This is a genomic window from Vreelandella hamiltonii, assembly GCF_014651795.1.
GTDB lineage: Bacteria > Pseudomonadota > Gammaproteobacteria > Pseudomonadales > Halomonadaceae > Vreelandella > Vreelandella hamiltonii.
Genome location: NZ_BMXO01000001.1, coordinates 566,157 through 623,827, shown reverse-complemented (window position 1 = coordinate 623,827; position 57,671 = coordinate 566,157). Strand labels below are relative to the sequence as shown.

Below are 57,671 nucleotides of genomic sequence, written 5' to 3'. Positions count from 1 at the left end.
ATAAATGCTCCCGTTTGTGTAATTTTTGAAAAGGCTAAAGCTACTGTCTTGTCTTCTTTGTTTGGAGACGAAGTCTTCAGTAGAGGAGTAGTTCCCTCCAAGTCGTTGCCTGTAATTAAGTTTAATGTTCCTTTGAAAGGTGAAAAAGAACAACTATCATGGTGTGTTAATTACACATACTTTTGTAATCAAATACATTTGAACGACGCGATAGAGTATCTGGAGGGTGACCCCGTAAAGAAGAGCAGCTTTATTCAATATATTGAATTCCTTAATGCGCTGCCGGAAGAAAGGCTGATGCCTAACGAGGTCAAGAATGACGGGGCGTTCGTAAAGGTTATGAAAAGCAGAAGCGGAATGCGGGTAGCGATCACGAATGGGGTTGGCGACATACTTCAAACGCCTATCCAATGGGGCTTCCCACAGGTATTCATTAAGCCGCCAGAAGAAATAGAAATGAGAATAGATCCAAAAACAGGGCAAGTTAGTTTCTATGCAAAGGGGCGATGGTATTAGATAGGCTTCCAGAGTTAGCTTAATAGCTTTTAACAAGGCGCTGTTGTCGGACCAATTTTCCGCTGCGCTAAAAAATGGCCGAAAATCGTGGCGTTACGCGGAAACCAAATTTGGAGATTTAAGATGGATAAAATTACAAAATCGCTCATAGACACATTTTCTCACCAGTATGAAATAGAAAGCGTAAGCGAAGCTACCAAATTTGAGCATTTCTCGAACTTTTCCATTGTCTCAAAGTTATTCCGAGGAAGCTTCGAGCTTGAAGACATTCATGCGGGATCAGGCGGGGATTGCGGGATAGATGGGGTCGCGTTAGTTGTGAATGGAAGAATTATAATAGATGAAGATGAGCTTCGTGATGTTGTTGATACGTCATCACACCTAGATGCGGATGTCACATTTATACAAACGAAGACATCATCATCCTTTGACGGTTCGTCGATAGGTAGTTTTATTCATGGAGTGAAAGATTTCCTGAGTGATGACCCTCAGCTGGTTCAGAATGACAAAATTCGGAAGATGAAAGACATTTGGGAATCGGCCATATCAATGTCGTCGTATATGATAAACCGAAGACCGATATGTAGATTGTATTACGTATGCACAGGAAAATGGCAGAACGACCAGAACCTAAAAGCAATAATTAGCTCAGGAAAGGCAGAAATCGAGAATATCGGCCTATTCGAAGAGGTGTCAATAGAGCCGTTGGGCGCGAGTGAAATACAAAGATTGTTTCATGAAACAAAAAACAAACTTTCGTCTACGATTAACTTTCAAAGTCGCATAACTTTGCCGGATATCGAAGGTGTGCAAGAAGCATATCTTGGTATTTTACCTTTTCAAGAGTACGTCAAGCTAATACAAGATGAGAACAGCACCATCTATAGTATTTTTGATGACAATGTCAGAGATTTTCAAGGAAGTAATGCCGTAAACAAAAAGATAAAAGGCACATTAGAGGACAAAAAATTCGATCTGTTTTGCGTTTTGAATAATGGTATCACTATTGTCGCCTCAGCGCTGACGCCAGCAGCGAATAGGTTCACAATAAGAGATTATCAAGTGGTAAACGGGTGTCAAACCAGCCATGTGTTACATGAGTGTCAGAACATTGAGGGAATCGACGGTGTTTATGTTCCGATTAAGATTGTAGTTACAGATAATGATGAAATTAAGACTGCAATTACACTGGCAACCAACAGCCAGACGGAGGTGAAAACAGAGCAGCTCGAAGCTTTGAATATGTTCCAAAAGAAACTAGAGCTTTACTATAATGCGGAAAGAAAAATTTTTCCATTGTACTACGAACGAAGATCTCAGCAGTACAACTCGGACGCAGGTATCAAGAAGACACAGGTAGTTTCCATTCCAATGCAAATTAAGTCTTTCGCGTCGATGTTCTTGAATTCTCCTCACTTAGTGTCAGGGTACTATGGGACCATCGTTAAGCGTTTTTCTGGTCTAATATTTAATGAAGAGCATAAGTACTCGCCCTATTATGTTAGCGCGCTTTCTTACTACAGAATCGAACAGTTCTTTAGGAGTGGGAACCTGAAGTCTGAATATAAGAAAGCTCGATTTCATCTTCTGTATATTGTCCGATTGCTTGCCACTGGTGAGAGCTTGCCACCTTTCAACAGCAATAAGATCGAATCTGTTTGTGAAGAGTTCAAGAAGGCTCTAGTAGATGAAAGTAGGGCTCTATTACTATTCCAAAAGGCGCAGGAGATATTCGAGTTATCAGGTCTTGAACTCGTCAAGAAGCAATACAAGTCAGAAAGTGAGACCGAGCTTTTGCTGACAGCGTACAGGGTGCATAACAATTCAATGCAGCCGACCACTACCGCGTCGAATGATTGAGGTGTTATGCTTTACGCGCTATACAACCAGAGGCTCATTGATGAAGAGTGAGAAGCACGAATTTCTTTACACCTATGCTCGCGCTGCTTTTGATGATGAGCTTCAGCGCTTTAGAAATATCGAGGATAAATCAGCAAGATATTTAAGCTTGCTATCTGTTGGTGTGCTCGCGTATACAGTACTTCTGCGTTTCTACTCTGACTTATTGTTTCCTACAGAAAGCTTGCTTCAATGGCTTGCGTGTACTGTCGTAGCATTTACATATTTGGCTTTTGCATCTTCTTGGAGTTTTCTTTATCGTGCGTTACGCTTTCAAGAGATGCCAAGGCTTCCTTTAGACGAAAAATTTATTGAACGATATGAGCCAGAGAGCCTTCCTACTATTCAATTTGCGCTGACAAAAACCTGCTCGGAAGCTTTAAAGTATGCACGAAAAGGAAATGCAGAAAAGTTGGAGCTTTTGATAAAAGGCTATAGAGATATTGCTTGTGCAATGTGGTCACTTACCTTATCAGCAATGCTAATTGTTTCTTTATCAGCAACAATAGAGAGGAAAAACCCAATGAGTGAAGAAAACAACCAAGAGTCACAAAGCCAGCCGGAACCATCCGTTGAGCCAAGTAAAGATGTACCACCACCGGAAGTAACATTTGTACTAGATCATGGCATACCTGAAGTTCAAAGAGGCCAGCAACAAATCGACGAGTCTGGCAGCGAGGATACAGGGGAGTAGCATAACAAATAAATCACCGGAAGCCCTACGCTGCGCTTAAGGTTTCCGGTGTTTTGGGTGTTATGCATCTCCTAGGATGAGTCATGTGTGTATTTAAGTATTACGCAGAACTAAGAGCTGATATTTTAGAGATTATCACTGGTGTGGAAAACTCAGGTTGGAGTTTATTCTGGGATGAAACTACGCCCAATTATATAACTAGGGGGAGTCTAAAGAAACTCTATAATAAATACCTGAAGGGGGCAAAAGAATTTGGCCTCTATGTCGTGACGCGACACTCTGACTGCCCCAATCCGAAGCACCATGATTATCATGATGGGTATCCTGTGCAAAATGACTATGGGTTGACAATAACCTACAGGGATGAAAGATACGTTTGTAGTGGAGCTCAAATGTATCAAGGCGCTAGAAAGTGCGTCTGTCCGTGCTCACCCAAGAATAAAATCTCGCAGCATCATGTAATTGATGATGTTATATATGAAAAGACTGCTGATCTAAAGCTATGCAAAACATTAGAAGGCATACTTTATGACGTAGTTGAAGCAATCGAGTGTGCCGGAGATAAGAAACCTCGGTCGGCCATTAGGGAAAAATTACTTCGTGCACTCCTTAGGATAAATGACTGCTTACTTTTCGAACCAATGGATTTGTGTGTTGAGAAGAACATTTGTAGTAATGTATAATCAAGCATTGCAGCGGACAAGCCGCTAAATGCGGGGTTAACTGTACCATGGAGGTATCCGTGAAAGGGAGTTGTTTGTGTAGATCCATTGAGTATGAAATTGCCTCACTGGACATGCCGATTATTTTTTGTCACTGCAAAACTTGCCGCTAGGCACATGCTGCACCTTTCGTACCCACAGCGGGTGCTCTGAGAGAAAATTCTCGTTGGATTCGTGGTGAAGAAAAACTTTCTAGCTTTGAATCTAGTCAAGGAAAGTTGAGACGTTTCTGCTCAGTATGCGGAACGCATTTGGTAGCTGAAAGACCTAGTCAACCTCATGTAATATTGCGTGTGGCTACTTTGGATGAAGATCCGGGAGTTAAGCCTGAAGCGCATATTTGGTTATCACATGACGTTAGTTGGTTGAAATATGAGTGCGCCCCTGCCTATCAAGAGTGGCAGCTAAATAGATGACAAGAACAGTTAATAAGTCGCAGCAGTTCGTGCCTGCGGCACCGGACACTCACTTCGTTCGTGCTGTTGTGCTCGGGCGTTGGGCCTAAGCAGGAAATTGTATGAATCACTTGCGCTTCGAAGAACTATGTAATTGCTATCTCCGCCTAGATGCTAGCCTGAAGCGTAAGTCTTCTAGAAACACACTCCTCAGATACTGGAGTAAATTTGTCAGATTGCGCGACGGAGGCGTATGCGTCTTATGTTCAGCAGCCGAACGCGTTGCAGCTCACCATATCTGTCGTAAAACATTCCTCAAAAGCGCCGAATTTGAAACAGGCAACGGTATCTCGCTATGCGGGCCGTGTCACAGTGAAGTCCATAGTGGATTTAACGGCCGCCCTGATATGTTTCAGCCGATGGACGCTCAAGGTGGTGAAAAAATTGAGATTATGGCGGGGCTGTACGGAGATCTTTTGGAGCACGCGCTCAGGCATGGGCAGCTTTATGAAGAATTTTATTACTTGAGCGAAAAAACATTGGCAGTGTTTAAGAGGCTGCAAGGTTTCGAAGCTGCTTCAACAATCCCAGGGCCTCGACTTCAGCAAGCGTGCATTATCTGGCAGCAGAGTCCACTCCAAATCAGGAATGCGATACTGGAAGCTAACGGGTTTATGCGAAGATCAGAACCGTTATTGCCGGGGGTAACAGTACGTAATCATGTCGAGCTGTAGTATGCAGCCCAACAAGTCGCTGCAGCTGACCGCCCAAAGCGCTGGCGCGCTTCGGGCGGCAACTGAGTTTCAGGCATTGAGGCTGTAAAAAAAACCCTTTGACAGCCAGGTTTTGGTAGGATCGGGAAAACTGACGAGGAGTAGTCAGCATGCCGTGCATCAAGGTTTACAACTAAGACCAGAACGCCATGGCGGTGTTGAATTACCAGCATCCGCTCCAGCCCGAGATGTAGATCTGTTGCAAGACCAGCCTCATCGGCAAAGCTTTTCTTTGCTACTGTATCGCATGACACCTCGCTGCTAGGCCTTATTGATCGATGTGCTCAATGTTTAGACAAGCGTTGCTGATGTCAATTTTGGCGATGAACGCTAGACGGTTGTTGCGCGGTGCGCATCATGCTATGGTTTCTTCATGATTAAATCATTCCGGCACAAAGGGCTGAAACGGTTCTACTCGACTGGCAGCACCGCTGGCATACAGCCGGATCATGCCAAGAAGCTACGTATGCAGCTTCTTGCTCTGGATACCGCCACTTCAGTCGAAGATATGAACATCCCTGGCTTTAGGCTTCACCCATTGAAAGGGAAAGACAAAGTGCGATGGTCGATTTGGGTGAACGGAAATTGGCGTATGACGTTCGAATTTCAGGACGGTAACGCCTACATTCTTGATTATGAGGATTATCACTAATGACGATGCATAATCCGCCGCATCCTGGTGAATTTATTCGGGAAGTGTATCTGGAGCCCTTTGGCATTAGCTCGCGTCAGCTTGCTTCGAGTCTGGGCGTTTCACCGTCCACGTTGTCCCGGCTGCTCAAAGGAGAAAGTGGCATTAGCCCGGAAATGTCGCTGCGCCTTTCCAAAGTGCTGGGGCGTAGCCCTGAGAGCTGGTTGGCGATGCAGGATATGCATGATCTCTGGGTGGCGCGGAGTACGGTCAATCTGGATGGCCTCCATCCACTGGAATTTAACGCCGCTTGATGAGCGCTTAACATGGAGGCTTCTCTTCCATTACTGTTTCGCCTCCATGGTCAAGGCGAGCTTGGTGTAGTCGTTGTAGCGTTTTTCCGAGAATAGCCATTCACTTCCATGGCCCCACAAAACACCATGAACCTACTCTTCCTCGGCACTTCCGCCGGTGTGCCCACCAAACAACGCAACGTCTCTGCCATCGCCTTGCAAGAGAGCAAGGGCAAGGGCTGGTATCTGGTCGATTGCGGGGAGGGCACTCAGCATCAGGTGTTGCACACCAGGCTGTCGTTTCATTCGTTGAAGGCCATTTTGATTACCCATGTGCACGGCGACCACTGCTACGGGCTGCCGGGCATTCTGGCCAGTGCGGCCATGGGCGGGCGCAAGGCGCCGCTGACCCTTGTGGCACCCAAGGGTATCCAAACCTGGCTGGAGGCTACCTGTGCGGTCACCCAGCTCTGCCTGCCCTTCGCGCTGGAGTTCATCTGCGCCGATAACCTGCCCAGCATCGAATTCGAGAACATGGCGGTGGAAACGTGTGCGCTTTCCCATCGCGTGCCGTGCTACGCCTATACGTTCACCGAGCGCAACGTGGAGGCCGCCCTGGATGTGGATAAATTGGATCGGCACGGCATTCCCAGAGGGCCGTTGTGGGGGCAGTTGAAGCAGGGGAGGGAGGTGGCATTCGAGGGCAAGCCGTTGCGCAGCCAGGATTACCTGCTGTTCAAACACGCCCCCAGAAAAGTGGTGATTGCCGGAGACAACGACCAGCCCGAGCTGTTGGCGCAAGCCTGTGCCGGGGCGCAGGTGCTGGTGCACGAAGCCACTTACACCGAAGCGATGGCCGAGAAAGCCGGTGAGGTAGGGCATAGCTACGGCAGGCAGGTGGCGGCGTTTGCCGAGCAGGTCGGCTTGCCCCACCTGGTGCTGACCCACTTCAGCCCCCGCTACCCGCTCAGGTCCCATGCCGTGCCTTCCATCGAGGATATCCAACGCGAGGCACAAAGCGTTTACTCAGGCGCGCTCTTCCTGGCGCAGGACTTTAGCGAGTACCACCTGGATAAAGCGGGCCATGTCACCGAGCAGACCCGCGAGCCGCCTTGTTAGTCGTTGCTTGCAAGTGAGTTTGGCGTTGGACTTGGCGGTGCGGTCTCGGCATAGTGCCCCTCGAAGAGTACGACTTAAGTCGCTGGGTAAAGGGCTGACGTACCGTTGCATTCCACCATGAAGGGCCATGACCAGCATGTCTGAGCAAGACAGTATCTATGAAAGCATTGCGTCGCGCATGAACGGGTTTCTGTACCGCTGCCGCAACGATGAGCACTACACCATGCTGAACCTGAGCGGCAGGGTTCAGGAGCTGACGGGCTATACCAGTCATGATTTGATCGGCAACCGCCAGCAATCTTACGTGGCGTTAATTTACGCTGAGGATGCGCCGGGGCTGGATCAGGCCATCGAGCGGGCCATCGCTGCCGATAAGAACTGGCACGCCGATTATCGGGTGCGCTGTAAAGATGGCCGCCTGCGCTGGGTGAGCGAGTACGGCGGTGCCGTCAAAGATGACGAGGGGAACGTCATCTGCCTGGAAGGGGTGGTCACCGACATTCAGCAGCGGCGGCAAAGTGAAGAGCAGCTGGGCACCATCAGCCGCGACATTGCCACCGAAACCGAGAAAATTGCCCATTCACTGAAGATGCTGCAACTGCTCAGCATCAACGCGGGGATCGAAGCGGGGCGGGCAGGCGAGGCCGGCAAAGGCTTCGCGGTGGTTGCCGAACACGTGCGCCGCCTGGCGGATGACACCAGCAGCTCGGCAAAAGTGATTACGGGATTGATGAAGCAATTGAGAGAATTGCAGGTTTGAAAGAGTAGCAGGATTGAGCGGATTTTCGCACTGAAAGGGATACCGTCATGCGTAGTTTCGACCTGAGCGATGAGAGCGGCGTACTGAGAACGTCCATCGCCGTCACGCTGGTGATTGCGGGGCTGGGCATCGGCTTTGGCCTGATGTCGGGGTCGTTTTCGATCATGTTCGACGGCATCTATGCCCTGGTGGATGCCAGCATGAGCCTGCTCTCGTTGCTGGTGGTGAACCTGATTACCTCGTTCGTGTCGTCGAAAGGGCTGTCGCGCAAGCTGAGGGAGCGCTTTTCCGTGGGTTTCTGGCACCTGGAGCCCATGGTGCTGGGCGTTAATGGCACGCTGCTGATTGGCGTGGCGGTGTATGCCCTGGTCAACGCCATCAGCAGCCTGCTGGAAGGCGGGCGCGAGCTGGAGTTTGGCTGGGCAATCGTTTATGCGGTGATCACCCTGGTGGCGTGTGTTTCCACCGCTATCGTGGAGGCTCGCGCCAATCGCCGTATCGGGTCGGACTTCGTGCGCCTGGACGTGCGTGGCTGGATCATGTCGGCAGGCATCACGGCGGCGCTGCTGGTGGCGTTCTCGCTGGGCTATCTGGTGCAGGGCACGTCGTGGGAGTGGATCTCGCCCTACATCGACCCGGCGGTACTGGCGGTGGTGTGCGTCATCATCATTCCGCTGCCGATTTCCACCGTGCGCCGCGCGCTGGCGGATATCTTCCTGGTCACCCCGAGCGCATTGAAGCAGCATGTGGATCAGGTGGCACAGGCTTTCGTGCAACAGCACGGGTTTACCACCTACCGCGCCTATATTGCGCGGGTGGGTCGCTCCAGGGAAATCGAGCTCTACTTTATCGTCCCCGCCGATGCGCCCCCGCGCACCATTGGCGAATGGGATGCGCTGCGTAACGAAGTCAGTGGTTTGCTGGGCGACGAAGGGCCGCACCGCTGGCTGACGGTCGTGTTTACTGGAGATCTGGAGTGGGCGGATTGAGGCAGTGGCATGGCCATATCTGCCGGATGTTACCCATGATGAATGAACCCAAAGGAGACACCCCATGCAAAAGGTAAGAATCGATCTGGTATCCGATGTGGCCTGCCCGTGGTGTGCGGTTGGCTATCGGCGCCTGGAGCAGGCGTTGGAGGTGCTCGCTGGCGAGATCGAGGTCGAGCTGGTCTGGCAGCCTTTCGAACTGAACCGGGACATGCCGCCCGAGGGCGAGCCGATTCTGGAGCACCTGTGCCGCAAGTACGGCAAGGATGCGGCCACCATGGAGCAGTCCCAGCGCGAGATCATGGCCGCCGCCGAAGCGCTTGGCCTGAATTTCCGTGGCGCGCTGGAGCGCCGAGCGAACAACACCTTCGCCGCGCACCGTGTGCTGGCCTGGGCCGGCACGCAGCACCAGGAAACGGCGCTTCAACTGGCGCTGTTCGAGGCCTACTTCGGCGAGGCGAAAAATCCCGCCGACCCCTTGGTGCTTCGCGAAAAAGCCATGGAGGTGGGGCTGGATGGCGACACCGCCGAGGCCATCGCCCGTTCTGACCAGTACACCGAAGAAGTGCGTGAGGCAGAGCAGCGCTTCATGGACATGGGCGTCAGTGCCGTGCCGGGCTTCATTCTCGATGGCCGCTACCTGATTTCCGGCGCCCAACCCGCCGATGTGCTGGTCGATGCGCTGCGTCAGGTGGCCGAGGAAAACGCCAGCGGCTAATGTGTGGGAAGCGCTGCCTGAAGTATGGGCAGCCTTCGCTGCACAACGTTTCCAGGCCTCGAAAAGGTGAATGAATCCATGAAAACCATCGGCTTGATCGGCGGCATGAGCTGGGAGTCCACCCAAACCTACTACCGCCTCGTCAACCAGCATGTGCGCTCGGCGCTGGGCGGGCTGCATTCTGCCAAAGTGGTGCTGTACAGCGTGGATTTTGCCGACATCGAGGCGCTGCAGCATCAGGGCAACTGGGAGGCGACTGCCGAGATATTGGCAGCGGCGGGCAGCGCGGTGGAGGCAGCAGGGGCCGATTGTCTGGTGCTGTGTACCAACACCATGCACAAGGTTGCCGAGCCGCTGGAAGCGGCGGTTTCCATTCCGCTATTGCATATCGCCGATGCCACGGCCCAGGTGCTGCAGCGCCGGGGCATTGCCTGCGTAGGTTTGCTGGGCACGCGGTTCACCATGGAGCAGGCGTTTTATATCGAGCGTTTGCAGCGCCACGGTATCGAGGTGGTGGTGCCCACAGAACCACAGCGCGAGCGCGTGCACTCGGTGATCTACCAGGAGCTGTGCCTGGGCGTGGTGAAAGCAGAGGCCAAAACCGACTACTTGGCGATCATCGAGGCGCTTGCCGAGCGCGGCGCGCAGGGGGTGATTCTAGGCTGCACCGAAATCGGCCTGCTGGTTCAACAGGCCGACACTCCCGTGCCGCTCTTCGATACGACCGAGATCCATGCAGAGCAGGCGGTGCAGTGGGCGCTGGAAAGCCGCTAGCGAGATTGGCCTTCCAGGCGCTGTGTCACTCCAAAAACGCCCGCAGCGTATCGCTGGCTTGCTCGATGGCCACCACGCCATCCAGGTGGCCTCGGTTGCCTTCCAGCGTTTCTAGCGTCACCTCAGTGCCGTCGGCTTCGATCAGCTCGGCGGTGCGGCGTACGCCCTCGGGGGTGAAGACCAAATCGTTCTCGCTATACAGCATCAATGTGGGGGCTTCGATGGCGGCCAGCCCCGCTTCCAGCGAGTCACCGTAGCCAGCCATGAAGGTCTGGTTGGCGCGCACCAGGTAGAGCAGGTGGTTGGCATCGGAAAGCGCCGCACGGGCGGCGGCGATGTCATCCAGGGTTTGTTCGATGGCATAGCGGGCGGTGATGTCCTGGGCGGGGTCGCGCGCGTCGTCGGCCCAATCACGGTTGAACGCTTCGTTGGCCCACTGCCAGTGGTTGGCATTGAGCGTCACCAGCTTCAGCGCCTCTTTGAGCCCGTCGGTGGGCGGTTCGCCGTCGTAATAGTCGCCTTCGTTCCAGCGGGCATCCAGGCGAATAGGCGCGGCCCAGGCGCTGAGCGTGGCCAGCAGCCACGGGTCGGCCACACCGCCACCAATCACGGGAATCAACCGCTCGACCCGTTCAGGGTAAGCGCTGGCCCACTCGATGGCCTGCAAGGCACCCATGGAAGCGCCCATGACCGCATGCAGTGATTCAATGCCCTGGCTTTCCAGCAGGGCGCGCTGCACCTCGACAAAATCACGGATGGTCACGACGGGAAAATCCATGCCCCAAGGCTCGCCAGTATCGGGGTTAAGGGTGGCAGGCCCCGTGGTGATCACGTTCGGGTCGTTCGCCCCCAAATTGACCAGCGTATCGGATGAGATGATGTAGTACTGATCGGTATCCAGTGGCTTGCCAGGGCCAATGATGGCATCCCAGTAGCCGGTGGCCTCACCCTCGGCCTCGTAACGGCCTGCGGCGTGGCTGGTGCCCGAGAAGAAGTGAGTAATCAGAATGGCATTATCGCGTGCCTCGTTCAGCTCGCCGTAGGCTTCCCAGCCCACCGCCACGTTGGGAATCGTCTCGCCGCCTTGGGTGGTAAAGCTCTCGATCTCGAACCGCTGCTTCTCGACCACGCCATTCCAGGCCCATAAGGGCGTGATCAGCAACAGGCCAATGCTGGTGAACGAGGCGGCCGTTACTAGCGCGAATGGTTGCTTGCGTCGCATGCGCTTTCCTTTTTGAAGGTTATTGTGGTTGTTGTCGGGCTACGCGGGGCAGCCACCTTCTCAGCATAGTCCGCATGAGCGGGGTGTGGAGCAGAGGGGGTTGGTGATGGCTGCGTACAGGCAAGCCCCAGTGACAGGGAGAGTCATCGTAGAGCGCCCTGAGGGAGTAACGCGCTTTTACGGTGCTTGAATGGAGTATATGGAGCCTTCAAATGTGACAAGTGAGAGGCCGGACGACGAATTAGTAGCGTTTTTATTGTTTGTCTTTTTTTCTCGCGCGATCATCAAGCCCAGAGCGGGGGCGCTGAGGTCGTGCAGGTGGCAACTGTCGTAGGTGTGCCAGTGTAACGCGGGAAGATCGCCAAACTGGCTGACATTAGGCGCGCCGTTGGCGGTCAGCTGGTGTTGCATTGCCATGCCCGCCCCGCGCCATCTACACGGTGCCGCTAATCAACCATACGTGGCTGTGGTCGTCGCGAACGCTTATCTATAGAAGTCGCGACCCCGAGTCAGCAAGCCCTGGGGCCATTGCAAAAGGAATTGGCTTCCCTCATGTAGCTCCGGTCTTCAGTGTCTACACCACGCCAGTCAAAGATGCTGTGACTAACGTAAAGCTCAGGCATTATTTAATTATGCTCTACAGGTGTAATTCTAAAACCGCCACCCCACCCCACATATCCTTCAATACCGCTATCAAGCTTAACTTTATAATATGCAGCGTCTTTTGCATAACGTGTGTGCATTACTGAAGCAACCTCACCTTCCTCCAACATACCAATAACACTTGCACGAGGTGGGCCATCAGATGGATAGTCCTCATATACAGCCACCGGCGCTTCGGCTATTAAAACAAGTTCTTGATTATCTTTACAGCTCATGATTCCTGCTGCAGCAAAAACTGCAACACCTCCAAAAATAAAATTCCGTATCATTTGGCCCATGGCGCACTGGTCCCTGTAGCAGGAATTGTTTGCGGATAAAACTCAACTTCTTTCGCCAGCTCGGAGTCAAGCAGCGAGTTACCAAGTGATACCGGTAATAAGTTCCCGCCGAGGTCATGGCCAAGCTCTCTTAAACAGTTCTGTATTGGAGCGCCACAGTTATTTTTCAATGCATTGTATGAATCATTAAAATTGCTCATACAGCTCTGCAATTGCGACTCTTGCTCTGAAGAAAGATTAAGCGTAGTTCCAACGCCACTTCGGAAAGAATTGTTACCAAGGTAAACTTCAGTAGGCAAGATGGACATCCCACTCGGACCAAATGAGTATGTCGTATCATTAATGCTCGTAGACACATGTCCAAATGATGACGCCCCCCATCCAACTGGCTGCCATATGGTTACAACTGTTTCTAAGCCCTTGGGATCTACGTAACCAATAGGGTTGTTGTTAACATAAACATATAAATTCATCCCACCCTTAAGCCCAATCGGATCCTGACTAATATACNGCGTGTTCCGTGGCGGGCAGGTGCCGGGCGGTGAGGCGGCCCAGGGCATCGTAGTCGTAACGGGTCACCAGCGGCTGGCCATCCGGACCTGGGCGGTGGGCTTCCACGCGCTCGATGAGCTGGCCCGCGTCATCGTAGCGATAGTGCTGTTCACGGCCATCGGGGCCGGTCTCGCTGGCCAGACGGTCCATCGCGTCGTAGCTGAAGCGGTAGACGGCACCATTGCCCAAGGTGAGCTCGCTGAGGTGGCCGATCTCGTCATAGGCGTTGAACTGCTGATGGTAGCCCTGCGGGCGGTGAGTATGTTGTCTGCCATTAGAGCTCACACACCACGTTACTGTGGTTGATAGACTCGCTCGCCATCTATCCACGAATCACCATAAACCTCAATAGTGTCCCTTCCAGGTTTAAAGGTCCCAGGATCTACTTCTAAGGGGGGAACATCATCAAAATTTTCTGCAAAGTACGCGATAATGTTCTCAGAAAACTCGTACCTCCTGTCACACAACCCGGAGAATTGAAGGTAATAATATTCTCTCTCTTCTCCTTTAATCGAGCTGCTTGGGCCTGATACAGGGCTGTCAAAGCCAAGCGTCTCATGGTAGGCAAGAGCCGCCTCGGGTAAAACACGATTTTGTATAGCTAGCCTCCTTTCCGTATCGTATCCAGACCAGTCAATGTTTATTCTGACAATACAGTCAGCCCTGTAATATTTATCCTCTTCTTGGTTGCATCCAAGTAATGCTAATGCAGAGAGGAATAGCAGCGCTTTATTGAATACATTGTTGGACACGAATCTGAGGCTCCCCGCAGTTGTCACATGACTTTTGTTGGTTAGGTATTGTCACTATCCAGTCTGATGGTGAGGGATTATTGAAAACCTTGCTTGTCCCTCCTCCCGCTGGAAGGCCACTTAATGTTCCAGAATGTACTGGATAAATACCTGCAATAGGATTTCCATTACTGTCAATATTGCTAAATGTGGCCTCGTAGTGGAACGAGGTTACATGGAGTGCGGCTCGAGCATCCGCTGCTCGCAGTCTGACCAATGAGCCATCTACACCTGTGGCAGTAACTGATGTTCCATATCCAGTTACCGAGCCGACATGCTCCCAGTTACCTTGACATTCACCTACTAACCCTAGTGGATCCACCATCCCCGTCGGATTGGTCACATAGCCATACAAGTTCATCCCACCCTTGAGCCCAATCGGGTCCTGGCTAATATAGCGCCCCTGCTGCGGGTCGTAGTAGCGGTGGCGGTTGTAGTAGAGGCCGCTCTCTTCGTCGTGCCACTGGCCCTGGAACCGGATGGGTTGGGCGGTGTGGCCGCGCTCGTTTCGGGTGGCGGCCCAGTCGTGGGGCTGGGCTTGCCAGGCGGTCTCGCCGTGGGCGTTGACCAGTTGCGTCGGCGTACCGAGAGCATCGGTGACATAGGCGCTGAGCACTNGCCGCGCTCGTTTCGGGTGGCGGCCCAGTCGTGGGGCTGGGCTTGCCAGGCCGTCTCGCCGTGGGCGTTGACCAGTTGCAGGGGGGTGCCCAGGGCATTGGTGACGCTGGCCAGGTGGCACGACTGAGCCACGCTACCGCCAAGGTAGACTAAAAACGCCTTCCCAAACAATAGCAATGAGCTAAAGTCTCGTGATATCTCAACTTAAGTTGAGCCCACTTATCACTCAATTTAACCATTTGCAGTTTATATCTAGAGAAACAATGTGGTCATCACTCCAAAACATAAACATGACCATCGATGCTGCCAAAATAAACACGTCCATCGACTACGGCTGGAGCGGATGCTATACCTGCATCCGTTTCATAACGCCACTTCAACTCACCGGAATGGCGATCAATAGCATACAAATGGTGGTCGTGGCTGCCAAAGTAAATCACATCTCCAGCAATCGCAACTGCGGAATTTATACTACCTGCTGTCTCAAACCTCCACTGCAGCTCACCTGTAATAGTGCTAAGGGCGTTCATGTAACCTGACCTGCCATCACCCAAAGCATAATCACCATAATATATAACATCATCATCCAAGCTTAATGATGCCATAGTTGGAGATTCAATAACAAAAGAATCCTCCTGTCTTCCATTTTCTTTGTTTATTTTCAAAATTGATGACTCATCACGCCCAACAACAGTGGCGTAAATACAACAGTCATCAATAACAGGAGTGCTAAAAGAATTTTCTTTATCACTCAAAGAAGACAAGCTCCACAATATCTCACCTGTCTCTGCCTGAAAAGCATAAATAGACTGAGCATTGTCTTGAATAAAAAGCATACCATCTGATATCAGAGGCTGACGACTTCCCCCCTGTATAGAACGCCTCCAAAGCTCATTCCCGGTTTCTAGATCCAAAGCAAAAAGGTGTTCCGACATAGAGGTCAAAAACACCTTCCCCTCATAAATTGTAGGTGCGTCCATTCCAGAAAGGTCGTCAGGCTCAAACCGCCAACGCTCCTCTCCCGATATACGATCAAGTGCTACCAGATAGCTTGCCTCATCATCTCTTGAGAATCGCCTGCCAACAAGAATCAAATCTTCGCTCAGGGCCATTTGAAAGCTGGGTTGCCCTCCTAAGTTTTTCTCCCATACAAGTGACCCATCAGTTGCATAAGCAGCATACACTCCACCGTCAAAGTCGCTGAAGTATGCCACACCCTCATCAACTAAAACTGTACCCACAACAGGTGCTCCGGCATCAAATTTCCAAGCCAGTATAGGCTCTTTCTCAGGCCCAGCGTCATCATAAACACCTGTTCTTTCCAAATTCGACTGATACATAATAGAATTAGCCGACACAAAAATAGGAGACGTTAAAAAAAACAAAAGAACAAAAATTAGCACTGAGAGTTTCTTTTTTTTCAACAATTTTTGATCAGTCGTCATAACAAATAACCTTTTAAAATTCAACCGCATAGTTTACCTGCGTTTACTCGGTGCTTCTAGATCGCCAATCGAAGGCTCAAAGCAGCTTTGGTATATATCCTTTAGCTGATCATCAATAGAAGTATGCCGTGATGAATTTTGCCGAGCAATTTCTACAACCCTATCTTGGTACTGCCTATCAGCTCGATCTAAGCACGCATTGTAATCTCCTTCTGCTGGCAAACCGGTTAAAACCTGACTATTGAATTTGTCGCTCTCACAACCACGAATTTGGCCAGCTCTTGCTTCGTCAGCCATTTCAAGTTGCTGCTCCACGATAGCGGGGAGCTGAGATACGCTACTGGCTGTTGTTAGATATTGAGCAGCACACCAAGCGTCACCTCTTAATTTTTCTGCTCCCACCAGCAATCGGATACTTGACAACCCCAGCGGATCCACCATCCCCGTCGGATTGATCACATAGCCATACAAGTTCATCCCACCCTGGAGCCCAATCGGGTCCTGACTAATATACCGCCCCTGCTGCGGGTCGTAGTAGCGGTGGCGGTTGTAGTAGAGGCCGCTCTCTTCGTCGTGCCACTGGCCCTGGAACCGGATGGGTTGGGCGGTGTGGCTGCGCTCGTTTCGGGTGGCGGCCCAGTCGTGGGGCTGGGCTTGCCAGGCGGTCTCGCCGTGGGCGTTGACCAGTTGCGTCGGCGTACCGAGAGCATCGGTGACATAGGCGCTGAGCACCTGGCCTTGCGGGGTGTCGTCGATTCTGAGCATGGGCACGAAGGAGCCCGGTTCGTAGACCACGGTGGTGCGCTTCTGGTCGGTCTCTTCCCGGACGATGCGGTCGCCGTCCCAGCCGTAGTGGGTGGTGGCGGTGGTGCCGTCGGGGTGGCGAACGGTTTTGCTGATGCGTCGGCCCAGGCCGTCGTAGCGGTAGGTGGCGTCGCGGGTCTCGCCGGAGGCGCTGGCGTGGGTGAGGTGCACCAGTCGGTTGGCGCCGTCGTAGCCCATCGTCAGGCGCTCGCCGTCGGGCTGCTGGCGTTCGATCAGGTTACCGGCGCCGTCGTAGCGGTAGCGGGCATCGTCGAGCTGGGTAAGGCGGTTGTCTGGCAGCGCCTGCTGCGCTGGAGAGGCCAACCGATTACCGGCGGCGTCCACCGAGTAGCGGTGGGCCTGTTCGCCGTGCTGGCTGCCGATCAGGCGGCCCGCCGCGTCGTAGGTGTAGGCGACGATGTCGGTGGCCTGACCTTGCTGTTGGGTACGGAAGTTCATGCGGCCCAGGGCATCGTACTGGTACTGCTGCGACACGCTCGCACTGCCTGCCCCGCTCAGGGTGAGGTGGTCCAGTTGCCCCAGAGGCGAGTAGCCCCGTTCCAGCACCAGCGGTGCGCGGGCGGCATCGCTGCCCAGGTGCAGGCGACGCTGGGTCTCCCGGTGCAGGGCATCGGGCTCCAGGGCGATCTCCAGGCCCAGCTCGGGGGCGCTGAGGCCGTGCAGGTGGCCACTGCCGTAGGTGTGCCAGTGTAGCGCGGGCAGGTCGCCGAACTGGCTGACCTGAGGCGCGCCGTTGGCGGTCAACTGGTGCTGCTGTTGCCAAGTCCACCCCGCGCCGTCGGCCTGGGCACGGTGCCGCTGCTGTTCGCCCACCAGGCGCTGGGCGTGGTCGTAGCGGAAGCTCACCTCGCCCTGCTCGCTGGTGACGCTGAGGAGCTGACCGTGCTGGCCCCACTGGTACTGCTCGGTGCTGGCCGGGGCGTGTTCCGTGGCGGGCAGGTGCCGGGCGGTGAGGCGGCCCAGGGCATCGTAGTCGTAACGGGTCACCAGCGGCTGGCCATCCGGACCTGGGCGGTGGGCTTCCATGCGCTCGATGAGCTGGCCCGCGTCATCGTAGCGATAGTGCTGTTCACGGCCATCGGGGCCGGTCTCGCTGGCCAGACGGTCCATCGCGTCGTAGCTGAAGCGGTAGACGGCGCCATTGCCCAGGGTCAGCTCGCTCAAGCGGCCCGCGTCATCGTAAGTGGTGAACTGCTGGCTGCCATCGGCCTCGATGCGCTGCACTGGGCGGCCGTGGTCATCGAAGAAGAACTGCTGGCGGTAGCCCAGCGGGCCCTCGACCTCCACCACCCGCCCCAGCAGGTCGTGATGGTGGTACCAGTGGGTGCCGTCCGGCAGTTGCGTGGCGAGGCGGCGGCCCATTCCGTCGTGCTGGGTGCGGGTGGTCTCGCCCGGGGCATTGGTGACGCTGGTTAGGTGGCACGACTGAGCCACGCTACCGCCAAGGTAGACTAAAAATGCCTTCCCAAACAACAGCAATCAGCTAAAGTCTCATGATATCTCAACTTAAACTGAGTCCACTTATCTTTCAGCTTAACCATTTACAGTTTATATCTAGAGAAACGATGCGTTCATCACTCCAAAACATAAACATGACCATCGATGCTGCCAAAATAAACACGTCCATCGACTACAGCTGGCGAAGAAGCTATTCCATCACTCACCTCGTAGGTCCACTTTACTTCGCCAGTATGAAGATCAACAGCATAGAGGTGACGATCATAACTGCCAAAATAAACCATATCCCCTGCTATAGCTGCTGAAGAGCTTACATTGCCTTGAGTCTCCACTTTCCATATAAGGTCCCCGGAGTTCGTATCTATCGCATTCATACTTCCCTTATCACCACCATAGCTACCACCATCATCACCAAAAAACAGCACTCCTTCGAAAAGACTTATTGAGGAGCTTTCTGTTATTTCACCCACAGAAAACTCAGCCTTTTTCTCCCCATTATGCCTATCTATCACAAGAATTGATCCGGTCTCCTGCTCATTTGCCATAGCGTAAATACAGCACTCGTCCATCGCCGGAGTAATAAAATAGCTATCGCCCGAAATAGGCGGATAATAGCTCCAAATCAGATTGCCATCAGCTTCATCAAAAGCATAAATTTCCTGTTCAGAGCCTTGAAAATAAACAACCCCATCGGAAATCAAAAGTTGGCGGTCTCCACCTTCAACAGGAAACCTCCAAATTTCCTCGCCGGTCTCTAAGTTTAGAGAAAAGATGTTCTCTGACATCGAAGTCAAAAACACCTTGCCGTTATAGATAGCCGGAGCGTCCATACCAGTACGATCATCGGGCTCAAACCGCCAAATTTCTTCTCCTGTAAGCCGATCAACCGCCATCAAATAGCTTTCATTATCTTCCCTAGAGAAACGACGCCCCACTAAAAGAAAATTTTCGTCAACAGCAATTTGAAAACTAGGCTGGCCTGCCAAATTTTTCTCCCAAATCAGCAAGCCACTTTCTTGCTCAACACCATAAACCCCGCCTTCAAAATCAACAAAATAAACCATACCGTCATACACAAGAGGAGTGCTTAATACAGGCGCCCCTGCTGAAAATTTCCACGCCAACTCTGGGTTCTCTTGAGGCCCTGTGCCTTCATAGACTCCTGTTCTCTCCAAGTTAGCTTGGAACATCAAAGATACAGCCCATGATTGAATGGATAAGGTGCAAAAAAATAGCAAAACTGTGCTCTTAACAACCAGACTCATAAAAAAGTTTCCTTTTCAAAGCCAATGCTATCGGCGCCTTCTAGGAACTTCTAGGTCACCTACCCCAGCATTACGGCATTCTTGATAAATTTCGTTCAATTGCTCGTTAATTCCTAGGCGACGAACAGAGTCGCCTTGCATAATGTCTACAACTCGTTCGTTATACTCACTCTGAGTGTCTTGCAAACAGTTCTCATAATGCTCTGCATATGGCTGTCGCAACGCGAGACGATTTCGTTTATCGCTTTCACAACCACGGATTTGTGCCGCTCTAGCCTCTTCAGCCATTTCAAGCTGCTGTGCAACAATAGGTGGCAACTGAGAAGCACTGCTACTTGTTGCAATATACTGGGCAGCGCACCAAGCGTCATTAGAATATTTAGCCACTTTTTGGGCAGCGACAACACTATTTGCCAGCACTTGAGGAGACAACCCCAGCGGATCCACCATCCCCGTCGGATTGGTCACGTAACCATACAGATTCGTGCCGCCGTTGAGCCCAATCGGGTCCTGGCTAATATAGCGCCCCTGCTGCGGGTCGTAGTAGCGGTGGCGGTTGTAGTAGAGGCCGCTCTCTTCGTCGTGCCACTGGCCCTGGAACCGGATGGGTTGGGCGGTGTGGCCGCGCTCGTTTCGGGTGGCGGCCCAGTCGTGGGGCTGGGCTTGCCAGGCCGTCTCGCCGTGGGCGTTGACCAGTTGCAGGGGGGTGCCCAGGGCATTGGTGACGTAGGCGCTGAGGCGTTGGCCTTGCGGGGTATCTTCAATACGCAGCATCGGCACAAAACTGCCCGGCTCATACACCACGGTGGTGCGCTGTTGGTCGGTCTCTTCCCGGACGATGCGGTCGCCGTCCCAGCCGTAGTGGGTGGTGGCGGTGGTGCCGTCGGGGTGGCGCACGGTTTTGCTGATGCGTCGGCCCAGGCCGTCGTAGCGGTAGGTGGCGTCGCGGGTCTCGCCGGAGGCGCTGGCGTGGGTGAGGTGCACCAGTCGGTTGGCGCCGTCGTAGCCCATCGTCAGACGCTCGCCGTCGGGCTGCTGGCGTTCGATCAGGTTACCGGCGCCGTCGTAGCGGTAGCGGGCATCGTCGAGCTGGGTGAGGCGGTTGTCCGGCAGCGCCTGCTGCGCTTGGGAGGCCAACCGGTTACCAGCGGCATCCACCGAGTAGCGGTGGGCCTGTTCGCCGTGCTGGCTGCCGATCAGGCGGCCCGCCGCGTCGTAGGTGTAGGCGACGATGTCGGTGGCCCGACCTTGCTGCCGGGTACGGAAGTTCATGCGGCCCAGGGCATCGTACTGGTACTGCTGCGACACGCTCGCACTGCCTGCCCCGCTCAGGGTGAGGTGGTCCAGTTGCCCCAGAGGCGAGTAGCCCCGTTCCAGCACCAGCGGTGCGCGGGCGGCATCGCTGCCCAGGTGCAGGCGACGCTGGGTCTCCCGGTGCAGGGCATCGGGCTCCAGGGCGATCTCCAGGCCCAGCTCGGGGGCGCTGAGGCCGTGCAGGTGGCCACTGCCGTAGGTGTGCCAGTGTAGCGCGGGCAGGTCGCCGAACTGGCTGACCTGAGGCGCGCCGTTGGCGGTCAACTGGTGCTGCTGTTGCCAAGTCCACCCCGCGCCGTCGGCCTGGGCACGGTGCCGCTGCTGTTCGCCCACCAGGCGCTGGGCGTGGTCGTAGTGGAAGCTCACCTCGCCCTGCTCGTTGGTGACGCTGAGGAGCTGACCGTGCTGGCCCCACTGGTACTGCTCGGTGCTGGCCGGGGCGTGTTCCGTGGCGGGCAGGTGCCGGGCGGTGAGGCGGCCCAGGGCATCGTAGTCGTAACGGGTCACCAGCGGCTGGCCATCCGGGCCTGGGCGGTGGGCTTCCATGCGCTCGATGAGCTGGCCCGCGTCATCGTAGCGGTAGTGCTGTTCACGGCCATCGGGGCCGGTCTCGCTGGCCAGACGGTCCATCGCGTCGTAGGTAAAGCGGTAGACGGCGCCATTGCCCAGGGTCAGCTCGCTCAAGCGGCCCGCGTCATCGTAGGCGGTGAACTGCTGGCTGCCATCGGCCTCGATGCGCTGCACCGGGCGGCCGTGGTCATCGAAGAAGAACTGCTGGCGGTAGCCCAGCGGGCCCTCGACCTCCACCAGCCGCCCCAGCAGGTCGTGATGGTGGTGCCAGTGAGTGCCGTCCGGCAGCTGCGTGGCGAGGCGGCGACCCATACCGTCGTGCTGGGTGCGGGTGGTCTCGCCCAGGGCATTGGTGACGCTGGCCAGGTGGCCGTAGTGGTCGTAAGCGTACTCGGTGCGCTGCTGAGAACAGTCCACCTGGGCGGTGACCTGCCCGAGCGCGTTCCACTCCTGATGGTGGGTGGCGCCCACGGCATCGGTGACGGTGGTGGGGCGGCCGGGCAGGTCGGCATGCTCATAGGCGAAGGCCGTGGTGCCGTCAGGCCCGGTGATGCTCAGCGGGTTACCGCGGGCATCGCGTTCGATCTGCCAGTGCTGGTCGTCCGGGCCGTCGAGTCGCACCGGAAGGCCCAGGGCATCCCGTTCGATGGCCCAGTGAGTGCCGTCTGGCAGGGTCTGGCCGATCACCTGGCCATGGTCGTCACGGGCGATCAGCGTCTCGCGGCCCAAGGGGTCGATGGTGGCGATCTTGCGCCCGGCGCGGTCATAGCGGAACTCGATGCGCGAGCCATCGGCCCGCACGTGGCCCACCCACCGCAAGCCCGGCCCGGTGCCTGTGAAGTAGTAGCGCTCCTCCCTGCCCAGACTGTCGGTGACCCGGGTATGGTCGTCTTCATAGTGGTAGGTGCGCGTCAGGCCGCCTGCTTCCTGCTGCTCGATGACACGCCCGGTGGGCGCATGATGATCCCAGGTATAGCGCGTCTCCTGGCTGCCAGGCACGCGGTGGGCAACCAGGATGTGCTCCTGCCACTCGAATTCACGGGCCACCTGCCCATCCTGATGGTGAACGGCTTGCAGGTCGCCTTCCGAGGTATAGGCATACTGTACCAACGGCTGGTCGCTGTGATCGCCTTCGGCGTCGCGAACCAGTCGAATGCCCACCAGGCGCAAGCCGCTGTCTTCCACCGTTGCCGCCGTGACCAGCTCGTACTCCCACTGGTAGTGGCGGCCCGCGCTGTCTTCGACGCGAACCAGCAGGTCACCTTCCCAGTGGTAGGTGGTGGCATAGCCGTTGCGATCCCGCTCCTGCGTAAACCGCCAAGTGCCGCTGTCGTCTACGGTAAACAGCAGATAGTGGGTACCGTCGTAGAGCGTGATGGTGTTGTCATCGAACCGCGTGGCCTCGTCCAGTGCCTGCCACACTTGGGAGGCGCCTGCATCCGTCATGCCACCACGCCGAAGCCATAGCTGCTCGGTGGGTGAAAAGCGCTCCTGGCCTGGGGCCAGGGCGCCAAACCGAATGGTACGCCCTTGGGCATCCTTCAAGGCACAGTACTGGTCGCTGACGCTGAGCGTCAGTGAAGCGCCCGGTACCGACCACCCCTGGCCCAAAACGCCAACCTGCGCGTTGCGGGAAAGGTAGCCGCGTGTGAACACGAAGGGTTTGGGGGCAGGCAGGGCGAAGTCCGTTTCTGCTGGTAATAGCTTGGCCCCCAGCACCGGGTTGACCGGGTTGCCGACGCTGGGCTGACAAGCGCTGCAAAAATCGGCCAGCCCATCGAGCAGGGAGGAGTCCGCCATATCCAGCAGCTGCTCGCCGAGCGATGCAAAGAGCGACGAGGTGGCCATGTCCAGCAGCTTATCGCCGAGTCCACTCTTTTCGCCCGGTAGCAGGGCTGTGGTAGCGGCCTGCCCGCTGCCTATGCCTGGGCTGCCACCGGAATTGATGTTGACCTTGGCACCCACGATCGTGATGCCGCTGGGGTCCAGCTTGACGAAGCTGCCACCGGCTTTGAGCGTGATTTCAGCCCCCGCATCGATGACCGTTTTACCCCCGGAAACCTGATGGACTTCCCGGCCGGCTTCCATCAACTGTGCCTGGCCGATTTTTTCATGGCGGGTGCCGTCGATGATCAGGTGGTCGTCGCCGTCTACCTGGGTGTGGCGGTTGTGATGCACCGTGTGGTGGTCGTCGTTGTCGATCTCGCTGATGCGGTTGTTATGCACCTTGAGGTGGCTGTCGCGCTGGATCTCTTCGGTGCGGTCGTTAAGGGTGAGCAGCTCCAGGTCTTTCTGGGCGTGGAGCCAGATCTGCTCTTCGCCCGCTTCGTCTTCGAAGCGCAGTTCGTTGAAGCCGTCGGCCTTGTGGCTCTGGGTGCGCAGTACCGTGCGGGTCTTGTGCTCCGGAAGCGGGTACGGGGCGGTGTTCACCGCGTGGTAGGTGCGCCCGGTGACCAGCGGCTGGTCCGGGTCGCCTTCCAGAAACGAGACGATCACTTCGTGGCCAATGCGGGGAATGGCGATGCTGCCGTAGCCGCCGCCTGCCCAGCCCTGGGCGACGCGGACCCAGCAGCTGGCGGTGTCGTCTGGCTCCGCGTAGCGGTCCCAGGGGAACTGCACTTTGACCCGGCCGTGTTCGTCGCAGTGGATCTCTTCGCCTTCCGGGCCGACCACGAAGGCCACCTGGGGGCCGTCTACCCGCGGTTTAGGGTTGGCGGTGGCGCGCCAGGGGACATCGCCGGGGATGAGGGTGACCTGGTTGTAGTAGCGGGTCATGCCGTTGGCATCGCCCTGAGTCACTCCATCCTCTTCCAGGGCCTGAGGTTGCTCACCGTAGTGCACCACGTCGATGGCTTGCCAGTCGCGGTTCAAGGTGTCGGTGTCGTGGTCGGTGAGGGTGAAGCGGACGCCGGGGGCGAGTTCGGGCAGGTCGCTGTCGGCGTGGGCGGTGAGCGCTTCGCGGCGCAGCTGTTCCAGGCGAATGCGGCTGAAGGGCTTGCCGGAGGCGTCCTGCTTGTAGCGGCCGGGGTAGTCGTAGTGTTCGTAGTCGTCCCGCTGGCCGTGGGCTTCCACGTCGCGGCCCTGGTGCTCGTGGAGCTGGGCATAGGCGGGGGTCTTGAAGCTGTAGTCCTTGAGGGTAGCCGAGGCGGTGGCTACCCGAGCGGTATGGCGCAGCTTGCGCACGTGGCGCTGGGGGGCGGTGCCGCCCGCCCGGCTGTTGTAGGGGCGTTCGCCCACGCTGGTCAGCACGCTGGGGTCGTCGGCGAAGACCAGGTGATGGCTGTTCTCGTCAAATTCATGGAAGTAGAACAACCCCTCTTCGGCGGCCAGGCGCTCGATGAAGGCCAGATCGGTCTCGCGGTACTGCACGCAGTATTCGCGGTTTTCCGGCTCGCGGGTCACGGCAAAGCGCACATCGGTAATACCCCGCTCGTCGCACAGGGTATTAATGATGGTGAGCGGGTCGACCTGCTGGAAGATACGCGAGTTCTGGCGCAGGGAGAGGCGCCACAGGGCGGGGCGCAGCACCAGGGTATAGAAGGTGCGGCGGTGGCCCCGGTCACCCCGGCCAAACTCACTGACGATGCCATGAATAGTGCGCAGCGGCTGGCCGTCTTGCCAGAGGGTGAGGCTTGCTTCGCGGTCCAGCAGGTCGGCGGCATCGAGACTGCCGTCGCGGCTGGCCAGGTTGAGGGCCAGCTCGAAGGGCTGGGAGAGGGCTTCACGGTGGGTGAAGTCGATCACGGCCACGTCGTCAACGCCGGGGAGCGTCAGGGTGAAATGCAGTCCGGTGCTGAGCGCCATGCCCTTCCTCCTTGAATCATCAGCCGCTAATGAGAAACACAGAGGATAACGGGGCAGGGCGGAAGGGCAACCCCCCTACATCACGTAGGGTATATCTCTTACAAGAATGTAAGAGATGTCTTACAAGATTTTAAGAGATTGCTTATAGCAAGGGCCAAGAGGTCATGAAGGTGGCTGGGCAGCAGCACTGCCATGCCATGCTCAGCCCCTCTATGTTCAGCCCCGCTATGCTCAGCCCACCTTGAACGGATTCAACCCATTGGCCTGCTGCATCATCATGCGTTTGGCAAACGGCACTCGCTCGGCGAGGTGCAGGCTGAGGTCACCCAGTTGGCGGAGCGGCTTGGCCCCGGTGAAGAGGTGGTGGAAGCTGTCGGTGGCGGCAATCATCGCCTGGTTGGCCAGACGCCGGTGGCACTCGAAACGGTGCAGGCTGATGTGGTCGCCAGGGTCACGGCCTTTGATGATCAGCTCGGCCAGGGTGTCGGCGTCGTGCAGGCCGATGTTCAAGCCTTGACCTGCCAGCGGGTGTACCACGTGGGCGGCGTCGCCGATCAGCGCGAGCCGTTTGCCGATGTAGCGTTTGGCGTGCTGGCGCTTGATAGGGAAACTGGCCCGTGCCACCACCCGGGTCAATTTGCCCAGCCGTTTGGGGAAGGTGGTTTCTATGGCGTGTTGCAGGGCGTCGTTGGAAAGCTGTTCGCGGGCCTTGGTGGCCTCATCGCTGTCGTACCACACCAACGAGGCGCGGTGGCCGGGCAGCGGCAGCATGGCCAGCGGGCCTTTGGGGGTAAAGTACTGCCAGCTGACATCCTGCTGGGGCAGCTCGGTCTCGACGTTGATGATCATCGCCCGCTGGTGGTAGTCGTAGCTGCTGGTGGAGATGCCTGCCAGCTCACGCAGGGTTGAACGTGCGCCATCTGCGGCCACCATCAACCGGGCGCTGAGGGTCTTGCCGTTGTCCAGCTCCAGCAGCCGATGGGTGCTGGCGGCCAGCGTACTCACCGGGGCGCACTGGGTGTAGCAGGTGACGCTGGGAAGCTGCTCCAGGCGCTGCCAAAGGGCGTACTGCAAGGCGCGGTTTTCGATGAAAATCCCGAAATCGTTCATGCCGCTGTCGTGGGCCGAGAACAGCGAGTGACCGCTGCCATCCAGGTTGGAGACATCGATGTGCCGGAACGGGCAGCAGCGCTCTCCCGGCAGGACCGCACCGCTGGCTTTCACGAACGCCAGCGAGCGGGCGTTGAGTGATGAAATACGCAGGTCGTAATCGCCGCTGGGGGGCGTGGGAGCGCTGGCGCGCTCTACCAGGCCAACCGACATGCCCGCCTGGCCCAGCCTGGCCGCCAGGGCCGCGCCCACCATGCCGCCGCCAACAATGACAATCTCGTGATCCCACTGCATGAGAGGCTCCTTAATCCGCTATCGAGGGCACATTGCATGTGCTTATATTGTCCTACAGTATCGTTGACTTGTCGCAGTATTGCCTAGGGTGATCCATTGACGCAGGCCGTGGAAAGTGTCGAAAAACGAGAGAGCAGCGAGGTAGCCGGGGAAGCACTGGCCGCCTTTATCAGGCGCTACCCCAAACTCTGGGTGATTACCGGGGCGGGCGTCAGCACCGACAGCGGAATCCCCGATTACCGCGATGCCGATGGCCAGTGGAAGCGCCCGCCGCCGGTGCAGCACGGCGATTTCATGAGTTCCTTCGCCGTTCGCCAGCGCTACTGGGCGCGAGCGCTGGTAGGCTTCAAGGCCATGCGTGAAGCCCAGGTGAGCGGCGCGCATCGTGCGTTGGCGAAGCTCGAGGCCATGGGCCATGTGGAGCTTCTCGTCACGCAAAACGTCGACCGCCTGCACCAGCGGGCGGGCTCGAAAAAAGTGATCGATCTGCACGGCAGGGCAGACGTGGTCGCCTGCATGGCCTGTGGCTACCAGATGATGCGCCACGCCATGCACAGTGAAATGGCCCGCATGAACCCCGCCTTCGCTGCGCTGGAGGCCCGCCACGCGCCGGACGGCGATGCGGATCTGGAAACCGATTTCTCCACCTTCGAGGTACTGGACTGCCCGCGCTGCCGGGGCATCCTCAAACCGCAGGTGGTCTACTACGGCGATGTGGTTCCTCCGGCGCGGCGCCTGGCGGCTCAGGAGGCGCTGCAACGTGCCGACGCGGTGCTGGCAGTGGGTACGTCGTTGATGGTCTATTCCGGCTACCGGTTCTGTCGCGATGCCCACGCCATGGGCTTGCCCGTGGCCTCGCTGTCGTTGGGCGTGACCCGCGCCGATGCATTGCTGACCCACCAGTGGCGCGCACCGCTGACGCCGGTATTGGAGCAGGCAGTAGCCTGCTTGCAGAACGCTTAACGCGTTTTAGATACCCAAGGGTTGCCCTCGCTCCACAACCGCCAGGGGGCGTCGCGGTCGGCGGGCTGGGCGTAATCGATGCCCACGCGTGGGCCGCTGGCAACGGCGCCGGGTGGTTCGCCCGGTGAAATCCATAGCCCGTCCGTGGGGGCGTCGCGTTGCGTCATGTCGTGGCCGTAGAGGGCGCTGTCGATACGCAGTGCACGGGTGAGTTTGCCGGGGCCGTTGCTGAGATTGCGCCCCGCCACGCTGCGCCATGCCCGCATGGCAGGCTCGCCGATCACCGGCTCTACCGCTCGAATCAGTACTGCGCAGGGGTTGCCTTCCGGCTGTGTCACCACGTTCAGCAGCCAGTGCATGCCGTACACCAGATACACGTAGGCGTGGCCGGGTGGGCCAAACATTGCTTCGGTGCGCGGGGGTCGGCGCCGATGGGCATGGCAGGCGGAATCTTCCGAGCCCCGGTAAGCCTCGGTTTCCACGATGCGTGCTGCCATGAGTTCGCCATCGAGCTGGCGCACCAGCAAACAGCCCAGCAAATCGCGGGCGACCTCCAGCGTATCGCGATTGTAGAAGGCCTGGGGCAGGGGCGTGAAAGCCTCTTGTTCCATCGGTAATTTAATACGGGTTAAAGCGTCTCTATGCGGCATGCTATCGCCCATTACTTGAGTAAGCTGCTAGGGTATTCTGTAGGCCATTCATTGAACAGCGGAGTTGCCCGTGCTGACTTTCGAACACCAGTTCGCCACCTTGCCAGAACCGCTCTGGGCGGCCTGCCAGCCCACGCCCGTGGCGCAACCCACCCTGATCGCATTCAACGAACCCTTGGCCGTGGCGCTAGGCATGCAAACGCGGCCCGACGATGCCACGCTGGCCCAATGGTTCAGCGGTAATCGGCTACCGCCAGGGGCCGAGCCTAGAGCGCTGGGCTATGCCGGGCATCAGTTCGGTAATTTCGTGCCTCAGTTGGGCGATGGCCGGGCGCTGCTGCTGGGGGAAGTGGTGGATCAGCAGGGCCAGCGGCAGGACGTGCAGCTCAAGGGCAGTGGCCGCACGCCGTTTTCACGAGGCGGGGATGGACGCTCGCCGCTTGGCCCGGTGCTGCGGGAATATCTGGTGAGCGAGTTCATGGCCGCCGTGGGCGTGCCCACCACTCGGGCGCTGGCGGCCGTGACCACGGGGGAGCGCGTGATACGCCAGATGGCCGAGCCGGGGGCCATCCTGACCCGCGTGGCTCGCAGCCATATCCGCGTGGGCACGTTCCAGTTTGCTGCCGTGCGTCGCGATGAAGCGGTGCTGAAAGCGCTGGCCGACCATGTGATTGCTCGCCACTACCCAGCGGTGGCCAACGCTGACGATCCGTACCTTGCCCTGCTGGAAGCCGTTACCGCCCGCCAGGCGGCGCTGGTGGCGCGCTGGATGAGCCTGGGCTTTATTCATGGCGTGATGAACACCGACAACTGCAGCATTGCTGGCGACACCATCGATTACGGCCCCTGCGCGTTTATGGAACAGTTCGACCCGCAGAAGGTGTACAGTTCCATTGACCAGGGCAGGCGCTACGCCTTCAATAATCAGCCGGGCATTGCTCAATGGAACCTGGCCCGCTTTGCCGAAACCCTGCTGCCGCTGATGCGGGAAGAGGGCGAGGCCGTTGTAGAGCAGGCCACCGAGGTGCTTCGCGGCTTTACCGTTCGTTTTGGCGCTGAGCAGCGCCGCCTGCATGCCGACAAGCTGGGCCTTGCCCCGGAAAGTGATCGCGCCGTGGCGCTGATGGAGGCGCTGGAAACCCAGATGCATCAGGGCCGCATGGACATGACCGCGACGTTCGACGCGCTGACGCACTATGCCAAAACGCTGGGTGCCCAAGCCTTGAGCACGGGCATCCCAGCCCACTCCCAAAAAGAGGCGTTGCTGGCGCTGACCACTCAGCCAGATGGCTTTGCGGCTTGGCTGGCTGACTGGGAGAACGCCCAGCAAGCCAGCCGAAAGAATGAGCGCCTGGAGGCCATGCGCCGCGCCAACCCGGTGGTGATTCCCCGTAACCATCGCATTCAAGCGGTGATCGACGCGGCAACAGAAGGTGATTTCGAGCCTTTCCACACGCTGCTCGCGGCGGTCACTCAGCCCTTCGATGAATCGGAAGCCGCGCGCCAACTGGCCGCCCCTGCCACGGCCAGTGAGCAGGTGCTGCGCACTTTTTGTGGTACGTGACGGCGGCACACCCTGTGATAAACTGTGCTTTTTTACAGGTAAGGGCGGAGGCAAGGTCGGCCTGTGCGCAAAATCATTCACTGCGACTGTGACTGCTTCTATGCGGCGGTCGAGATGCGCGACAACCCCGCGCTGGCGGAGATTCCCATTGCCATTGGCGGCAGTGTGGAGCAGCGCGGGGTGGTGGCCACCTGTAACTATCCTGCCCGCGCGTTTGGCATCCACTCCGCCATGCCCATGGCTCAGGCGCTCAAACGCTGCCCCCACCTCACGGTGATTCGTGGCGATATGGCAAAGTACAAGGCCGTGGCACGCCAGGTGTTTGCCATCTATCGCGATGTCACCGAACTGATCGAGCCGCTCTCTCTGGACGAAGCCTTTCTGGACGTCTCGGACGTCACGCAGTATCACGGCAGCGCCACCCGCATGGCAGAAGCCATTCGCCAGCGGGTGAAAGAGCAAGTCGGCATTACCGTGTCGGCGGGGGTGGCACCCAACAAGTTTCTCGCCAAGATCGCCAGCGACTGGCGCAAGCCCGATGGGCTGTTTGTCATCACGCCAGACGACATCGACGCCTTCGTGCAGCAGCTGCCGGTGAAAAAGATTCATGGGGTGGGGCCGCGCACCGCTGAAAAGCTGGCCGAACTGGGGATTCAAACGGGGGCGGATCTGCGCGCCCGGCCGCTGACCGAGCTGGTGGAGCGCTTTGGTCGCTTCGGCCATCGGCTGCACGAGCTTAGCCACGGGCGAGATGAGCGACCGGTCAAGACCCACCGCGAGCGCAAGTCGATCAGCACCGAACAAACCTACTCTCGGGACTTGCCGACCCTCGACGCCTGCCGCCATGAGCTGCCAGAGCTGATCAGCGACCTGGAGCGCCGCTACGCACGCCTCGACCCGGCCCCCGCCGTGCGTGGGCTGATGGTGAAGGTGAAGTTCAACGACTTCACTCAAACCACCGTCGAACACGCCGACCCGGCGCCCGATCTGGAGCAGTTCGAAACCTTGCTGAACGTGGGCTGGGCCAGAGGTGAACGCCCCGTGCGCCTGTTGGGGGTGGGGTATCGGTTGGCGGAAGAGACGGCAGTCCAGCAGCTCTCGCTGTTTTAATTAGCCGGTTAACCCTTGGGTGGATTGACGGGTACTCAGGCTCGCGTTAAAACAGTTGTATGATAGGGCCTGCGTGACAGCCCTTATGTGATAGTCCTTATGTGATCGCCCCCGAACCGCCAGATGACCCACGAGCCCGCCATGCCTGCCGATGCCACCCAACGCCCCCGTTTAGTGTTTGCCCATGCCAACGGCTTTCCCGGCTTGAGTTACCGCAGCCTGTTAGAGCCGCTGGCGGAATCGTTCGATGTTCACCCGCTGGACCGCTTGGGCCACCACCCGGATTACCCGGTGAACCACAACTGGGGCAACCTGGTAGAGGAGCTGTTGAGCTACCTGCCCGACACCGATGCACCGCTCTTGGGGGTGGGGCATTCACTGGGCGGCACGCTGATGGCCATGGCTGCCGACAAGCAGCCGGAGCGTTTTCGCGGTGTGATCATGCTCGACCCGCCGCTGATGCTGGGGCCGGATGCCTGGGCCATGAAAGCGGCCAAACGGTTTGGGTTCATGGACCGTATCACCCCAGCGGGTAAAACCAAGGGGCGGCGCACGGTGTGGCCCAGCCGTGAGGCCATGGCGACCTCGCTGCGGCGGCGAGGGCTGTTTCGTCGCTTTACCCCCGAGGCACTCAACGACTACATTGAAGCAGGCACGCGACTATTGGACGATGGCAGCGCCGAGCTGACTTTCGACCCGCGCATCGAGCTGGAAATTTTCCGTCACCTGCCGGATCACCTCTCCGGCTTGCCCCAACGAGTAGGCGTACCCGTTCAGCTAGTGGCCGGGCTGGAGTCGCACTTGATGACGCCATCGCGGGTCAAGCGCATCGCCCGCCGGGGGTTGCCGGTCAGTACGGTGCCGGGCACCCACATGTTCCCCATGGAGCACCCGGAGGAGACCCGCTCGGCGATCCTGGCCGCGTGGCAGCAGTTTCAAACAGCGTCGTCATAGGGCGCTCAAGGAGTCGATATGTACCTTTCCGTACAGCTGAGCTACTACCCGCTGGCCGATGATTTCAAGCCCGTGGTGAAAGAAGTGGTCAAACGCCTGGAGGCCACCGGGTTGGAAGTACACCCCAACCGAATGAGCACTCAGGTATTTGGCGAGTTCGATGAGGTGATGGCGGCACTCGGCGAGGTGATGAAGTGGTCGTTCGAGACCCACGGCAAAGCCGTGTTTACCGCCAACTTTTTGGAAGGTGATCGGCGGCCACGGTAAATGAAACCATCGCGCGCGTGATGTTGTTCATAGGGCTAAAAAAAGCTCAATAGCTTGCCCAGCGTTTCCATCCCCCGTTCGCTGCGCTGGGTCCATGGGTGGCCATAGCTTAAGCGGATGCAGTGGCGAAACTGCTGGGTCGCGGAGAAAATCGGCCCAGGCGCGAGGCTAACGCCATGGTCGAGCGCTATACGAAACAGCTGAAGCGAATCGACGTGCTCGGGAAACTCCACCCAAAGGAAATAACCGCCCTTCGGGCGGGTAATGCGAGTTCCTGACGGAAAGTAGCGATCTGCTGCTGCCAGCATGCTGGCTTGCTGGGCTTCCAAGGCATGGCGTAGCTTGCGCAAATGGCGGTCGTAGGCACCGTGTTGCACGTAGTCAGCAATGGCGGCCTGAGCGGGGATTGAGGGGGAAATGGTGGTCATCAGCTTTAGCCGCGAGATCTCCTGAGCATAGCGACCGCCCGCTACCCAACCCACCCGATAGCCGGGTGCCAAGCATTTCGAGAAAGAGCTGCAGTGAATCACCAGGCCCTCATCATCAAAGGCTTTCACGGGGGAGGGGGGCGTGCTGCCAAAATAGAGCTCGGCATATACGTCATCCTCTAGCATGGGCACTTGGTACTGCTTGAGTAACTGGTAAAGCGTCTGCTTGCGCTCGTTGCTTAGGCTGGCACCGATGGGGTTCTGCAGGTGGCTCATAAACCAGCAGGCTTTGATGGGCAGCGCCGCTAATCGCTCTGCCAGCACCTCCAGGTCAATCCCTTCCCGAGGGTGAACCGGAATTTCCACCGCGCGAAGCTGGAGCCGCTCCAGTACCTGCAAGCTGGCATAAAAAGCAGGCGACTCAACCGCGACCAGGTCCCCCGGCTTGGTCACGCACTGCAGGGCAAGATTGAGCCCCTCCATCGCCCCATTGGTAATTACCAGCTCGTCCATCGGCAATTGAATGCCGCCCAGCACGTAACGTAAGGCAATTTGCCGGCACAGGTCGGTATGCCCGGTGGTCATCTCGGCCACCACCTGTTGGGGCGAAAGTGCCCGCAACCCGCGCGTCATACTGATACTCAAGCGAGAGAGCGGAAACAGTTCCGGGCTCGGGAAGGCCGAGCCAAACGGCACCGTTTGGTCATCCTGCAGTGAATCCAGCACCGAAAACACCAGCTCGCTGACCTTCACTTCTGCTGGGTCGGTGGGGCGTAGCGTGACGCGGGGTTCGTTGATCAGGCGCCGCGCATGTTCACGAACAAAGTAACCCGAGCGTGCCCGTGCGATGATCAGCCCTTGGTTTTCCAATAAATAGTAGGCCTGAAACACCGTCGAAGGGCTAATGCCGTGATGGCGGCTCGCCTGGCGCACGGACGGTATGCGCTCGCCAGGGCCCAGTACGCCCTGGCGAATCAGTGTGGCTATTTCGTCGGCAAACTGTTCATAGCGTTTCATGGCTTAAATCCGCGGGTGCTAGGCGCTGGTGCTTTGGGTGATCGACAGGATCGATATTCTCAATCAACAGCATATCAAAACTGATACGGCTTTTTTCTCTAAAACTGCATCTGTTTTACTGGTTGTCCAGAAGGGCATAGTGGCGGCTCATTCGGTGAAGCCTCTCGACCGTACAGCTTGCCACTCTCTCTTTCCTGGATATCGGTATGACGCAACGCATTCCACTGCAAGACCTGACCACCGATGCAGCCGTTGAACACCATTCGCCTCAGGTGAAACCTGCTGGTCACTTGCCATCCAGATCTGGGCATATCTATGTGCGAGAGATACGGGGTTTTTTCCAGCGCATAAGGCGTTATTCCAACTGGCTGCTGATCGCGCTCTATGTGGGCCTGCCGTGGCTCCAGTGGGGTGACCGCCCCTTGGTGTGGTTTGACCTCTCTGCCCAGGAGTTTCACCTCTTTGCAGCGACGTTTTACCCTCAGGACTTTATCCTGCTGACCTGGATTCTGGTGCTGTGCGCCTTTGGTCTGTTTTTGATCACGGTGGCAGCGGGGCGAGTGTGGTGTGGTTATAGTTGCCCACAAAGCGTATGGACGTTTCTGTTTATTTGGTTTGAGCACCGCCTGGAAGGACCAAGACACCGTCGGATACGCCGCGATAATGCACCTGGCACGCTGGAGTCGTTATGGCGAAAAGGCGCCAAACATACCGCTTGGCTACTGATCGCGCTGGTAACGGGCATCACCTTCGTGGGTTACTTTACGCCGATGGTTGGGCTCGTGAAGGATCTCCTCAGCCTGGAGGTACACCCTTGGGCGCTTTTCTGGATTGGTTTTTTCACCCTGTTTACCTACCTGAACGCTGGCTGGTTGCGCCATCAGGTATGCCTGCACATGTGCCCCTATTCACGCTTTCAGTCGGTGATGTTCGATAGCGATACGCTGATCGTTTCTTATGATGCCGCCCGTGGTGAACCGCGTCGTGACCATCGAAAAGAGGTTGCGAAAGCGGTTGTTGGAGACTGTATCGATTGTGAACTGTGCGTTCAGGTATGCCCCACCGGGATCGATATTCGTGATGGCCTGCAGTATGAGTGTATCGGCTGTGCGGCATGTATCGATGCCTGCGATGGCGTGATGGCGCGTATCGATAAGCCGCTGGGCCTGATTCGCTACACCACCGAGCGCGCGTTGAAGGGCCAGCCTACGCGGTTTTGGCGCCCTCAGCTGTTTGCTTGTACGGCCGTTCTGCTGTCTATGGTGATTTTGCTGATGGGGTTCTTGATCGCTCGAGTGCCTATTGATGTAGATATTGCTCGAGATCGTCAGACGCTATTTGAAAGTACGGCCGAGGGGCGCATTATCAACTACTACACCGTGACGCTGCGCAACCAGGATACGCAGGAGCAGCGATACGCGTTATCTGCCACTGGTTTGCCAGGTCTGCGCTTGCAAGGTGCCAGCACGCTCATCCTGGCCGCTAATGAGACGAGGCAGCTACGCGTATCGCTCGATGCTGAGGCGTCAGTGATGACCCAGCCGAGTCACCCGGTGGTGCTGCATATCACTGTGTTGGATGAGCCCGCGATTTACTACAGCAAGGAAACGCGGTTTTTAGGACCGACTCGTCAGTAAGCGTGAGGCCAGGCAGTAATGAGGAAAGATACATGATGACCATGCTGATTTTTTTGATGATATTCGTGGGCATAACAGCCGCTTGGTATCAGATTTACCAAATGCACTTCAAGATCAATACTCCTGACGAAACGGCGCTCTCGGGCAATAAAAGCAGGCAGATGGATACGCTCACGGCAGCTCTCGAGCGGTCATCGGATGAGGTGGATACCCCACGATTTGATGAAGCGGCGACGCGTATCTTTGGACCTGGGGTCAACCTGGAAGCCCTGCGTATTGCGTTTTCTCAGGAAGGGCGCAACCGCTATGGTGTACCACTTCTGCGACGTAAGAGAGTGCTCATGAGCGGTCCGATGTGTCCGGCAGAAGAGGGAGGTATTCGCGCTCGCCATCTGCGGCTGTTCAAGACGAGGTTGCCCTCTATCGATGTCAGGAAGGGATGCATACTGGCGGTCATCGCGAACTGCGGAATCGTACAGCTATTGGCGGCAATGAGTGTGTATACCATTCACTACTCTGTGGACGTATCGGCATTTGCGTGGGTCAATCAACCGGTGATGATCCTATCGGCGATATGGGGTGTGGTGGTCTTGAATATCCTGATCTTCAAGCTCGATACCTATCTTCATGATCTTTATCAGGCGAGACAGTTGAATCAGCTAACGCCCCTGTTCAACTAAAAATAAGCCGTGTCAAAACGACAACGCCGCCTCATGGGCGGCGTTGTGGGTAGTGCTACATACTCAGATCAGCGATTCCAGGCAGGACTCGATGATGTCCAGGCCTTCGTTCAGCACGTCGTCTTCGATGGTGACGGGCATCAGGAAGCGGATGGTGTTGCCGTACATACCGCAGGAGAGCAGGATCAGACCCTCTTCACGGGCTTTTTTGCACAGCGCCGCCGCCAGCTCCGGGTTCGGGGTGCGGTCGGTCTTGTTGTTGACCAGTTCGAAGGCGGCCATGGCGCCCATGTTGCGCACGTGGTCGATGCAATCGAACTTGTCTTGCCATTCGTTGAAGCGTGCCGCCAGCTTCTCGCCCAGTGCCTGGCTTTTCTCGAGGATGTTCTCCTCTTCGAAAATTTCCATGACGGCCAGCGCAGCCGCACAGGCAGTGGGGCTGCCGGTGTAGGTGCCGCCCAGGGAGTTGGGGCCAGAGGCGTCCATCACCTTGTCGGTACCGACGATGGCCGAGATCGGCATGCCGTCGGCCATGCTCTTGGCCATGGTCATCATGTCCGGCTCGACGCCGCTGTGCTCGATGGCGAACATCTTGCCGGTGCGGCCAAAGCCTGACTGCACTTCGTCGATGATCATCAGCATGCCGTGCTCATCGCAAATTTCGCGAATCTTCTTCAGGAAGCTGGTCGGGGCGGGGTAGAAGCCACCTTCACCCAGTACTGGCTCAAGAATGATGGCGGCAGTGTCTTTGGGGTTGGCGTCGGTTTTCAGCGTCATCTTCAGGCCGCGAATCGCTTCGTCTTCGCTGACGCCGTGGTAGGGCACTGGGTAGGGCGCGCGGAATACGGTGCCGGGCATCGGGCCGAAATCGGTCTGGTAGGGCGCGACCTTGCCGTTCATGGCCATGGTGTAGAAGGTACGGCCGTGGTAGCCGCCGTCAAAGCAGATCACGTTAGAGCGGCCGGTGGCGGCGCGGGCAATCTTCACCGCGTTTTCCAGCGCTTCAGCACCGGAGTTGGCCAGCATGACTTTGGCATGGCCACGCACGGGAACGATGTGGCTCAGCTTTTCAGCCACTTTGACGTAGCCTTCGTAGGGCATGACCGTTTGGCAGGTGTGCATCACCTTATCCAACTGGGCTTTCACGGCCGCCACGACTTTCGGGTGACGATGCCCTACGTTCAAGACGCCGATGCCGCCAGCGAAGTCGATGAAGCGGTTGCCGTCGGCGTCCCAGATCTCAGCGTTTTCGGCGCGGTCCGCAAAGGCGGTGGCGGGGCTTGCAGCGCCCGCCGCGACGTATTTCTGCTTTAGTTCGTTTAGCTCGGCATTGCTCATGGCTCAACTCCTTTGGGTTGGGGTGTGCTTGTCAGCATCTTGTAAGCATAGTGCGCATCTCGACATCGTGTGCATCAGCGTGTATTACACAGATGACGATGCGATGACGACGCGATTGCGTCCTGCCTGCTTGGCCTGATACATGGCCTTGTCTGCCTGATCCAGCATCCGAGTGCTGGAGCCTTTACTGTAACATGCGATGCCCGCCGACAGCGTCACGGTGAGCTGGTGCTGGGTATAGGGCGTTTGTGCCACCTCTTGGCGGATGCGCTCCAGGGCGGTTTGAGCCCCTTCGGCGTCGATCTCCGGCATGATGATCAGGAACTCTTCGCCTCCCAGACGTATCTGGACATCCGTGGTGCGCAGCTGTTGGTTGACCACCCGCGTCAGCTCCTGGAGCACGCCGTCGCCGGCGCCATGCCCATAGGTGTCGTTGATCTGCTTGAAATCATCCAGGTCGAAGAGCGTAATGCTCAGCGGGTTGCCGTAGCGCTGGCAGCGTTCGATGGCTTCCTCCAGCTTGGCAAGCCCCAGGCGACGGTTGAGCAGGCCGGTCAACTCATCGTGGTGCGCCAGATACTCCAGGCGCTCGTTGGCTTGCTTCAGGCGCTCTTCCAGCCGCTTGCGCTGGGTGATATCGACGATGAACGTGACCTTGCGGGCCAGGCCATCATCGCCCTCTATGCGAGCGGCTTCGGCGATGATGGTGCGTACTTCGCCATTCTTGCAGCGCACTTCCCACTCCTGGCGCAGCTCGTGCGTATCGTTGCCCTTGATGAAGACATCGTGCAGCTGGCTGATCTGTTGGCGATACGCTTCGGGCACCACGATGGTGAAGTGCTGACCAATCAGCTCCTCTTCTTGGTAGCCGTAGAACTGGCAGTAGGCCGGGTTGACCATCTCGAAATGACCATGGGGGTCGGTGATGCAGATACCCAAGGGTGCCGTCTTGATAACGTTCTCCGTATTGCGCTTCGAGCGGTGTATCAGTTGGTACAGCTGGTCGGTGCTAATCGCGTTCATTCAGCGCTCCGTGCCTGACGATATCTCGTGACGTAGTGCTTCCAGCATAGGCGTAAGCCCAGTGGCCAGCTCGCCAATCATGGGCTTTGCATACAAGAAGCCCTGTTGCCGGGTGATGCCTGCCCGAGCTAGCCACAGCGCTTCCTGGCGCGTTTCCACGCCTTCGGCAATCAGCGTCATGTCCAGTTCCTTGGCCAGCAGGATGATCGCATTGAGCAGGGCCTGACGACGTGGGTGCTGATCGCAGTTCATGACCAGCTCACGGTCGATCTTGAGCTTGTCAGGTGCCAGAACGGTCAACAGATCCAGGTTGGCATAGCCGTTGCCAAAGTCGTCCAAGGCCGTTTTGAAACCCATGTTGCGGTAAGCATCGATGATGTTGCACAAGTGTTGGCGGTCGCGTACCCGCTCGGTCTCGGTGATCTCGAAGATCAGTTTGTCGGTGGGCCATCCCACCCGTTGAGATACCTCCAAGGTGGCTTGAATGCAGGCTTCGGGTTCATACACGGCGTTGGGCAGGAAGTTGATGGAGAGATCGGTCTCCATGCCCAGCTCGCTGGCCAGTTCGATGGCACGGACCCGGCACGCCTGATCGAAGCGATACAACAGGTCGTCGGTCACCTGGGACAGGATGCTCCAGGCCGAAGCGCCATCGAGGCCGCGAACCAAGGCTTCATGAGTCACCACGCGGGCCTGGGAAAGGTCGACGATGGGTTGGAAGGCCATGGTGAACTCAAAGGGCAGCTCGCCTTCACAGCGTTTACACACTCCGTTCACTCGCGCACAGTTAGCCATGCCGTTACCCCATGTCGTCTTTCATTCGGCCGACGGGTCACGTCGCCTGGATTGGAAATCGTCGAAAAGCACGTGCTCGCATTGGCAACGTGCTGCCAAGAGTTAAGCTTAGTCTAGCGATAACGGCATTGTCTGTATAGGTTTTGTATAGAGTGGCGGTAGCAGACAAAAAAACGCCCGGCTGGGCGTTTCAAGGGGTACTACATCGACATAGGTGCATAGTTAAAATGGGTAATAGTTAAAGTGGGTCATATTCGCAAGAGAGCAGTGCTAGATGATGCCTGCCGCGCGAAGCGCCGCGCGCTGCTCGTCACTGATGCCAATGGCATCCAGCACGCTATCGGTGTGCTCGCCCAGGGTCGGGGGAGCGCTCTGGGCACTCAGTGACTGCCCGTTGATACGAATCGGGTTGGCGACGAGATTGACTTCGCCTGCCAGTGCATGGGGCAGCGTCTGCTTGAGCCCGCGTGCCTTGACATGAGGATCGTCAAACACGCGATCAAGGGTATTGATAGGCCCGCAGGGCACACCGACCGCTTCGCAGGCTGCCAGCCAGGTATCGGTAGGCTGTGCTGCCAGGGCGAGCGCCAGGATCGGCACCAGCGCTTCGCGATGCTGTACACGACTGCCATTGGTGGCAAAGCGTTCGTCTTGCGCCAGGTGCGGCTGGTCGATGACCTGGCAGAAGCGTTTGAACTGTTCGTCGTTGCCGACCGCCACGATCATGTGGCCATCGGCGGTAGCAAACGCCTGATAGGGCACGATGTTCGGGTGCGCATTGCCCAGCCGCTGGGGTACCTGGCCGGAGGTCAGGTAATTGAGTGCCTGGTTGGCCAGCACACCTACCTGTACGTCCATGAGCGCCAGGTCGATATGGCAGCCTTCGCCACTGTCGCGGCGCTGGTATAGCGCTGCCAGCACCGCATTGGTGGCATACAGGCCCGTGAAAATGTCGGTAATGGCGACCCCCACCTTGACCGGGCCGCCACCGGGTTCACCGTCGGGTTGGCCGGTCAGGCTCATGAGGCCGCCCATGGCCTGAATCATGAAGTCGTAGCCCGCCCGGTGGGCGTAGGGGCTCTGCTGGCCAAAGCCGGTAATGGAGCAGTAGACCAGGCCAGGGTTGAGTGCCTTCAGGCTCGCGTAGTCCAGGCCGTACTTTTTCAGCCCGCCGACCTTGAAGTTTTCCAGCACCACGTCCGATTGGGCCGCCAACTGCTTGATCAGTGCCTGGCCTTCGGGCTTGGCCATATCGACCGTCACCGAGCGTTTGCCGCGATTGGCGCACAGGTAGTAGGCAGACTCGTTGCTGCCGGAGAGCCAGGGTGGCCCCCAGTGGCGCGTGTCATCGCCGCTTTGGGGGCGCTCTACCTTGATCACCTCGGCACCCATGTCGGCCAGCATCTGCCCGCACCAGGGGCCTGCCAGTACCCGAGAGATATCGAGTACCTTGATGCCTGCCAGGGGCTTTGCGACTGTGCTCATGGGGTGCCTCGCTGAGTGATGACGACGTTAGAAGAACGACTGAATGCCGGTTTGTGCGCGGCCCAGAATCAGGGCGTGCACATCGTGGGTACCTTCATAGGTATTCACGGACTCCAGGTTCACCATGTGGCGAATCACGCCGTACTCGTCAGAAACGCCATTGCCACCGTGCATGTCGCGGGCCACCCGGGCGATGTCCAGCGCTTTGCCACAGTTGTTGCGTTTGATTAGCGAGATCATTTCCGGCGCCCAGTTGCCGCTGTCCATCAGGCGGCCCACCTGCAGGGCGGCTTGCAGGCCCAGCGTGATTTCGGTCTGCATGTCGGCCAGCTTCTTCTGGATCAGCTGGTTGGCGGCCAGCGGGCGGCCAAACTGCTTGCGGTCCAGGGTGTACTGACGGGCAGCGTGCCAACAGAACTCAGCGGTGCCCATCACGCCCCAGGCGATGCCGTAGCGTGCCTTGTTCAAACAGCCGAAAGGACCTTTCAGACCGCTAACGTTGGGCAGCAGGTTCTCTTCAGGCACGAAAGCGTTGTCGAGGACGATTTCGCCGGTGATCGATGCACGCAGAGAGACCTTGCCTTCGATTTTCGGGGTGGAGAAGCCTTCGGTGCCGCGCTCGACGATGAAGCCTTTGATCTGGTTATCGTGAGCAGCGGACTTGGCCCAGACCACCGCGATATCGGCAATCGGGCTGTTGGTGATCCACATTTTCGCGCCGGTCAGGCGGTAGCCACCATCGACTTTTTCCGCACGGGTGATCATGGAGCCCGGGTCGGAGCCATGGTCGGGTTCGGTCAGGCCGAAGCAGCCCACCATCTCGCCACTGGCCAGCTTGGGCAGGTATTTCTGTTTCTGCTCTTCGGAGCCATACGCTTCGATGGGGTACATCACCAGCGATGACTGCACGCTCATGGCCGAGCGGTAGCCGGAATCGACACGCTCCACTTCACGGGCGATCAGGCCATAAGCCACGTGGTTGACGCCCGCGCCGCCGTATTCCGGGGAAACCGTGGCGCCCAACAGGCCCAGCTCGCCCATCTCGGACATGATGTCACGATCGAAACGCTCTTCGCGGAAAGCGCTCAGCACACGTGGCTGCAGGTTTTCCTGGCAGTAGTCGTGGGCGGCGTCACGAATCTGGCGCTCTTCATCGGTGAGCTGGTATTCGAGAAGCAGCGGGTCGTCCCAGTTGAAGCGTGTCATGGCGTTGAACTCCGAAAGATGATCTTGTTGAGCCCAATGTATCGCCGTTATTTAAAAATATCTACATTTTTTTAAAACGCAGAATTTAATCGCCCGGCATTCAATCGATGTCGCGGGCTTGCAGTACCCGTGTGATGATAGGCACCGGGGTCATCAGGTGGTCGCGCATCAGGTCGGCCGCCTGCTCGGTGTTGCGGGCGAGAATGACGTCGACCAGCGCAGCGTGCTCCTGGCGCTTGATGTCCAGCGCCTGGGGCGACATGACGGTCTCTTGCAGCCACAGGTGGCGATAGCGCTCTACCTGATCGAACAGGGTGTTGCGCATCTGCAGCAGGTGGGGGGAGTTGCAGCCGCTGGCAATGGCGGTATGGAACGCCTTGTGGCGTAAATCCCAGCCGTCCAGCAGTTCGTCGGGGGAGCTGACGTCGGTGACTTTGGCCAGGCGGTGTGCCGTGGCCAGGACGTTGGCTTCCCAGTCGTCGTCGCCACGTTCGATGGCGAGGCGCAAAATCAGCCCTTCCAACTGAGCGCGAGCGTCGTAGATATCGTTCAGTTCGGCCAGCGACATGGCCGCCACCCGGTAGCCCCGTTGGCTGATGGCCACGACCAGCCGGTCGGCGACCAGCTGTGACAGCGCTTCACGCAGGGGGCCGGTGCTCACGCCGTAATACTCTTTCAAACGGCTCATCAAGAGCTTCTCTTCGGGGGCATAGCGGCCACGAATGATGTCCTGCTTGAGCGCGTGGTAAGCGCTAATCGCTAGGTTCTGGCGCGGTGCATCGTGCTCCATGGGAACTCCTTGGATCAGTGTGGCTTAGACCAATGTAGGGGCGTGGCGGTCAACGTAGAATAACGGCTATTATCAATAAATTTTGAAAATTTGGCACAGGTAACGACATTCATGTGGGATTTCATCATTGTCGGCGGCGGCATACTGGGGTTTTCCACCGCCATGCAGCTGCAACAGGCCTACCCGGACAAACGCTTGCTGGTGTTGGAAAAGGAAGCAGGCCCCGCTCAGCATCAAACCGGCCATAACAGCGGCGTGATTCATGCCGGGGTGTATTACACGCCGGGAAGCCTGAAAGCGAAGTTTTGCCTGGAGGGTAACCGTGCGACCCGCGAGTTCTGTGACCAGCATGGCGTGCGTTACGACATCTGCGGCAAGCTGCTGGTGGCCACCAATCCGCTGGAAAAGCAGCGTATGGAAGCGCTCTGGGAGCGCACGGCGGCCAACGGTCTGGAGCGGGAGTGGTTGGAGGCCGCGGCGCTCAAGGAGCGAGAGCCCAACATTACCGGTGTGGCGGGCATTTTCGTGCCTTCCAGCGGCATCGTGAACTATGCCGAAGTCACCCAGGCGATGGCCGCCGAGTTCACCCGGCTGGGCGGCGAGATTCGCTTCGATCACTGCGTGACGGGCCTTGACGAGCGGGCCGATGAGGTCGTGGTGACCACCGAGCACGAGACCTTCACCAGCCGCTATCTGGTCTCCTGCTCGGGGTTGATGGCCGACAGGGTGATCCGCATGCTGGGCAAGGACCCCGGTTTCACGATTTGCCCCTTCCGTGGCGAATACTACCTGCTTCCCGAGCGCCACAACCGCATCGTCAACCACCTGATCTACCCGATTCCCGACCCCGCCATGCCTTTTTTGGGTGTTCACCTGACCCGCATGATCGACGGCACGGTCACCGTTGGGCCCAATGCGGTGCTGGCGCTCAAGCGCGAAGGGTATCGCAAGCAGGACATGTCGCTACGCGATATGGGGCAGATGTTCAGCCACCCAGGCATCCTGAAAGTGCTGGGCAAGCATCTCAAGCCTGGGCTGGTAGAAATGAAAAACTCGCTTTACAAGCGCGGCTATCTGGAGTTGGTACGCAAGTACTGCCCGAGCCTGACCCTGGAGGATTTGACCCCTTACCCGGCGGGCGTACGCGCTCAGGCGGTCTCCAACGATGGTCGGCTGGTGGATGACTTCCTGTTCGTGAATACTCCGCGCACGGTCAACGTGGGCAATGCGCCATCGCCTGCGGCGACCTCGGCGCTACCCATTGGTGCGCATATCGTGGAGCAGGTGAAAACGTTGTTGGATTAGTATCTAACGCGACTGCCGTGCTAACGTTTAAATACCGTTCTCGGCGCAGCTGACGGCGGCGAGAAACTGGCTCCTTACCTCCTTTACGTCAACCATAATCAATAAGTCCAAGCAGGACGGAGGCAATTCCAATGAAAAAACTAAAATATACCGTTGCGGCGACCATGATGGCGGCTGCTCTGCCCGCCAGCGCTCAGCAGCTCTCCATCGCGACCGGCGGTACCGGCGGCGTTTACTACCCGATCGGTGGTGGCTTTGCCGAAATGATCAACAACCATATCGATGGCGCTCAGGCGACCGCCGAAGTGACCGGCGCTTCCGTCGAGAACATGGGACTGATCATGCGCGGTGATGCCGATCTGGCCTTGGTCCTGGCCGATACCGCTTATCAGGCCTATACCGGTACGGGTGATTTTGAAGGTCGTCAGATCGAGAATACCCGCGCACTGGCCTCGGTCTACCCGAACGCGGTGCAGCTTGTGACGCTGGCCGAGTCGGACATTCACAGCATTGCGGATCTGGCTGGCAAACGCGTCTCCGTGGGTGCGCCGGGTAGCGGCACCGAGCTGAACGCGCGTGCTCTGCTGGAAGCCAACGGCGTCAGCTACAGCGACTTCACTCCCCAGCGCCTGAACTTCAACGAAACTGCCGATGCCATCCGTGATGGCGATATCGACGCCGGTTTCTGGAGCGTTGGTCCGCCCACCAGCTCGATTCTCAACCTTGCTGCCACGCGCGATATTCGCCTGATCGGCCTGTCCGATGAAGAGATTGCCAACGCCCAGGAAGTGGAAGCGGTGTTTGCGCCTTATGAACTGGCCGCGGGCATGTACGACGGCATGGACGAAGCGGTCCAGACCATTGGTATTCCCAACGTGCTGGTCGTCAATGCCGATATGGACGAAGAGCTGGCCTACCAACTGACCCACCTGCTGTTCGAAAACATCGATGAGCTGATCGCCGTTCACCCGGCAGCCAACGACACTACCGTCGAGTTCACCATGGGCTCTACGCCAGTGCCGCTGCATCCGGGCGCTATCCGCTACTTCGAAGAAGCCGGTGCGGATATCCCTGACAACCTGCGCCCGTAATCGCGAAGCCGCTATGCGGTGGTATTTTCCACTGGTGGCGCTTCTCACGATGAGCGGCATGTGCGCCGAAGCGGGGGCTACCCCTGCTTCGGCGTCGCAGCGTCTGGTCGTCACGACCGCAGACCATCAGGCGCTGCTGGATGTCGCGGCACCCAGCGGCAGCCGCTGGTGCATCCAGTGGCAGCACTCGGTAAAGCATTTCACGGTCCTGGACTGCTACCGTAATGCGGCAGGAACGCTGCAGCTGGAGCGTAGCCATCAGCCGGATTTTGCCGCTGGGCTTGGGCATGTCCTGGGACGTGGCGAGCAAGTGTCGGATGGGGAGGGTGGCTACTGGATCAATGAGATTAACGAATCGGTGCCCAATAACCGCTACGCACTACGGGTGGGGGCTCTCGCGGTAAACCATCAGGTGGTCTGGCCCGATGGTGAGCATGCCGCGTGCAGCTTGAGCGAGCGGGTGGCCGGGCAGCGTGTCACGATTCAACTGATGGAGGCTCGCGACGTCTTGCCCCATGACGATATCTGTCAATGAAAGCTGTTGCCAAACACATCACATAAAGCCGGGTGTACCACGCCTGGCGCTATTACATAACGTATAAGTTAGCTAACGCTTCCGAGGACTTCATGAACGAATCCACTCCACCGCCGGTCATCATGCCGGGCGGGAATGCGATTCAACCCCGCATTGTGCTGTGGTGTATCACCATTGTTGCCGTGGGGCTTTCGTTATTCCAACTCTATTCTGCGGGTATTCAACCCCTGGGTCTCTTCTATCAGCGCAGTATCCACCTTGCTCTGATCATGCTGTTGGCGTTTCTGATGTTTCCGGCTTTTGGCCCTCACCGTAAACGCGGTGTGCTGGGCTGGGGGATCGATTTTATCTTCTTCGCCGGGGCGCTGATCACCGGGGGGTACCTGGTGCTCAACCTGGACGCCATTTTCAGCCGCGCCGGATTCTGGAACGAGACGGACATTCTGGTGGCCTGTATCGCCACGGTGACCGTACTGGAAGCCAGCCGCCGTGCGGTGGGCCTGGGCATGACGATCATTGGCCTGCTGGCGATCATCTATGCCTTTGCCGGGCCACGGGGCGAGCTGCCCTGGCTGGGCGAGTGGATGCCCGGCATCATGGCTCACCGTGGCTACAGCCTCGACCGCGTGGCGGGTCAGCTCTACCTGGGGCAAGAGGGCATCTTCGGCCTGCCGCTGGGTGTGGCCGCCACATATATCTTCATTTTCGTCCTGTTTGGGGCGTTTCTGGAAAGCACGGGCGCAGGCAAGTTCTTCATCGACATGGCTTACGCAGCCACGGGCAGGCAGCGTGGTGGCCCGGCGAAGGCGGCGGTGCTGGCATCGGCGGGCATGGGGTCGATTTCTGGCAGTGCCATCGCCAACGTGGTGACCACCGGAGCGTTCACCATTCCGCTGATGAAGAAGCTGGGCTACAAGCCGAAGCAGGCGGGCGGCATCGAGGCGGCGGCTTCTACCGGTGGGCAGATCATGCCGCCGCTGATGGGGGCCGGGGCGTTCCTGATTGCCGAGTACACCAATACGCCGTACCTGGAAATCGTCAAGATCAGTATTCTGCCGGCCATCATGTACTTTGCCACGGTGTATCTCTTCGTCCACATCATCGCCTTGAAGCAAGGCATGCAGGGCATGCCCAAGAGCGAGCTGCCGCAGATGCGCCAGGTAATGAAGGATGGCTGGCATTTCCTGCTGCCGCTGGCGGTGCTGGTATGGCTGCTGGCCATGAGCATGTCGCCCATGCGGGTGGGCTACTACGCGGTGGTGACCATGGTCGCCGTGGCGGTGATCCGCTATGCGCTGTGGTACTTCTTCGTGGCTCCCAAGCAGGGCCAACCCGTGACCTTCGAGCGCACCAAGGGGGTGCTGTGGGCCGGGCTGGTGAAGCTGGTTCAGGGGCTGGAGCTGGGCGCGCGCAACGCCGTGGCGGTCTCGATGGCCTGTGCCGTGGCAGGGATCATCGTGGGCGTCGTGGGGCTGACTGGCCTGGGGCTCAAGTTCTCCTCCATGATGCTGGCCTTCTCTGGCGGTAACTTGGTGCTGGCACTGTTGATGGTCCTGCTGGCGAGTCTGATTCTGGGCATGGGTCTGCCCGTGACGGCCAGCTATATCGTATTGATCGTGCTGGTCGGCCCAGCCTTGACTGCCGAGTTCGGCGTGCCGCTGCTGATCGCTCACCTGGTGGTGTTCTGGTACTCCCAGGACTCCAACGTGACGCCTCCCATCGCCTTGGCAGGCTTTGCCGGGGCAGCGATTGCGGGCAGTAAACCCATGGAAACCGGCGTGCAGGCGTGGAAGTTTGCCAAGGGGCTCTACCTGATCCCGCTGTTCATGGTGTTCAACCCGGAGATCATCGTGGGTGGGCCGGTACCGGTGGTGATCTGGAACGGCGTCATCGCCATTCTGGCGCTGGGGGCGTTTGCCGCGTCGCTGGAGGGCTACCTGTTCACGCGCATGTCTTGGGTGCCGCGTCTGGCCATTGGCGGTGCGATTTTCGCAGTGTTCTACCCCAGCCTGTGGACAGAAATCGCAGGCGTGGTGGTCATGGCGGTGGTCATTGCGGCCAACTGGCAAGCCAGCCGACGTGAGGCGCTGAGCGTAGCGAGTTAACGGCCATCCGTAACAGAAAGCCCGGAAACCTTGAGAGGTTACCGGGCTTTTTCATGCCTGCGGTTCAGGTTGGACTGTCGACCACAGGGCGGGCTGGCGGGCAGTTAGAAGATCGATTCTGCTGCGCCTGAGCCCTGTGAGCCGCTGGCTTCTTCCAGCTCCTGGCTGATCCGGCGTGCCTGGTAGTCGGGCAAGTGGCCACGGTGGAACAGCTCGGAAATACCGCCCGGCTGGTCATCGTGCAGGCGACGTCCCGTTTCCGAGTCTACGCGTGCCGAGACCACCGTGTCGGGGCGATCCGGAATCGCCGACGGTGAGCCTGCCAACGCATCCCCCATGAACTCGATCCAGATGGGCAGGGCGGCATTGGCACCATACTCGGCGATGGTTTCATTGCTGTCCTTGCCGACCCAAACGGTGGTCACCAGCGCGCTGTTGAAGCCCGCGAACCAGGCATCTCGCTGGCTGTTGGTGGTGCCCGTCTTGCCCACGATATCATCGCGGTTCAAGCTGAGCGCCGCACGGCCAGTGCCCGAGGTGATGACGTCGCGCAGCATGTCACGCAGGATATACACCGCCGCTGCATCAGCCACGCGTGGGGCAATCGGGTAGGTCTTGCCGTTGATCTCCACGCTTTCCTGGCCTTCGGCACAGCTGGCACAGGCCACCTGCGGGGTGGCTTCGTCGATCAACTCGTTGTCGTCATCGCGGGTAATCCGGTCGATGAACCAGGGGGAGACCTGGAAGCCGCCGTTGGCAATCACGGCATAGGCATTGGTCATTTCCAGCGGCGTCAGGTCGGCACTGCCCAGCGCCAGCGACAGGCCACGTGGCAGGCGCTGGGGCGCAAACCCGAACCCTTCCAGGTACTGGATGGTGTGATCCAGCCCCATGGTCTGCAGCACACGAATGGTGACCAAGTTGCGAGAGCGAGCCAGCGCAGGGCGCAGGCGCATGGGGCCCTGGAAGTCACGGCTGGAGTTCACCGGGCGCCACAGGGCGTTGCTGCCGTCGTCCAGCACTACTGGGGCATCATTGACCACGCTGGCGGCGTTCATTTCGCCATCTTCCAGTGCCGCCAGATAGATGAACGGCTTGAAGATGGAGCCCGACTGGCGCTGAGCCTGTACGGCGCGGTTGAACTTGCTGGCGTTGAAGTCGAAGCCACCTTGCAGGGCCAGAATCGCACCGGTACGCGGGTCCTGGGCCACCAGGGAGCCTTCGGCATCCGGGCGTTGAGAGAGACGCAGGGAGCCGTCGTCATTCTCGATGACACGAATCAGGTCGCCACGCTCGGCAATCTGGCTGGCGCTGCTGGGTTCGGCACCTCGGCTGCGCGGGCTGAGGTAGGGGCGCGCCCAGCTCAAGCCGCTCCAGGCGATGGTGTGCAGTTCACCGCCACGGGTGAGTACCTGCATTTCGCGGCCACTGCTTTCGACCACGATGGCGGGACGCAGCAGGCCATAGTTGGGCGTGCGTTCGAGTACCTGCAGCCAGTTGCTCACGTCGCCATCGACACCTTCCACTTCCGTCTGGCTGCGCTGGGCGGCCTGACGAGCGGTCTGGCGAATTTCAGGTGACTCCGAGAGCTCCTCTTCGAGGCCCTGGGTATTGGTCTGCTCCTGGGCTTCGACCAGGCTAGGGGCGATTTCGCGCTGTTCGGCACCGCGCCAGCCGTGACGCAGGTCATAGGTAATCAAACCGTTGGCCAATGCCTGGCGGGCGAAAGGCTGCATGGTGCTGTCGATGGTGGTGTAAATGCGGTAGCCGCCGGTATAGGCCGCATCGCCAAAGCGCTCGATGGCGTACTGACGGGCCATTTCAGAGACATAGGCCGCATCCACCTCGGTTTGGGTGAAGTGGCGACGAGCGGTGACCGGGTCCTGCACCGAGGCTTGGTAAGCCTCGTTGTCGATGTAGCCCAGTTCGCGCATGCGGAACAGGATCCAGTTACGACGAATCAGCGAGCGCTCGGAGTTGGCCAGCGGGTTGAAGGCAGACGGCGCCTTGGGCAGGCCTGCAATCATGGCGGTTTCGGCCAGACTCAGCTCGGCCAGCGGCTTGTTGTAGTAGGTCTCCGCCGCTGCGGCGATACCGTAGGCGCGGTTGCCAAGGAAGATCTTGTTGACGTAGAGCTCGAAGATTTCCTCTTTGCTGAGCACTTTTTCCATCTGCAGAGCCAGCAGGATCTCGCGTATTTTACGCGTGAACGTCTGGTCCAGTGTCAGCATGTAGTTACGCGCCACCTGCATGGTGATGGTGGAGCCACCGGACTGGATGGAACCCCCGCTCTGAACGAGCTCGACCGCTGCCCGGGCCAGGCCGCGCGGGTCGACACCGGCATGGTTGAAGAAGCTGGCATCCTCGGCGGCAATCAGCGCGTTGACCATGTTGTCCGGGATGTCATCGAAGTCGATCGCCATGCGGCGCTCTTCGCCAAATTCGCCAATCAGCTTGCCGTCGTTGGTGTAGATACGGAGCGGCGTGTGCAGCTCGAAATTCTGCAGTTGCCGAACGTCGGGCAAACCCGGAGAGAAGTAGATCGCCGCGCCGATGACCGCCAGTACCGTGGCGCCCATCAGCGCAACGACCAGCGAAAATAGCGACAGCACTAGAGTTCGTAAAAACGTCATGAACAGTGGGCACCCATGAAAAGAGAGTAGGTATGGTGGTGTAACCGCCATAGCGCGCAATGGCTGCCATTATAGGAAGGGGAAGCAGCGGCCACCAGTGTTGATATGGCGTAGAGGCATTGGCGTGTGCCTTAAGCAAAAATCATGTAACCTCGAAACTTGCACGATAGGCAGGCGGAGCCGGACTCAACATGCGCTTACTAGCACCCAGTAAAGGGTTGATTGGTGTCGATATTACCTCGGCGACCGTCAAGCTGCTCGAACTCAAGCAGTGCAATGACAATTTTCAGGTAGAAAGCTACGCAGTGCGCCCCCTGCGTGAAGGCGCAGTGGTCGAGCGACGCATCCGAGATATCAACGATGTGGCTAACGTGTTGAGCCGGGCAGTGGAGCATGCCAAGCCGTCGACCCGCAAGGCCGCCGTCGCCGTTCCTGCCAGCGCTGCGATTACCAAAACGCTGCAATTTCCCGTTTCGCTCAGCGAAGACGAGATAGAAGAACGGATCATCGCCGAGTCTGACCGCCATATCCCTTTTCCGTTCAGTGAAGTGGCGTTCGATTTTCACTGCCTGGGCCCTGCGCCTTTCGATGAAGAGCAGCAGCAGGTCATTCTGGTGGCTTGCCGTCAGCAGGATGTCTCCCAATTGACCGAAACTCTGGAGCGTGCAGGGCTCGAACCCGCTGCCGTCGACGTGGAAACCTTCGCCATGGAGCGCTCGTTGGCCGAGCTGCGCCGCCAGCTGAAGGTGGATAGCGACCCCAACGCCTGCGTAGGCCTGGTGGATGTCGGGGCCAACATGAATGCCTTCCATGTAGTGCGCGGTGGCCATATCGTCTACAGCCGCGACACGGTGTTTGGTGGCCGACAGCTGACCGATGCCATCCGTGACTACTATTCGCTCAGTATCGAAGAAGCCGGGTTTGCCAAGAAACGCGGTGGCTTGCCCGATGACTATCAGGAGAAAGTGCTCAATCCCTTTCTCGACACGGTCGTCCAGCAGGTGGGGCGCTCCTTGCAGCTTTATTACACCGCTGGCCGCCAGCATGAAGTGCAGCATATCGTTCTGGCCGGCGGGTCGAGCGTGATACCCGGCCTGGCAGAGCGCATCTCCGAAGATAGCGGCATGACGGTGACCATTGCCAATCCGTTTCAACGCATGCGGATCAACAAGCGTCTCAATATCGAAGGGCTCACCAACGATGCACCGGCCATGCTGACCGCGGGTGGGCTGGCCATGAGGGCCGGGCTATGAGCATCACCATCAACCTGCTGCCCTGGCGTGAGGCGCGACGGCAGCGACGCACGCGACGCTTCGCGCAACTGGTCATCCTGATGTTGCTGCTGGGCGTGGGGCTTGGACTGGGCGCTTCGCAACTTTATCAGCAGAAGCTGGCGGCGCAGCAGCAGCGCAATGCGTACATCACGCAACAGCTCGAGCGTTTGAACAGTGAAATTGCCGATGTGCAGCGCTATCAGGCCTCGGTAGCTCGCCTGGGTGAGCAATTGACGCTGTTTCAAACGCTGCAGGGCGAGCGGGCCAGCACGGTCAAGTTGTTCAATGACATCGCCGCCAGCGTGGTCGATGGCGTGGTGTATCAGCGTCTGGCGCGCAGTGGTGACCGTGTCAGTATTTCGGCCATGGCCGGTAACGAGCGGCAGGTATCCGAGCAGCTTCGTCAAATCGCCGACATGCCAGGCTTGGGAGTGCCGCTGTTGTCGGAAGTCGCCAGCGGCCAGGATGGCACCAGTCGGGTTTTTCAGTTCGAGGTGGTGCAAGTGCTGCCCGGTAGCGAGGAGTCAGCACCATGATCTGGAGCCGACAGCGGTGGCGTGACGAGTGGCAGCGTCTGCAGAGCGTCGATTGGCAAGCGCTGGATGTAAAAGAGGCGGGCGAGTGGCCCACCTTGTTGAAAGGCCTGTGCTGCTTGCTGGCATTCGTCATCGTGTTCGGCGGTCTGAGCTGGTGGCTGGTCGGCGAGAAGCGTATTGCGCTGGAAGCGGCGCAGCGTCAGGAAGTGCGTTTGCTGGGTGAGTATCGTGGCAAGGTGGGTGAAGCGGCTTTCTTGCCGGAGGTACGCGACCAGCTGACGCTGTTGGAAGAGCAGATTTCCTCGATGCGTGCCATGCTCCCCACCAGCGCCGAGATCCCCACGCTGCTGGACGGTATCAGCGATGCTGCGGTGAGCAACAATCTGACCATCGAGACCATTCGCCTTCGCCCCACGGTACTCAATACCCACTATGTCGAGCACCCCTTCGATATCCAGGTAAGGGGCGGCTTTCATGAGCTGGCACGCTTCGTGGCGGATATCAGCCAGCAGGCGCGGATCATCACCCAGCAGGATGTCACTCTGGTGCCTATCGAGCAGGGCAGTGATACGCTGCGCATGTCGCTGCTGGCGCGCACCTATAGCTATATAGATGATGCAGAGCAGGGGGGCACACCATGAAGCGTTGGCCCGTCCTGGTAGGGTGCCTGTTACTGCTGGCTGGCTGCGGGGATGCCAACCTGGCTCAGTTGGACGAACAGCTCAATGACATTCGGCGTAGCCCAGCGGGGCAGCCGCCGATAGAAATACCGACGATTCCCGATTACCGAGTGGTCGATTATCGTTATAGTGATGCACGTAGCCCCTTTTTAGCACCCGAGAGCATTCGTACGCAGGCCTCGTCGGCCTTGCTGGAAAGTGCCCTTGCCCCGGACCAGCAGCGCCCTCCCGAGCCGTTGGAGCAGTTTCCGTTGCCATCGCTGCGCCTGGTGGGCACGCTGCGCATGGGCGGTCAGCAGGTGGGCATGATTGCCGCGCCGGATGGCAGTGTGACCAGCGTCAGGGTGGGCAACTATCTGGGTACCGACCATGGGCGCATCACGGCCATTGAACCGCAGCAGGTGCGGCTGACCGAGCGCATTTTCAATCAGCAGCAAGGCTGGCAGGAGCGCCCGGCGGCGCTGACGTTGGAGTAAGCCGCAAGCGCCCTGCCACATAACGTGTTTCGACCTTTTTCAGTTACTGGATGACTTTTTATGGCCATCACGCTCCGCCAAATAACGCTTTCCCTGTTTGCCATGATGCCTGCGCTGGCCTGGGGCTCCGTGCTCACTGCGCTGGACGTTCGAGAAACCTCGCGTGGCGATGTGGAGCTGCTGCTGCAGTTCAGCGGTGGCGTGGCAGAGCTGAGCGGCTATCGCCTGGATGCGCCGCCGCGTCTGGCGTTGGACTTGGCCGATACGCAAAGCGGCTTGGCACAGCGTCGCATCAATGTCGGAAGTGTAGGCGTCGAACGCATCACGGCGCTGGAAGGCAATGGCCGAACGCGCTTGGTGGTCGACCTGAGCCAGCCGTTGGAATACACCTCACGGGTCGACGGCGATCGGTTGAGGATTACGCTCTCGCCTGATGCCTCGCCTCAGGGAGGCCTGGAAACGTCGCAAGGCCCCCAGGTCAGTGATATCGACTTCCGCCGCGGTACGGATGGCTCGGGGCGCCTGTTGGTGACCTTCGACCGTGACGGGGTCGTCACTCAGGTGCGTGAAGGCAGTGGGGGGCGCGTGATTGCCGAATTGCGAGACGTGGACATCCCCGATGCCTTGAACCAGATTTACGATGTCACCGATTTTGCTACGCCGATTACCCGCATCACGCCCCGTTCCGGGCAGCGTGACACGCTGCTGGAGCTGCAAACGGAAGGCCCTTACGCCATGTTGTCCTCGCAGAGTGGCCGCACGTTGACCATCGAGGTCCAGCCGGTGAGCCAGGCACCGCAGCAGCAGCGCGAGCGCGAAGGGCAGTCGTTCACGGGTGATCGCCTGAGTCTCAACTTTCAGGATATCGAAGTGCGTGCCGTGCTGGCGACGCTGGCCGAGTTTACTGGCCTGAACCTGGTGGCCAGCGACAGCGTGACGGGGCGCGTCACCTTGAACCTGAACGAAGTCCCTTGGGACCAGGCGCTGGCATTGATTCTGCAAAGCCAGGGGCTCTCCAGTCGCGAGCAGGGCAATGTCATCGTGGTGGCCCCCGCCAGCGAGCTGGCTGACCTGGAGCGGCAGGAGATCGAGGCGCGCAACCAGCAGCAGACCCTTGCCCCGCTGATCACCGAGTTCGTCGAGGTCAAGTACGCGCGGGCAGAAGACCTGGCGCAGCTGCTGCGCGGTGGTGACGGGTTTGGCTTGTTGACCGACCGTGGCCGCGTCAGCGTCGATCAGCGTACCAATACGCTGCTCATTCAAGACACGGCGGAACAGGTGCGCGACATCATGCGTACCCTGGACAGGCTGGATGTGGCGGTGCGTCAGGTGCAGATCGAGGCACGTATCGTGATTGCCCGAGATACCGCTTCCCGGGAGTTGGGCGTGAACTGGGGCGTCTCCAGCACGCGAGGCTTCCTGGAAAACGAAGCCGGGCAGTTCGTGCCGCGCAACATCAATCCTGGCGGCCTCAACCGTGCCCAGGGTGGGCTGGCCGTTGACCTGGGTTCTACCGCCGCGGCCAGCACGGGCTTCAGCTTTGGCTATCTCTCGGGGGATATTCTGCTCGACCTGGAGCTGCGCGCCCTGGAAAGCGAAGGCAAGAGCCAGACCATTTCGCAGCCACGCGTGATTACCGCCAACCAGCGTACGGCCACCATCCGCCAAGGCGAAGAGCGGGCCTTCCAGAGCGTCGATGCCCAAGGCAACCCCGATACCGAGTTCAAGGAGGCGGAGCTGTCGCTGGAGGTCACGCCGCAAATTACCCCGGACAATCGCATCATCATGGATCTGGTAATCAAGAACGACAGTTTCCGTGAAAGCGAGTTTGGCGGCGAGCCGCCCATCGACACCAATCAGATCGAAACCCAGGTACTGGTCGATAACGGTCAGACGGTGGTGCTGGGCGGAATCCTGACCACCGAGCAGCTTAGCCAGATGGCCAAGACGCCGCTGCTGGGTGATCTGCCCTTTATCGGTCGGCTGTTCCGCTATACCGAAGAGAGCAATGAAAAGGTAGAGTTACTGGTCTTTATCACTCCCCGATTACTTGATGATGGTTTGGCGGTTCGCTGATGCAGGATTTACCCAATATTTTTTTGATCGGCCCCATGGGGGCTGGCAAGAGCACGATAGGTCGCCTGTTGGCGGCGGAGCTGTCGCGCTCCTTTCATGATAGCGACCATGCCATACAGGATCGTTGCGGTGCCGATATCCCGTGGATTTTCGACGTGGAAGGGGAGCCCGGTTTTCGTCAGCGCGAAATCCAGATGATCGACGAGCTGACACGGCTTGCTGGCGTGGTGGTGGCCACCGGAGGTGGGGCGGTGCTGCGCGAAGAGAATCGCCGTGCACTCCGTGAACGCGGTACCGTGGTATACCTGATGACCACCGTAGAGCAACAGCTCAAGCGCACGGCCAAGGACCGTAATCGTCCGCTGCTCCAGTGTGCCGATCGGGAGCAGGTGCTCAACGACATGTTCGCCACCCGTGACCCCCTCTATCGCGCCACGTCCGATATTACCGTACGTACGGATCGACGCAGCCCGCGTGCCGTGGTCAATGAAATTCTGCGCCGGGTCCACCGGCTGGTCGACCCGCTGGAAGCAACAGGCACAACGCAAACAAAGGTATCGTCATGACACAGCCCTCAGGCATAGAACGCACTCTGAACGTGGATCTGGGTGAGCGAAGCTACCCCATTCATATCGGCGTGGGGTTGTTGAACCGCCCTGAGCGGTTCGTGCCTTACCTGGCGGGTGAGCAGGTCATGGTGATCACCAACGAGACCGTTGCGCCGTACTATCTCGACGCGCTGTGCCAAAGCTTGCCCGAGCACCTTGACGTACGCACGCTGGTGCTGCCCGATGGCGAGCAGTACAAGAGCATCGAACAGGTCAGCCGTATCTGGGATGCCTTGCTGGAGGCGGGGTTCAACCGCCGCTGTACGCTCATTGCGCTGGGCGGTGGAGTGATTGGCGACATGGTGGGCTATGCGGCGGCCTCCTATCAGCGCGGCGTCGCGTTCATTCAGGTGCCGACGACCCTGCTCTCGCAGGTGGACTCCTCGGTGGGCGGGAAGACCGGGGTGAACCATCCGCTGGGCAAGAACATGATTGGCGCTTTCTGGCAGCCCAAGGCCGTCATCGTCGATATCGATACCCTGGTCACGCTGCCGCCCCGGGAGCTGTCGGCGGGCCTGGCAGAAGTGGTGAAGTATGGCTTCATTCGTGACGAAGACTTTTTGGGCTGGTTGGAAGCGCACATGGATGCCCTGCGTCAGGTGGAGCCAGGCATCGTGGCCGAGGCGATTGCCAGAAGCTGCCAGATCAAGGCCGACATCGTGGCCGAAGACGAAACCGAGCAGGGGGTTCGCGCACTATTGAACCTGGGGCACACCTTTGGCCATGCCATCGAAGCGCATCAGGGGTATGGCAACTGGCTGCACGGTGAGGCGGTGGGGGCGGGCATGGCCATGGCGGCCACGCTGTCATGCCAGCTGGGCTGGATCACGGAGGATGCGCTGGCGCGCACTCGGTCGGTGATCGAAAGTGCCGGACTACCGCTGGCCGCGCCGCGCGATATGAGCGCAGACGACTTTCTGGTGCGCATGCGCCTGGACAAGAAAAACGTCGATGCGCGCCTGCGGCTGGTGCTGCTCAAGGCGCTGGGGGATGCCTGCGTCAGCGATGCCACGCCCCCGGAACTGCTGACCGAGCTGCTGACCGACTACCCTCGCGCCTAGGCTTTGTACGAAAACTGCCTACGCTCGCCCATACGGCGTTAAAAATCGGCTCAAAGTACTCATTTACACCTTGTAAACTCCGTCTTTTCGCCGATTTTTGCCTTGTCTGGCCATCGCTCGCCGACTTTTCGTACAAAGCCTAGCGAGGTAGCGCCGGATGCTGATCATGCGTCAGTCATGATATTGGCAAAGCCCGCCCACGCCACGGCGGGCTTTTTATTGACTGTCAGTATCCAATCAGCATGGCTTATGCGCTATCGGCATGGGTTTTTTGCTTTATTTTAGACCAAAGTCTAATGCTTTGTAGGCAGCGTTTAAAAATCGTGCAATGACTGTGCAAGTGCTTGAAGTGTATGTATTTTTTTGTAGTTTGAGCATGCAACTACAGGATTTGACAAGGTTTTTTTGCAGATGGCGAGTTCTGGGTGATTGCGCTACGCGGCTGCAAATCGCTATGCTGAGCAACCATTTTCTTGCAGCAGCGGATGCGGGAAAGCCCTTATTGTAGGCGGGTAATAAGAGCTATAAAAAAAGAAAAACCCGAAATAATACCATAAAAACGCTGCTGGTAAAATACGCTGACTAGAGGCACGCCCAATGAATAGAGGTCTTCACCAGCCTGGCGAGTTTCGCGATAACTGTGGTTTTGGCCTGATTGCCCATATGGAAGGGCAGGCCAGTCACGACTTGCTGAAAACGGCCATTGAATCACTTACCTGCATGACGCATCGCGGTGGTATCGCGGCAGACGGTAAAACCGGCGACGGCTGTGGTCTGCTGCTCAAGATGCCAGCGCAGTTCATGCGCGCGGCAGCTCAAGAGGCGCTCGGTGTGGCGCTGGGCGAGCGCTTTGCCGTGGGCGTGGTATTCCTGCCTGACGACGATGCGCGTG

At 58.2% G+C, this 57,671-nt stretch carries 51 protein-coding genes and 3 pseudogenes (2 of these 54 cut by a window edge); 32 read left to right on the top strand and 22 right to left on the bottom strand.

What is annotated here, in order from left to right; translation table 11 throughout:
* The 13 genes and pseudogenes from IE061_RS03015 to IE061_RS02955 form a co-directional block, all read left to right on the top strand.
* Positions 1–516: the 3' portion of a hypothetical protein gene (locus IE061_RS03015; RefSeq protein ID WP_193460934.1), read on the top strand. 405 nt of this gene lie to the left of the window's left edge; 516 of the gene's 921 nt are visible here — the last part of the coding sequence; its start codon lies beyond the left edge, outside the window; its stop codon occupies positions 514–516.
* Positions 517–639: 123 nt separating this feature from the next.
* Positions 640–2,376 (top strand): AIPR family protein, encoded by a 1,737-nt coding sequence (locus IE061_RS03010; protein WP_193460933.1) that lies wholly within the window; start codon positions 640–642, stop codon positions 2,374–2,376.
* A gap of 40 nt (positions 2,377–2,416) precedes the next feature.
* Positions 2,417–3,109 carry a hypothetical protein gene (locus IE061_RS03005; protein WP_193460932.1) on the top strand — a complete coding sequence of 231 codons (693 nt, stop codon included), beginning with the start codon at positions 2,417–2,419 and terminating at the stop codon, positions 3,107–3,109.
* An 83-nt stretch (positions 3,110–3,192) separates the two neighbouring features.
* A complete protein-coding gene (locus IE061_RS03000) occupies positions 3,193–3,792 on the top strand; it encodes a hypothetical protein (RefSeq protein WP_193460931.1) in 600 nt (199 codons plus the stop codon).
* Between the two features lie 47 nt (positions 3,793–3,839).
* A pseudogene (locus IE061_RS17990) lies at positions 3,840–4,247 on the top strand (GFA family protein).
* 101 nt (positions 4,248–4,348) lie between these two features.
* Complete coding sequence (locus IE061_RS02990) at positions 4,349–4,960, top strand: HNH endonuclease (RefSeq protein WP_193460930.1); 612 nt, start codon at positions 4,349–4,351, stop codon at positions 4,958–4,960.
* 412 nt (positions 4,961–5,372) lie between these two features.
* The gene (locus IE061_RS02985) at positions 5,373–5,651 is read left to right on the top strand and encodes a type II toxin-antitoxin system RelE/ParE family toxin (RefSeq protein ID WP_193460929.1); all 279 of its coding nucleotides are present in this window, start codon (positions 5,373–5,375) and stop codon (positions 5,649–5,651) included.
* Complete coding sequence (locus IE061_RS02980) at positions 5,651–5,944, top strand: HigA family addiction module antitoxin (protein WP_096922277.1); 294 nt, start codon at positions 5,651–5,653, stop codon at positions 5,942–5,944. The genes IE061_RS02985 and IE061_RS02980 overlap by 1 nt, the downstream gene beginning before the upstream one ends.
* Positions 5,945–6,070: 126 nt before the next feature.
* Positions 6,071–7,042 carry a ribonuclease Z gene (locus tag IE061_RS02975; RefSeq protein ID WP_193460928.1) on the top strand — a complete coding sequence of 324 codons (972 nt, stop codon included), beginning with the start codon at positions 6,071–6,073 and terminating at the stop codon, positions 7,040–7,042.
* Between the two features lie 127 nt (positions 7,043–7,169).
* Positions 7,170–7,802, top strand: coding sequence for a PAS domain-containing protein (locus IE061_RS18175; RefSeq protein WP_193460927.1), 633 nt, complete (start codon positions 7,170–7,172; stop codon positions 7,800–7,802).
* Positions 7,803–7,849: 47 nt separating this feature from the next.
* Positions 7,850–8,791: a cation diffusion facilitator family transporter gene (locus IE061_RS02965; RefSeq protein WP_193460926.1), complete on the top strand. Its 942-nt coding sequence runs from the start codon at positions 7,850–7,852 to the stop codon at positions 8,789–8,791.
* A 64-nt stretch (positions 8,792–8,855) separates the two neighbouring features.
* Positions 8,856–9,509, top strand: coding sequence for a DsbA family oxidoreductase (locus IE061_RS02960; protein ID WP_193460925.1), 654 nt, complete (start codon positions 8,856–8,858; stop codon positions 9,507–9,509).
* Positions 9,510–9,587: 78 nt separating this feature from the next.
* Positions 9,588–10,283: an aspartate/glutamate racemase family protein gene (locus tag IE061_RS02955; RefSeq protein WP_193460924.1), complete on the top strand. Its 696-nt coding sequence runs from the start codon at positions 9,588–9,590 to the stop codon at positions 10,281–10,283.
* Between the two features lie 25 nt (positions 10,284–10,308).
* Here the strand turns inward: IE061_RS02955 and IE061_RS02950 are convergent, their stop codons facing one another.
* From IE061_RS02950 to IE061_RS02895, 13 genes and pseudogenes are all read right to left on the bottom strand, one after another.
* On the bottom strand, positions 10,309–11,505 hold the full coding sequence (locus tag IE061_RS02950; protein ID WP_193460923.1) for an E22 family MetX-like putative esterase: 1,197 nt from the start codon (positions 11,503–11,505) through the stop codon (positions 10,309–10,311).
* A 177-nt stretch (positions 11,506–11,682) separates the two neighbouring features.
* Positions 11,683–11,922 (bottom strand): hypothetical protein, encoded by a 240-nt coding sequence (locus IE061_RS02945; protein ID WP_193460922.1) that lies wholly within the window; start codon positions 11,920–11,922, stop codon positions 11,683–11,685.
* A 209-nt stretch (positions 11,923–12,131) separates the two neighbouring features.
* Complete coding sequence (locus IE061_RS02940) at positions 12,132–12,446, bottom strand: SH3 domain-containing protein (protein WP_193460921.1); 315 nt, start codon at positions 12,444–12,446, stop codon at positions 12,132–12,134.
* Positions 12,434–12,745 (bottom strand): hypothetical protein, encoded by a 312-nt coding sequence (locus tag IE061_RS17975; protein ID WP_230478372.1) that lies wholly within the window; start codon positions 12,743–12,745, stop codon positions 12,434–12,436. The genes IE061_RS02940 and IE061_RS17975 overlap by 13 nt, the downstream gene beginning before the upstream one ends.
* Positions 12,746–13,291: 546 nt before the next feature.
* Positions 13,292–13,750, bottom strand: coding sequence for a hypothetical protein (locus IE061_RS02925; protein ID WP_193460918.1), 459 nt, complete (start codon positions 13,748–13,750; stop codon positions 13,292–13,294).
* Complete coding sequence (locus tag IE061_RS18215; protein ID WP_193460917.1) at positions 13,728–14,405, bottom strand: RHS repeat-associated core domain-containing protein; 678 nt, start codon at positions 14,403–14,405, stop codon at positions 13,728–13,730. Before IE061_RS18215 ends, IE061_RS02925 begins: the two co-directional genes overlap by 23 nt.
* Positions 14,406–14,455: 50 nt before the next feature.
* Positions 14,456–14,539: pseudogene (locus tag IE061_RS18285) on the bottom strand (hypothetical protein); the annotation flags it as partial.
* A gap of 140 nt (positions 14,540–14,679) precedes the next feature.
* On the bottom strand, positions 14,680–15,852 hold the full coding sequence (locus IE061_RS02915; protein ID WP_193460916.1) for an outer membrane protein assembly factor BamB family protein: 1,173 nt from the start codon (positions 15,850–15,852) through the stop codon (positions 14,680–14,682).
* 33 nt (positions 15,853–15,885) lie between these two features.
* A complete protein-coding gene (locus IE061_RS02910) occupies positions 15,886–18,111 on the bottom strand; it encodes an RHS repeat-associated core domain-containing protein (RefSeq protein WP_193460915.1) in 2,226 nt (741 codons plus the stop codon).
* Positions 18,112–18,251: 140 nt separating this feature from the next.
* Complete coding sequence (locus IE061_RS02905; protein ID WP_193460914.1) at positions 18,252–19,400, bottom strand: outer membrane protein assembly factor BamB family protein; 1,149 nt, start codon at positions 19,398–19,400, stop codon at positions 18,252–18,254.
* A 27-nt stretch (positions 19,401–19,427) separates the two neighbouring features.
* Positions 19,428–23,084: an RHS repeat-associated core domain-containing protein gene (locus tag IE061_RS17960; protein WP_230478370.1), complete on the bottom strand. Its 3,657-nt coding sequence runs from the start codon at positions 23,082–23,084 to the stop codon at positions 19,428–19,430.
* Between the two features lie 81 nt (positions 23,085–23,165).
* Positions 23,166–25,088, bottom strand: a pseudogene (locus tag IE061_RS17955) (type VI secretion system Vgr family protein); the annotation flags it as partial.
* Between the two features lie 231 nt (positions 25,089–25,319).
* Positions 25,320–26,492 carry a UbiH/UbiF/VisC/COQ6 family ubiquinone biosynthesis hydroxylase gene (locus IE061_RS02895; RefSeq protein WP_016914877.1) on the bottom strand — a complete coding sequence of 391 codons (1,173 nt, stop codon included), beginning with the start codon at positions 26,490–26,492 and terminating at the stop codon, positions 25,320–25,322.
* Between the two features lie 96 nt (positions 26,493–26,588).
* On the opposite strand from IE061_RS02895, the gene IE061_RS02890 reads away from it, so the two are divergent.
* On the top strand, positions 26,589–27,455 hold the full coding sequence (locus IE061_RS02890) for an NAD-dependent protein deacetylase (protein ID WP_193460912.1): 867 nt from the start codon (positions 26,589–26,591) through the stop codon (positions 27,453–27,455).
* On the opposite strand, the gene IE061_RS02885 is transcribed toward IE061_RS02890, so the two are convergent.
* The gene (locus IE061_RS02885) at positions 27,452–28,066 is read right to left on the bottom strand and encodes a DNA-3-methyladenine glycosylase (protein WP_193460911.1); all 615 of its coding nucleotides are present in this window, start codon (positions 28,064–28,066) and stop codon (positions 27,452–27,454) included. The two genes, IE061_RS02890 and IE061_RS02885, sit on opposite strands and share 4 nt — an antisense overlap.
* A gap of 109 nt (positions 28,067–28,175) precedes the next feature.
* Here IE061_RS02885 and IE061_RS02880 point away from each other — a divergent pair, with 109 nt between their 5' ends.
* The 4 genes from IE061_RS02880 (at position 28,176) to IE061_RS02865 (ending at position 32,000) form a co-directional block, all read left to right on the top strand.
* A complete protein-coding gene (locus tag IE061_RS02880) occupies positions 28,176–29,669 on the top strand; it encodes a protein adenylyltransferase SelO (protein WP_193460910.1) in 1,494 nt (497 codons plus the stop codon).
* A 63-nt stretch (positions 29,670–29,732) separates the two neighbouring features.
* Positions 29,733–30,779: a DNA polymerase IV gene (gene dinB, locus IE061_RS02875; protein WP_096922306.1), complete on the top strand. Its 1,047-nt coding sequence runs from the start codon at positions 29,733–29,735 to the stop codon at positions 30,777–30,779.
* Between the two features lie 141 nt (positions 30,780–30,920).
* Positions 30,921–31,733: an alpha/beta fold hydrolase gene (locus tag IE061_RS02870; RefSeq protein WP_189462840.1), complete on the top strand. Its 813-nt coding sequence runs from the start codon at positions 30,921–30,923 to the stop codon at positions 31,731–31,733.
* Between the two features lie 18 nt (positions 31,734–31,751).
* The gene (locus IE061_RS02865) at positions 31,752–32,000 is read left to right on the top strand and encodes a YkoF family thiamine/hydroxymethylpyrimidine-binding protein (protein ID WP_016914871.1); all 249 of its coding nucleotides are present in this window, start codon (positions 31,752–31,754) and stop codon (positions 31,998–32,000) included.
* A 35-nt stretch (positions 32,001–32,035) separates the two neighbouring features.
* Here IE061_RS02865 and mapR read toward each other — a convergent pair whose 3' ends face one another.
* On the bottom strand, positions 32,036–33,445 hold the full coding sequence (mapR, locus tag IE061_RS02860; RefSeq protein ID WP_193460909.1) for a GntR family transcriptional regulator MpaR: 1,410 nt from the start codon (positions 33,443–33,445) through the stop codon (positions 32,036–32,038).
* Positions 33,446–33,651: 206 nt separating this feature from the next.
* Between mapR and ccoG the strand changes: the two genes are divergently transcribed.
* A complete protein-coding gene (gene ccoG, locus IE061_RS02855) occupies positions 33,652–35,082 on the top strand; it encodes a cytochrome c oxidase accessory protein CcoG (RefSeq protein WP_193460908.1) in 1,431 nt (476 codons plus the stop codon).
* Positions 35,083–35,114: 32 nt separating this feature from the next.
* On the top strand, positions 35,115–35,762 hold the full coding sequence (locus tag IE061_RS02850) for a hypothetical protein (RefSeq protein ID WP_144982226.1): 648 nt from the start codon (positions 35,115–35,117) through the stop codon (positions 35,760–35,762).
* Between the two features lie 63 nt (positions 35,763–35,825).
* Here IE061_RS02850 and gabT read toward each other — a convergent pair whose 3' ends face one another.
* From gabT to csiR, 6 genes are all read right to left on the bottom strand, one after another.
* Positions 35,826–37,100, bottom strand: coding sequence for a 4-aminobutyrate--2-oxoglutarate transaminase (gabT, locus tag IE061_RS02845; protein ID WP_193460907.1), 1,275 nt, complete (start codon positions 37,098–37,100; stop codon positions 35,826–35,828).
* Positions 37,101–37,184: 84 nt separating this feature from the next.
* Positions 37,185–38,123 carry a sensor domain-containing diguanylate cyclase gene (locus IE061_RS02840; protein ID WP_193460906.1) on the bottom strand — a complete coding sequence of 313 codons (939 nt, stop codon included), beginning with the start codon at positions 38,121–38,123 and terminating at the stop codon, positions 37,185–37,187.
* The gene (locus IE061_RS02835) at positions 38,124–38,918 is read right to left on the bottom strand and encodes an EAL domain-containing protein (RefSeq protein ID WP_039180137.1); all 795 of its coding nucleotides are present in this window, start codon (positions 38,916–38,918) and stop codon (positions 38,124–38,126) included.
* A 270-nt stretch (positions 38,919–39,188) separates the two neighbouring features.
* Positions 39,189–40,403 carry a CaiB/BaiF CoA transferase family protein gene (locus tag IE061_RS02830; protein WP_193460905.1) on the bottom strand — a complete coding sequence of 405 codons (1,215 nt, stop codon included), beginning with the start codon at positions 40,401–40,403 and terminating at the stop codon, positions 39,189–39,191.
* Between the two features lie 27 nt (positions 40,404–40,430).
* Positions 40,431–41,609 carry an acyl-CoA dehydrogenase gene (locus IE061_RS02825; RefSeq protein WP_096922325.1) on the bottom strand — a complete coding sequence of 393 codons (1,179 nt, stop codon included), beginning with the start codon at positions 41,607–41,609 and terminating at the stop codon, positions 40,431–40,433.
* Between the two features lie 100 nt (positions 41,610–41,709).
* Positions 41,710–42,399, bottom strand: coding sequence for a DNA-binding transcriptional regulator CsiR (gene csiR / locus IE061_RS02820; protein ID WP_193460904.1), 690 nt, complete (start codon positions 42,397–42,399; stop codon positions 41,710–41,712).
* 111 nt (positions 42,400–42,510) lie between these two features.
* Here csiR and lhgO point away from each other — a divergent pair, with 111 nt between their 5' ends.
* From lhgO to IE061_RS02800, 4 genes are all read left to right on the top strand, one after another.
* The gene (gene lhgO / locus IE061_RS02815; RefSeq protein ID WP_039180126.1) at positions 42,511–43,704 is read left to right on the top strand and encodes an L-2-hydroxyglutarate oxidase; all 1,194 of its coding nucleotides are present in this window, start codon (positions 42,511–42,513) and stop codon (positions 43,702–43,704) included.
* A gap of 131 nt (positions 43,705–43,835) precedes the next feature.
* Entirely contained in the window at positions 43,836–44,795 is a 960-nt protein-coding gene (locus tag IE061_RS02810; protein WP_039180122.1) for a TAXI family TRAP transporter solute-binding subunit, read from the top strand.
* 13 nt (positions 44,796–44,808) lie between these two features.
* The gene (locus tag IE061_RS02805; protein ID WP_039180119.1) at positions 44,809–45,330 is read left to right on the top strand and encodes a DUF1850 domain-containing protein; all 522 of its coding nucleotides are present in this window, start codon (positions 44,809–44,811) and stop codon (positions 45,328–45,330) included.
* 92 nt (positions 45,331–45,422) lie between these two features.
* Complete coding sequence (locus IE061_RS02800; protein ID WP_039180114.1) at positions 45,423–47,435, top strand: TRAP transporter permease; 2,013 nt, start codon at positions 45,423–45,425, stop codon at positions 47,433–47,435.
* Positions 47,436–47,539: 104 nt separating this feature from the next.
* Here IE061_RS02800 and IE061_RS02795 read toward each other — a convergent pair whose 3' ends face one another.
* The gene (locus IE061_RS02795; RefSeq protein WP_193460903.1) at positions 47,540–50,068 is read right to left on the bottom strand and encodes a penicillin-binding protein 1A; all 2,529 of its coding nucleotides are present in this window, start codon (positions 50,066–50,068) and stop codon (positions 47,540–47,542) included.
* Positions 50,069–50,259: 191 nt separating this feature from the next.
* Here IE061_RS02795 and pilM point away from each other — a divergent pair, with 191 nt between their 5' ends.
* The 8 genes from pilM to gltB form a co-directional block, all read left to right on the top strand.
* The gene (pilM, locus tag IE061_RS02790; RefSeq protein WP_039180108.1) at positions 50,260–51,321 is read left to right on the top strand and encodes a type IV pilus assembly protein PilM; all 1,062 of its coding nucleotides are present in this window, start codon (positions 50,260–50,262) and stop codon (positions 51,319–51,321) included.
* Positions 51,318–51,878, top strand: coding sequence for a PilN domain-containing protein (locus IE061_RS02785; protein WP_039180105.1), 561 nt, complete (start codon positions 51,318–51,320; stop codon positions 51,876–51,878). The genes pilM and IE061_RS02785 overlap by 4 nt, the downstream gene beginning before the upstream one ends.
* The gene (locus IE061_RS02780) at positions 51,875–52,519 is read left to right on the top strand and encodes a type IV pilus inner membrane component PilO (RefSeq protein ID WP_039180103.1); all 645 of its coding nucleotides are present in this window, start codon (positions 51,875–51,877) and stop codon (positions 52,517–52,519) included. The genes IE061_RS02785 and IE061_RS02780 overlap by 4 nt, the downstream gene beginning before the upstream one ends.
* Positions 52,516–53,034 (top strand): pilus assembly protein PilP, encoded by a 519-nt coding sequence (locus IE061_RS02775; protein WP_167385710.1) that lies wholly within the window; start codon positions 52,516–52,518, stop codon positions 53,032–53,034. Before IE061_RS02780 ends, IE061_RS02775 begins: the two co-directional genes overlap by 4 nt.
* A 60-nt stretch (positions 53,035–53,094) precedes the next feature.
* Complete coding sequence (gene pilQ / locus IE061_RS02770; RefSeq protein ID WP_096922332.1) at positions 53,095–55,110, top strand: type IV pilus secretin family protein; 2,016 nt, start codon at positions 53,095–53,097, stop codon at positions 55,108–55,110.
* Entirely contained in the window at positions 55,110–55,676 is a 567-nt protein-coding gene (aroK, locus tag IE061_RS02765) for a shikimate kinase AroK (protein ID WP_096922335.1), read from the top strand. Before pilQ ends, aroK begins: the two co-directional genes overlap by 1 nt.
* The gene (gene aroB, locus IE061_RS02760; protein ID WP_039180093.1) at positions 55,673–56,779 is read left to right on the top strand and encodes a 3-dehydroquinate synthase; all 1,107 of its coding nucleotides are present in this window, start codon (positions 55,673–55,675) and stop codon (positions 56,777–56,779) included. The genes aroK and aroB overlap by 4 nt, the downstream gene beginning before the upstream one ends.
* A 597-nt stretch (positions 56,780–57,376) precedes the next feature.
* Positions 57,377–57,671, top strand: partial view of a glutamate synthase large subunit gene (gene gltB, locus IE061_RS02755; protein WP_193460902.1) — the start only. Its footprint extends 4,148 nt past the window's final position; only the first 295 of its 4,443 coding nucleotides appear in the window; the start codon lies at positions 57,377–57,379; the stop codon falls past the right edge of the window.

Excerpts from the sequence above, each read along its gene's own strand:
- pilM (WP_039180108.1), top strand. The coding sequence starts at position 50,260 with ATGCGCTTACTAGCACCCAGTAAAGGGTTGATTGGTGTCGATATTACC.
- IE061_RS02960 (WP_193460925.1), top strand. The coding sequence starts at position 8,856 with ATGCAAAAGGTAAGAATCGATCTGGTATCCGATGTGGCCTGCCCGTGG.
- IE061_RS02895 (WP_016914877.1), bottom strand. The coding sequence starts at position 26,492 with ATGCAGTGGGATCACGAGATTGTCATTGTTGGCGGCGGCATGGTGGGC.
- IE061_RS02800 (WP_039180114.1), top strand. The coding sequence starts at position 45,423 with ATGAACGAATCCACTCCACCGCCGGTCATCATGCCGGGCGGGAATGCG.
- IE061_RS02955 (WP_193460924.1), top strand. The coding sequence starts at position 9,588 with ATGAAAACCATCGGCTTGATCGGCGGCATGAGCTGGGAGTCCACCCAA.
- IE061_RS02985 (WP_193460929.1), top strand. The coding sequence starts at position 5,373 with ATGATTAAATCATTCCGGCACAAAGGGCTGAAACGGTTCTACTCGACT.
- IE061_RS03010 (WP_193460933.1), top strand. The coding sequence starts at position 640 with ATGGATAAAATTACAAAATCGCTCATAGACACATTTTCTCACCAGTAT.
- IE061_RS02775 (WP_167385710.1), top strand. The coding sequence starts at position 52,516 with ATGAAGCGTTGGCCCGTCCTGGTAGGGTGCCTGTTACTGCTGGCTGGC.
- IE061_RS02940 (WP_193460921.1), bottom strand. The coding sequence starts at position 12,446 with ATGGGCCAAATGATACGGAATTTTATTTTTGGAGGTGTTGCAGTTTTT.
- IE061_RS02865 (WP_016914871.1), top strand. The coding sequence starts at position 31,752 with ATGTACCTTTCCGTACAGCTGAGCTACTACCCGCTGGCCGATGATTTC.
- IE061_RS02905 (WP_193460914.1), bottom strand. The coding sequence starts at position 19,400 with ATGAGTCTGGTTGTTAAGAGCACAGTTTTGCTATTTTTTTGCACCTTA.
- ccoG (WP_193460908.1), top strand. The coding sequence starts at position 33,652 with ATGACGCAACGCATTCCACTGCAAGACCTGACCACCGATGCAGCCGTT.
- IE061_RS02870 (WP_189462840.1), top strand. The coding sequence starts at position 30,921 with ATGCCTGCCGATGCCACCCAACGCCCCCGTTTAGTGTTTGCCCATGCC.
- IE061_RS02835 (WP_039180137.1), bottom strand. The coding sequence starts at position 38,918 with ATGGCTAACTGTGCGCGAGTGAACGGAGTGTGTAAACGCTGTGAAGGC.
- IE061_RS02850 (WP_144982226.1), top strand. The coding sequence starts at position 35,115 with ATGATGACCATGCTGATTTTTTTGATGATATTCGTGGGCATAACAGCC.
- IE061_RS18175 (WP_193460927.1), top strand. The coding sequence starts at position 7,170 with ATGACCAGCATGTCTGAGCAAGACAGTATCTATGAAAGCATTGCGTCG.
- csiR (WP_193460904.1), bottom strand. The coding sequence starts at position 42,399 with ATGGAGCACGATGCACCGCGCCAGAACCTAGCGATTAGCGCTTACCAC.
- IE061_RS02785 (WP_039180105.1), top strand. The coding sequence starts at position 51,318 with ATGAGCATCACCATCAACCTGCTGCCCTGGCGTGAGGCGCGACGGCAG.
- lhgO (WP_039180126.1), top strand. The coding sequence starts at position 42,511 with ATGTGGGATTTCATCATTGTCGGCGGCGGCATACTGGGGTTTTCCACC.
- mapR (WP_193460909.1), bottom strand. The coding sequence starts at position 33,445 with ATGAAACGCTATGAACAGTTTGCCGACGAAATAGCCACACTGATTCGC.
- IE061_RS02965 (WP_193460926.1), top strand. The coding sequence starts at position 7,850 with ATGCGTAGTTTCGACCTGAGCGATGAGAGCGGCGTACTGAGAACGTCC.
- IE061_RS02915 (WP_193460916.1), bottom strand. The coding sequence starts at position 15,852 with ATGACGACTGATCAAAAATTGTTGAAAAAAAAGAAACTCTCAGTGCTA.
- IE061_RS02805 (WP_039180119.1), top strand. The coding sequence starts at position 44,809 with ATGCGGTGGTATTTTCCACTGGTGGCGCTTCTCACGATGAGCGGCATG.
- IE061_RS02975 (WP_193460928.1), top strand. The coding sequence starts at position 6,071 with ATGAACCTACTCTTCCTCGGCACTTCCGCCGGTGTGCCCACCAAACAA.
- IE061_RS02980 (WP_096922277.1), top strand. The coding sequence starts at position 5,651 with ATGACGATGCATAATCCGCCGCATCCTGGTGAATTTATTCGGGAAGTG.
- IE061_RS02795 (WP_193460903.1), bottom strand. The coding sequence starts at position 50,068 with ATGACGTTTTTACGAACTCTAGTGCTGTCGCTATTTTCGCTGGTCGTT.
- IE061_RS02825 (WP_096922325.1), bottom strand. The coding sequence starts at position 41,609 with ATGACACGCTTCAACTGGGACGACCCGCTGCTTCTCGAATACCAGCTC.
- IE061_RS02830 (WP_193460905.1), bottom strand. The coding sequence starts at position 40,403 with ATGAGCACAGTCGCAAAGCCCCTGGCAGGCATCAAGGTACTCGATATC.
- IE061_RS02945 (WP_193460922.1), bottom strand. The coding sequence starts at position 11,922 with ATGGCAATGCAACACCAGCTGACCGCCAACGGCGCGCCTAATGTCAGC.
- IE061_RS02780 (WP_039180103.1), top strand. The coding sequence starts at position 51,875 with ATGATCTGGAGCCGACAGCGGTGGCGTGACGAGTGGCAGCGTCTGCAG.
- IE061_RS02840 (WP_193460906.1), bottom strand. The coding sequence starts at position 38,123 with ATGAACGCGATTAGCACCGACCAGCTGTACCAACTGATACACCGCTCG.
- gabT (WP_193460907.1), bottom strand. The coding sequence starts at position 37,100 with ATGAGCAATGCCGAGCTAAACGAACTAAAGCAGAAATACGTCGCGGCG.
- IE061_RS02990 (WP_193460930.1), top strand. The coding sequence starts at position 4,349 with ATGAATCACTTGCGCTTCGAAGAACTATGTAATTGCTATCTCCGCCTA.
- IE061_RS17960 (WP_230478370.1), bottom strand. The coding sequence starts at position 23,084 with ATGGCGGACTCCTCCCTGCTCGATGGGCTGGCCGATTTTTGCAGCGCT.
- IE061_RS03000 (WP_193460931.1), top strand. The coding sequence starts at position 3,193 with ATGTGTGTATTTAAGTATTACGCAGAACTAAGAGCTGATATTTTAGAG.
- IE061_RS03005 (WP_193460932.1), top strand. The coding sequence starts at position 2,417 with ATGAAGAGTGAGAAGCACGAATTTCTTTACACCTATGCTCGCGCTGCT.
- IE061_RS02885 (WP_193460911.1), bottom strand. The coding sequence starts at position 28,066 with ATGGAACAAGAGGCTTTCACGCCCCTGCCCCAGGCCTTCTACAATCGC.
- aroB (WP_039180093.1), top strand. The coding sequence starts at position 55,673 with ATGACACAGCCCTCAGGCATAGAACGCACTCTGAACGTGGATCTGGGT.
- IE061_RS02950 (WP_193460923.1), bottom strand. The coding sequence starts at position 11,505 with ATGCGACGCAAGCAACCATTCGCGCTAGTAACGGCCGCCTCGTTCACC.
- IE061_RS02810 (WP_039180122.1), top strand. The coding sequence starts at position 43,836 with ATGAAAAAACTAAAATATACCGTTGCGGCGACCATGATGGCGGCTGCT.
- aroK (WP_096922335.1), top strand. The coding sequence starts at position 55,110 with ATGCAGGATTTACCCAATATTTTTTTGATCGGCCCCATGGGGGCTGGC.
- pilQ (WP_096922332.1), top strand. The coding sequence starts at position 53,095 with ATGGCCATCACGCTCCGCCAAATAACGCTTTCCCTGTTTGCCATGATG.